At 64.6% G+C, this 55001-nt stretch carries 58 protein-coding genes (1 of these 58 running past the window's edge); 22 read left to right on the top strand and 36 right to left on the bottom strand.

Annotated features, from left to right (window positions below; translation table 11 throughout):
* Positions 1-1184, bottom strand: the 5' portion of a protein-coding gene (locus tag ACK4TE_RS08480) for a cryptochrome/photolyase family protein (RefSeq protein WP_409911064.1). Its footprint begins 391 nt before the window's first position; only the first 1184 of its 1575 coding nucleotides appear in the window; its start codon is at positions 1182-1184; its stop codon lies beyond the left edge, outside the window.
* On the bottom strand, positions 1184-1858 hold the full coding sequence (locus ACK4TE_RS08475; RefSeq protein WP_409911063.1) for a DUF6134 family protein: 675 nt from the start codon (positions 1856-1858) through the stop codon (positions 1184-1186). The genes ACK4TE_RS08480 and ACK4TE_RS08475 overlap by 1 nt, the downstream gene beginning before the upstream one ends.
* A gap of 148 nt (positions 1859-2006) precedes the next feature.
* Here ACK4TE_RS08475 and ACK4TE_RS08470 point away from each other — a divergent pair, with 148 nt between their 5' ends.
* The 3 genes from ACK4TE_RS08470 to metC are packed head-to-tail and all read left to right on the top strand — an operon-like array spanning position 2007 to position 5018.
* Positions 2007-3011: a cysteine synthase A gene (locus tag ACK4TE_RS08470; RefSeq protein ID WP_409911062.1), complete on the top strand. Its 1005-nt coding sequence runs from the start codon at positions 2007-2009 to the stop codon at positions 3009-3011.
* Between the two features lie 4 nt (positions 3012-3015).
* Positions 3016-3855: a sulfurtransferase gene (locus ACK4TE_RS08465; RefSeq protein WP_409911061.1), complete on the top strand. Its 840-nt coding sequence runs from the start codon at positions 3016-3018 to the stop codon at positions 3853-3855.
* Positions 3852-5018: a cystathionine beta-lyase gene (metC, locus tag ACK4TE_RS08460; RefSeq protein WP_409911060.1), complete on the top strand. Its 1167-nt coding sequence runs from the start codon at positions 3852-3854 to the stop codon at positions 5016-5018. Before ACK4TE_RS08465 ends, metC begins: the two co-directional genes overlap by 4 nt.
* A gap of 11 nt (positions 5019-5029) precedes the next feature.
* On the opposite strand, the gene ACK4TE_RS08455 is transcribed toward metC, so the two are convergent.
* The 4 genes from ACK4TE_RS08455 to ACK4TE_RS08440 form a co-directional block, all read right to left on the bottom strand.
* Positions 5030-5773 carry a C13 family peptidase gene (locus ACK4TE_RS08455; RefSeq protein ID WP_409911059.1) on the bottom strand — a complete coding sequence of 248 codons (744 nt, stop codon included), beginning with the start codon at positions 5771-5773 and terminating at the stop codon, positions 5030-5032.
* 119 nt (positions 5774-5892) lie between these two features.
* Complete coding sequence (locus tag ACK4TE_RS08450) at positions 5893-6264, bottom strand: hypothetical protein (RefSeq protein ID WP_409911058.1); 372 nt, start codon at positions 6262-6264, stop codon at positions 5893-5895.
* 79 nt (positions 6265-6343) lie between these two features.
* On the bottom strand, positions 6344-7369 hold the full coding sequence (locus ACK4TE_RS08445; RefSeq protein WP_409911057.1) for an NADP-dependent oxidoreductase: 1026 nt from the start codon (positions 7367-7369) through the stop codon (positions 6344-6346).
* Positions 7370-7412: 43 nt separating this feature from the next.
* On the bottom strand, positions 7413-7883 hold the full coding sequence (locus ACK4TE_RS08440; RefSeq protein WP_409911056.1) for a hypothetical protein: 471 nt from the start codon (positions 7881-7883) through the stop codon (positions 7413-7415).
* A gap of 137 nt (positions 7884-8020) precedes the next feature.
* Between ACK4TE_RS08440 and polA the strand changes: the two genes are divergently transcribed.
* The 3 genes from polA to ACK4TE_RS08425 all read left to right on the top strand — a co-directional run bounded on the left by polA (position 8021) and on the right by ACK4TE_RS08425 (position 12926).
* Positions 8021-10813, top strand: coding sequence for a DNA polymerase I (gene polA / locus ACK4TE_RS08435; RefSeq protein WP_409911055.1), 2793 nt, complete (start codon positions 8021-8023; stop codon positions 10811-10813).
* 849 nt (positions 10814-11662) lie between these two features.
* On the top strand, positions 11663-12355 hold the full coding sequence (locus ACK4TE_RS08430) for a response regulator transcription factor (RefSeq protein WP_409911054.1): 693 nt from the start codon (positions 11663-11665) through the stop codon (positions 12353-12355).
* Positions 12327-12926 (top strand): hypothetical protein, encoded by a 600-nt coding sequence (locus ACK4TE_RS08425; RefSeq protein WP_409911053.1) that lies wholly within the window; start codon positions 12327-12329, stop codon positions 12924-12926. Before ACK4TE_RS08430 ends, ACK4TE_RS08425 begins: the two co-directional genes overlap by 29 nt.
* Here the strand turns inward: ACK4TE_RS08425 and ACK4TE_RS08420 are convergent.
* A complete protein-coding gene (locus tag ACK4TE_RS08420; RefSeq protein WP_409911052.1) occupies positions 12904-13380 on the bottom strand; it encodes a DUF3995 domain-containing protein in 477 nt (158 codons plus the stop codon). The two genes, ACK4TE_RS08425 and ACK4TE_RS08420, sit on opposite strands and share 23 nt — an antisense overlap.
* A gap of 124 nt (positions 13381-13504) precedes the next feature.
* Between ACK4TE_RS08420 and ACK4TE_RS08415 the strand changes: the two genes are divergently transcribed.
* Both ACK4TE_RS08415 and ACK4TE_RS08410 read left to right on the top strand, forming a co-directional pair.
* A complete protein-coding gene (locus ACK4TE_RS08415) occupies positions 13505-13969 on the top strand; it encodes a peptidylprolyl isomerase (RefSeq protein WP_409911051.1) in 465 nt (154 codons plus the stop codon).
* 24 nt (positions 13970-13993) lie between these two features.
* Positions 13994-15595, top strand: coding sequence for a stimulus-sensing domain-containing protein (locus ACK4TE_RS08410; protein WP_409911050.1), 1602 nt, complete (start codon positions 13994-13996; stop codon positions 15593-15595).
* Between the two features lie 9 nt (positions 15596-15604).
* Here ACK4TE_RS08410 and ACK4TE_RS08405 read toward each other — a convergent pair whose 3' ends face one another.
* The 4 genes from ACK4TE_RS08405 to ACK4TE_RS08390 are packed head-to-tail and all read right to left on the bottom strand — an operon-like array spanning position 15605 to position 20226.
* Positions 15605-16177: a YdeI/OmpD-associated family protein gene (locus ACK4TE_RS08405; RefSeq protein ID WP_409911049.1), complete on the bottom strand. Its 573-nt coding sequence runs from the start codon at positions 16175-16177 to the stop codon at positions 15605-15607.
* 4 nt (positions 16178-16181) lie between these two features.
* Positions 16182-18131: an acetate--CoA ligase gene (gene acs / locus ACK4TE_RS08400; protein ID WP_409911048.1), complete on the bottom strand. Its 1950-nt coding sequence runs from the start codon at positions 18129-18131 to the stop codon at positions 16182-16184.
* 46 nt (positions 18132-18177) lie between these two features.
* Positions 18178-19956, bottom strand: a complete 1779-nt coding sequence (locus tag ACK4TE_RS08395) for a sodium:solute symporter family protein (RefSeq protein ID WP_409911047.1) — start codon at positions 19954-19956, stop codon at positions 18178-18180.
* Between the two features lie 3 nt (positions 19957-19959).
* Positions 19960-20226: a DUF4212 domain-containing protein gene (locus ACK4TE_RS08390; protein ID WP_409911046.1), complete on the bottom strand. Its 267-nt coding sequence runs from the start codon at positions 20224-20226 to the stop codon at positions 19960-19962.
* Between the two features lie 142 nt (positions 20227-20368).
* Here ACK4TE_RS08390 and ACK4TE_RS08385 point away from each other — a divergent pair, with 142 nt between their 5' ends.
* Positions 20369-21361, top strand: a complete 993-nt coding sequence (locus ACK4TE_RS08385) for an amidohydrolase family protein (RefSeq protein ID WP_409911045.1) — start codon at positions 20369-20371, stop codon at positions 21359-21361.
* An 8-nt stretch (positions 21362-21369) separates the two neighbouring features.
* A complete protein-coding gene (locus ACK4TE_RS08380; RefSeq protein WP_409911044.1) occupies positions 21370-22407 on the top strand; it encodes a serine hydrolase domain-containing protein in 1038 nt (345 codons plus the stop codon).
* On the opposite strand, the gene ACK4TE_RS08375 is transcribed toward ACK4TE_RS08380, so the two are convergent.
* Positions 22397-23206, bottom strand: a complete 810-nt coding sequence (locus ACK4TE_RS08375; RefSeq protein WP_409911043.1) for a hypothetical protein — start codon at positions 23204-23206, stop codon at positions 22397-22399. The two genes, ACK4TE_RS08380 and ACK4TE_RS08375, sit on opposite strands and share 11 nt — an antisense overlap.
* A 236-nt stretch (positions 23207-23442) precedes the next feature.
* Between ACK4TE_RS08375 and ACK4TE_RS08370 the strand changes: the two genes are divergently transcribed.
* Positions 23443-24132, top strand: a complete 690-nt coding sequence (locus tag ACK4TE_RS08370) for a 50S ribosomal protein L25/general stress protein Ctc (protein WP_409911042.1) — start codon at positions 23443-23445, stop codon at positions 24130-24132.
* Between the two features lie 85 nt (positions 24133-24217).
* Positions 24218-24841, top strand: a complete 624-nt coding sequence (gene pth / locus ACK4TE_RS08365) for an aminoacyl-tRNA hydrolase (RefSeq protein WP_409911041.1) — start codon at positions 24218-24220, stop codon at positions 24839-24841.
* Positions 24842-24847: 6 nt separating this feature from the next.
* Here pth and ACK4TE_RS08360 read toward each other — a convergent pair whose 3' ends face one another.
* From ACK4TE_RS08360 to ACK4TE_RS08350, 3 genes are all read right to left on the bottom strand, one after another.
* Entirely contained in the window at positions 24848-25306 is a 459-nt protein-coding gene (locus tag ACK4TE_RS08360; protein ID WP_409911040.1) for an NfeD family protein, read from the bottom strand.
* 32 nt (positions 25307-25338) lie between these two features.
* Positions 25339-26298, bottom strand: a complete 960-nt coding sequence (locus ACK4TE_RS08355) for an SPFH domain-containing protein (protein WP_409911039.1) — start codon at positions 26296-26298, stop codon at positions 25339-25341.
* Positions 26299-26443: 145 nt separating this feature from the next.
* Positions 26444-26926: a peroxiredoxin gene (locus ACK4TE_RS08350; protein ID WP_409911038.1), complete on the bottom strand. Its 483-nt coding sequence runs from the start codon at positions 26924-26926 to the stop codon at positions 26444-26446.
* A gap of 141 nt (positions 26927-27067) precedes the next feature.
* Here ACK4TE_RS08350 and ACK4TE_RS08345 point away from each other — a divergent pair, with 141 nt between their 5' ends.
* Positions 27068-27634 carry a YqgE/AlgH family protein gene (locus ACK4TE_RS08345; RefSeq protein WP_409911037.1) on the top strand — a complete coding sequence of 189 codons (567 nt, stop codon included), beginning with the start codon at positions 27068-27070 and terminating at the stop codon, positions 27632-27634.
* Entirely contained in the window at positions 27634-28152 is a 519-nt protein-coding gene (locus ACK4TE_RS08340) for a GNAT family N-acetyltransferase (protein ID WP_409911036.1), read from the top strand. The genes ACK4TE_RS08345 and ACK4TE_RS08340 overlap by 1 nt, the downstream gene beginning before the upstream one ends.
* Here the strand turns inward: ACK4TE_RS08340 and ACK4TE_RS08335 are convergent.
* The 10 genes from ACK4TE_RS08335 to coxB form a co-directional block, all read right to left on the bottom strand.
* On the bottom strand, positions 28149-29177 hold the full coding sequence (locus tag ACK4TE_RS08335) for an EAL domain-containing protein (protein WP_409911035.1): 1029 nt from the start codon (positions 29175-29177) through the stop codon (positions 28149-28151). The two genes, ACK4TE_RS08340 and ACK4TE_RS08335, sit on opposite strands and share 4 nt — an antisense overlap.
* Positions 29178-29186: 9 nt before the next feature.
* Positions 29187-29756 (bottom strand): GNAT family N-acetyltransferase, encoded by a 570-nt coding sequence (locus ACK4TE_RS08330; protein ID WP_409911034.1) that lies wholly within the window; start codon positions 29754-29756, stop codon positions 29187-29189.
* Between the two features lie 6 nt (positions 29757-29762).
* Positions 29763-31142 carry a threonine synthase gene (gene thrC / locus ACK4TE_RS08325; RefSeq protein WP_409911033.1) on the bottom strand — a complete coding sequence of 460 codons (1380 nt, stop codon included), beginning with the start codon at positions 31140-31142 and terminating at the stop codon, positions 29763-29765.
* Positions 31139-31822, bottom strand: a complete 684-nt coding sequence (locus ACK4TE_RS08320; protein WP_409911032.1) for an SURF1 family cytochrome oxidase biogenesis protein — start codon at positions 31820-31822, stop codon at positions 31139-31141. Before ACK4TE_RS08320 ends, thrC begins: the two co-directional genes overlap by 4 nt.
* Positions 31823-31908: 86 nt before the next feature.
* A complete protein-coding gene (locus ACK4TE_RS08315; RefSeq protein ID WP_409911031.1) occupies positions 31909-32787 on the bottom strand; it encodes a cytochrome c oxidase subunit 3 in 879 nt (292 codons plus the stop codon).
* A 74-nt stretch (positions 32788-32861) separates the two neighbouring features.
* Positions 32862-33455: a cytochrome c oxidase assembly protein gene (locus ACK4TE_RS08310; protein WP_409911030.1), complete on the bottom strand. Its 594-nt coding sequence runs from the start codon at positions 33453-33455 to the stop codon at positions 32862-32864.
* Positions 33455-33631, bottom strand: coding sequence for a hypothetical protein (locus ACK4TE_RS08305; protein ID WP_409911029.1), 177 nt, complete (start codon positions 33629-33631; stop codon positions 33455-33457). Before ACK4TE_RS08305 ends, ACK4TE_RS08310 begins: the two co-directional genes overlap by 1 nt.
* A gap of 1 nt (position 33632) precedes the next feature.
* Positions 33633-34586, bottom strand: coding sequence for a heme o synthase (locus ACK4TE_RS08300; RefSeq protein WP_409911028.1), 954 nt, complete (start codon positions 34584-34586; stop codon positions 33633-33635).
* A 111-nt stretch (positions 34587-34697) separates the two neighbouring features.
* Positions 34698-36398 (bottom strand): cytochrome c oxidase subunit I, encoded by a 1701-nt coding sequence (gene ctaD, locus ACK4TE_RS08295; protein WP_409911027.1) that lies wholly within the window; start codon positions 36396-36398, stop codon positions 34698-34700.
* Positions 36399-36421: 23 nt separating this feature from the next.
* Complete coding sequence (gene coxB, locus ACK4TE_RS08290) at positions 36422-37420, bottom strand: cytochrome c oxidase subunit II (RefSeq protein WP_409911026.1); 999 nt, start codon at positions 37418-37420, stop codon at positions 36422-36424.
* A 152-nt stretch (positions 37421-37572) separates the two neighbouring features.
* On the opposite strand from coxB, the gene ACK4TE_RS08285 reads away from it, so the two are divergent.
* Both ACK4TE_RS08285 and tldD read left to right on the top strand, forming a co-directional pair.
* Positions 37573-38124 (top strand): tetratricopeptide repeat protein, encoded by a 552-nt coding sequence (locus ACK4TE_RS08285; RefSeq protein ID WP_409911025.1) that lies wholly within the window; start codon positions 37573-37575, stop codon positions 38122-38124.
* A gap of 46 nt (positions 38125-38170) precedes the next feature.
* A complete protein-coding gene (gene tldD, locus ACK4TE_RS08280; RefSeq protein ID WP_409911024.1) occupies positions 38171-39574 on the top strand; it encodes a metalloprotease TldD in 1404 nt (467 codons plus the stop codon).
* A gap of 3 nt (positions 39575-39577) precedes the next feature.
* Here the strand turns inward: tldD and ACK4TE_RS08275 are convergent, their stop codons facing one another.
* The 4 genes from ACK4TE_RS08275 to ACK4TE_RS08260 form a co-directional block, all read right to left on the bottom strand.
* Positions 39578-40045, bottom strand: coding sequence for a DUF4437 domain-containing protein (locus ACK4TE_RS08275; RefSeq protein WP_409911023.1), 468 nt, complete (start codon positions 40043-40045; stop codon positions 39578-39580).
* A gap of 5 nt (positions 40046-40050) precedes the next feature.
* On the bottom strand, positions 40051-41922 hold the full coding sequence (locus tag ACK4TE_RS08270; RefSeq protein ID WP_409911022.1) for a peptide MFS transporter: 1872 nt from the start codon (positions 41920-41922) through the stop codon (positions 40051-40053).
* Between the two features lie 118 nt (positions 41923-42040).
* Complete coding sequence (locus ACK4TE_RS08265; protein ID WP_409911021.1) at positions 42041-43420, bottom strand: glutamate--cysteine ligase; 1380 nt, start codon at positions 43418-43420, stop codon at positions 42041-42043.
* Between the two features lie 98 nt (positions 43421-43518).
* Positions 43519-44289, bottom strand: coding sequence for a 16S rRNA (uracil(1498)-N(3))-methyltransferase (locus ACK4TE_RS08260; protein WP_409911020.1), 771 nt, complete (start codon positions 44287-44289; stop codon positions 43519-43521).
* Between the two features lie 90 nt (positions 44290-44379).
* On the opposite strand from ACK4TE_RS08260, the gene ubiA reads away from it, so the two are divergent.
* From ubiA to ACK4TE_RS08245, 3 genes are read left to right on the top strand one after another with little or no spacing between them, the layout of a single operon-like run.
* Positions 44380-45552, top strand: a complete 1173-nt coding sequence (ubiA, locus tag ACK4TE_RS08255; protein ID WP_409911019.1) for a 4-hydroxybenzoate octaprenyltransferase — start codon at positions 44380-44382, stop codon at positions 45550-45552.
* Positions 45553-45583: 31 nt separating this feature from the next.
* Positions 45584-46258 (top strand): DsbA family protein, encoded by a 675-nt coding sequence (locus ACK4TE_RS08250; protein ID WP_409911018.1) that lies wholly within the window; start codon positions 45584-45586, stop codon positions 46256-46258.
* Positions 46259-46263: 5 nt separating this feature from the next.
* Positions 46264-47052: an enoyl-CoA hydratase/isomerase family protein gene (locus ACK4TE_RS08245; RefSeq protein WP_409911017.1), complete on the top strand. Its 789-nt coding sequence runs from the start codon at positions 46264-46266 to the stop codon at positions 47050-47052.
* Positions 47053-47057: 5 nt separating this feature from the next.
* On the opposite strand, the gene ACK4TE_RS08240 is transcribed toward ACK4TE_RS08245, so the two are convergent.
* From ACK4TE_RS08240 to ACK4TE_RS08210, 7 genes are all read right to left on the bottom strand, one after another.
* Positions 47058-48812 carry an ABC transporter ATP-binding protein gene (locus ACK4TE_RS08240; RefSeq protein WP_409911016.1) on the bottom strand — a complete coding sequence of 585 codons (1755 nt, stop codon included), beginning with the start codon at positions 48810-48812 and terminating at the stop codon, positions 47058-47060.
* A gap of 19 nt (positions 48813-48831) precedes the next feature.
* Positions 48832-49950: an inositol monophosphatase family protein gene (locus ACK4TE_RS08235; protein WP_409911015.1), complete on the bottom strand. Its 1119-nt coding sequence runs from the start codon at positions 49948-49950 to the stop codon at positions 48832-48834.
* On the bottom strand, positions 49937-51283 hold the full coding sequence (locus tag ACK4TE_RS08230) for a TldD/PmbA family protein (protein ID WP_409911014.1): 1347 nt from the start codon (positions 51281-51283) through the stop codon (positions 49937-49939). The genes ACK4TE_RS08235 and ACK4TE_RS08230 overlap by 14 nt, the downstream gene beginning before the upstream one ends.
* A gap of 44 nt (positions 51284-51327) precedes the next feature.
* Entirely contained in the window at positions 51328-51714 is a 387-nt protein-coding gene (locus ACK4TE_RS08225; protein ID WP_409911013.1) for an MAPEG family protein, read from the bottom strand.
* A gap of 90 nt (positions 51715-51804) precedes the next feature.
* Positions 51805-52080 carry a hypothetical protein gene (locus ACK4TE_RS08220; protein ID WP_409911012.1) on the bottom strand — a complete coding sequence of 92 codons (276 nt, stop codon included), beginning with the start codon at positions 52078-52080 and terminating at the stop codon, positions 51805-51807.
* 105 nt (positions 52081-52185) lie between these two features.
* On the bottom strand, positions 52186-52503 hold the full coding sequence (locus ACK4TE_RS08215; RefSeq protein ID WP_409911011.1) for a hypothetical protein: 318 nt from the start codon (positions 52501-52503) through the stop codon (positions 52186-52188).
* Positions 52504-52569: 66 nt separating this feature from the next.
* Positions 52570-53289: a fused DSP-PTPase phosphatase/NAD kinase-like protein gene (locus ACK4TE_RS08210; protein WP_409911010.1), complete on the bottom strand. Its 720-nt coding sequence runs from the start codon at positions 53287-53289 to the stop codon at positions 52570-52572.
* A 172-nt stretch (positions 53290-53461) separates the two neighbouring features.
* On the opposite strand from ACK4TE_RS08210, the gene ACK4TE_RS08205 reads away from it, so the two are divergent.
* The 3 genes from ACK4TE_RS08205 to ACK4TE_RS08195 are packed head-to-tail and all read left to right on the top strand — an operon-like array spanning position 53462 to position 54773.
* Entirely contained in the window at positions 53462-53833 is a 372-nt protein-coding gene (locus ACK4TE_RS08205) for a DUF6249 domain-containing protein (RefSeq protein WP_409911009.1), read from the top strand.
* 31 nt (positions 53834-53864) lie between these two features.
* On the top strand, positions 53865-54389 hold the full coding sequence (locus ACK4TE_RS08200) for an RNA polymerase sigma factor (RefSeq protein WP_409911008.1): 525 nt from the start codon (positions 53865-53867) through the stop codon (positions 54387-54389).
* Positions 54390-54401: 12 nt separating this feature from the next.
* Positions 54402-54773, top strand: a complete 372-nt coding sequence (locus tag ACK4TE_RS08195) for a hypothetical protein (protein ID WP_409911007.1) — start codon at positions 54402-54404, stop codon at positions 54771-54773.
* Positions 54774-55001: the final 228 nt, after the last annotated feature.

The raw sequence follows: 55001 nt of genomic DNA, 5'->3' as shown, positions 1-55001 counted from the left end.
CATTCATTTACCGCCCACGGATCAATTCCCGCAAGCAGCGCGAAATTGCCGGTCACCATCAGGCGCTGGATGTGGTGCGCATAGGCATGGCGCTTGGTCTGCCCGATGGCTTCGGCCATGCAGCGCATATCGGTTTCACCCGTCCAGTAGAACTCTGGCAACGCACGGTGTGCGCCCAGCGCATTCATCCCGGCATAGCCCGGCATCTGCATCCAGTAGATACCGCGCACATACTCCCGCCAGCCGATGATCTGCCGGATGAAACCTTCCGCCGCATTCAGCGGCGCGCGGCCCGCCCGCCATTCCGCCTCGGCCCGCCGGCACACATCCAGCGGGTCCAGCAGGCCGCAATTGAGATAGACGGACAGCAGCGAGTGCCACATCCAGGGCTCGCCCTTTGCCATCGCGTCCTGCCAGTCGCCGAAACCCGGCAGAATCTCCTGGATGAAATGATCCCGGGCCGCCTCGGCGCCTTCGCGCGTGGTGGCGAACACCCAGGGCTCAAGGTCGCCGAAATGATCCGGGAACCGGGTCTCGACCAGCTGTATCACGCCGCGCGTCACCTCGTCCGCAGGCGGAAGGTATCGCGGCGGCGGCACCAGCGATTTCGGCAGGCGCTTGCGGTTCTCCGCATCATAGTTCCACTGGCCACCCGCCGGCTGGTCTCCGTCCATCAGCAGGCCGGTCTGCCGGCGCACATCGCGATAGAAGTATTCCATGCGCAACTGCTTGCGCCCCTTCGCCCATTCAGCAAACGCCTTCAGCGGCACGATGAAGCGCGTATCGTCGCGCAGCTCCACCGGCACGGAGAACAGATCGCACCAGCGCTCCATATCCTGCAACAGGCGCCACTCGCCCGGCTTCGTCAGGATGAGGCGCGCGAGGCCCGGCTCCTCCTCCAGCGCCCGCGCAACTTCGCCGCGCAGCGAACCCGCATTCGCCGGATCATCCAGCTTCACATAGCGCACTCGGTGCCCCGCCTGGCGCAGCTCCTCCGCAAAATGGCGCATCGCGGCGAACAGGAAGGCGATCTTCTTCTTGTGATGGCGAACGTACGTCGCCTCCTCTATCACTTCCGCGATCAGGATCAGGTCGCCCGGCGCAGCACCTTCCAGCGACGAGAGCTGCGGCGACAGCTGGTCACCCAGGACAAGCCGCAGCGCGGCGCCGGAAGTTTTGTCCATCAGTAGAAGCGGTCGAGCACATACTCGATCTTCTGGCCGCGCGCTTCGAAAGCGAGCTTCACCCAACGCCCGTCATCATCATACCAGAGGTCCACATCAAGCGCGGAATCGAGCCGGTAACGGTTCGCCTCGATTGTCTTGCCGCCGGCCTCAATCGTCTCGCGGCCGATCCGGTCGACACGCACGTCGAGGATTTCACCATCCTCGGTCGAGAGCAGCTTGCGCGTCATCGTCTGCGCATAGTTCCAGTGGCTCGCCGGCACCACCTCCTTCGGCGCGGTGCCGGTGAAGTCGCTGCCCTTCACTTTCAGCGCAGCGCCCTCGCGCGCAGCCGTCACAGAGCGCCGCTTGCCATCATCGTTCACTTTGCCGGACACTTTCACAAGCTGGCCATTTGCCCAGGTCTCGGCCGCTTCCAGCTGGTAGCGGTAGAGCGTCACCGGCCCCAGCCCCGCCTTCAGCGAGACATCCGTGCGCGCAATCAGGCTGCCGTCCGCCCCTTCCTCGAAACGCACGGCATGGCTGCCGAAGGCCTGGCCCTGCCGCAGCACGTTGAAGCGGATTTCGTCGCCCGCGCTCGGCTGCCACTTGCCCGGCGTCACCGGCGTGTCCGCTTGGGCAGAGGTCGCAAATACCAGTGATATCAACAGGATCAGCAGGGATCTGACAGTCATGGCCGTCTCCTTCACGCCGCAAAACGGTTTGCAATTCCTTACGAACGGCGACCGGTAATGGATCAAATGAGATTTGGTCCGATTGCAGCTTGCGCCGCAGCCCCTTAAGTCTCGGTCCCATCCCCGTGGCCGAGAGGACAATCTGCCCATGACCATCCACCGATCGATCGTTGACCTGATCGGCAATACCCCGCTCCTGCGCCTCAACCGGGCCTCGGACGCGACGGGCTGTGAAATTCTCGGCAAGTGCGAATTCCTGAACCCCGGCCAGTCGGTGAAAGACCGCCCCGCCCTCGGCATCATCCGCGAGGCCGAAGCCTCCGGCGCGCTGAAGCCCGGCGGTACCATAGTCGAAGGCACCGCCGGCAATACCGGCATCGGCCTCGCCCTCGTCGGCAAGGCGCTGGGCTACCGCGTTGTCATCGTCATGCCGCGCACGCAGAGCCAGGAGAAGAAGGATGCCATCCGCCTGCTCGGCGCGGAGCTGATCGAAGTGGACGCGGTGCCCTATGCCAATCCCAACAACTATGTCCGCTTTTCCGGCCGCCTCGCCGAAGAACTCGCTGCGAGCGAGCCCAACGGCGCGATCTGGGCCAACCAGTTCGACAATCAGGCCAACCGCCGCGCGCACTACCAGACCACCGCCCCTGAAATCTGGGAACAGACGAAGGGCAAGATCGATGGCTTCATCTGCGCGGTCGGCTCCGGCGGTACGCTGGGCGGCGTTTCACTGGGCCTGAAGGAGAAGAACAAGAACATCACCATCGGCCTTGCCGATCCCGGCGGCGCGGCGCTCTATTCCTTCTACACCGAAGGCGAACTCAAATCCGAAGGCACATCGATCACCGAAGGCATCGGCCAAGGCCGTATCACGGCAAACCTCGAAGGCATCCAGGTCAATAAGGCCTACCGCATTCCGGACACCGAAGCCCTGAATGTGCTCTACGATCTCGTCGAGCATGAAGGCCTCTGCCTCGGTGGCTCATCCGGCATCAACATCGCCGGCGCCATACGCCTCGCGAAAGACCTTGGCCCCGGCAAGACCATCGTCACGATCCTCTGCGACTATGGCAACCGCTACCAGTCGAAACTCTACAATCCTGAATTTCTGCGCGGGAAGGGATTGCCCGTGCCGCCCTGGATGGAGAAATAGGCAAATGGAAAACGGTGACCCCCTCGTCAGTGCCGACTGGCTGCTCGCAAACATCAACGCCCCGGATGTGCGCATCGCGGACGCGACCTATTTCGCGCCCTTCACAAACCCGCCCGAGACGGGCCGTGAGGCCTGGGAACGCGGTCACATCCCGAAAGCGGTCTTCTTCGACATCGACGATATCGCCGACACCTCCACTCACCTGCCGCACATGCTGCCGGATGCGGTGAAATTCTCCTCGCGCGTCCGCAGGCTCGGCCTCGGCGATGGCAACCGCATCATCCTTTACGACCAGAACAATTTCTTCGCTGCGGCCCGGGCCTGGTGGATGTTCCGCGTCATGGGCCACAAGGATGTGCATGTGCTGGACGGCGGCCTCAGCGCCTGGGTCGAAGTGGGCGGCGAAATCGACGACATGCCGCCGATGACTGCCGAGCGCCACTTCACGCCGCGCGTGCGCACCGATCTCGTGATGGACGCCAAAGGCCTCGAAAACCTGATCGGCTCAGCCCGCACCACGATCATCGATGCGCGCCCCGATGGCCGCTTCTTCGGCCGCGTGCCGGAGCCGCGCGAAGGGCTGCGCTCCGGACACATCCCAGGCAGCATCAACCTGCCCGGCAGCCAGCTGATGGCCGCAGACGGCCGCATGAAATCCGTCGCCGAGCTTCGCAAGCTGTTCAGGGACCCGATGGCACCAACCGTCACCACCTGCGGCTCGGGCGTCACCGCCGCGATCACGGCGCTCGCCCTCGCCCGCCTCGGCAACTGGGATGTCGCAGTCTATGATGGTTCGTGGACGGAATGGGCCTCGGATCCCTCCCGCCCGGTCGCGACCGAATGAAGAAGGACGACGGCGCCCCCGAGACACGCCTCATCCACACCCGCAAGGCGCGACTGGACCGCGTCACGGTCAACCCGCCGGTCGAACGCGCCTCCACGGTTGTCTTCCGCGACGAGGCGAGCCTCTACGGCGCCAAGCCGACCTATGGCCGCATGGGCCTCACCGTGCACCGCGAACTCGAAGCAGCCATGGGCGAACTGGAAGGCGCCGCGCACACGCGCTTGGCCGCCAACGGCCTGCAGTCCTGCGCACTCGCCATCGCCACCTGCGTTGCCTCCGGCGACCATCTCCTGTTCACCGACGCCGCCTACGGCCCCACCGCGCGCTTCTGCGAGAAGCGTCTGAGGGCGATGGGTGTCACCGCCGAGCGCTTCGATCCGCGCAGCATGGCCGATCTTGAATCGCGCCTGCGCCCGGAAACAAAAGCCATCTTCCTTGAATCCCCCGGTTCCCTCACCTTCGAGATCGCGGACCTTCCCGCCATCGCTGCACTGGCAAAGCCACGCGGCATACGCGTCATCATGGACAACACCTGGGGCGCGGGCCTGCATCACCAGCCGCTTGCTCTGGGTGCGGACATTTCAGTCCAGGCGCTGACGAAATATGTCGTCGGCCATGCGGACGCCTTTGGCGGCGCAGTGGTGACAAACGACGGCGTCCTTTCTGCGAAGCTCGCCGCCTGTTCCGAGGATTGGGGCATCTCGCTCGCGCCGGATGATGCCTATCTCGCGCTTCGCGGCCTGCGCAGCCTGAAGACGCGCCTCAAGGCGCATGAAGCCGCCGGTCTCGAGATTGCGAACTGGCTCGCAGCGCGCCCGGAGGTGCAGAGCGTTCTGCACCCCGCGCTGCCGGCATGCGCCGATCACGCGTTGTGGAAGCGGGACTTCACTGGCTCCAACGGCCTCTTCAGCGTCATCCTGAAGCCCGTTCCGGATGGCGCGCTTGAGCGTTTCTTCGAAGCGCTCTCGCTGTTCGGCCTCGGTTTCTCCTGGGGCGGCTTTGAAAGCCTCGTTATCCCCTGCGACCAGCAGCTGACGCGTATGCCTGGTCACTGGACCGAGCAATCCCGCGGACCGCTCCTGCGTTTCCATATCGGCCTCGAAGCCGTCAGTGATCTGAAATCTGATCTTGAGGCAGGCTTCAGGGCATTGTCCGCCAGCTGACGAGGTTCGGCCTACTCCGCCATCGGCGGCCGGTCGAAATCCAGGAAGATGAACAGGTCCTCCACATCCTTGCCGACTTTCACCTGCGGCTCGGAAGGCGGCCAGAGGAACTCCGCCCGCTCGCGGCTCGCAACGCACTGGCGGGCGAGGCTGGCGAGGTGGACGAAATCGTCCGCATCCGGAAGGGATTCCAGGACGCAGCCGTCAAAATAGGGGTAGGTCGCGTCCGCGCTGCAGCCGAAGGACGAACGATCCGGCCGCGCCGCCGAAATCACCATGCGGTTCGGCGCCGCCACCGCCGGCACGAACACGCCGGAGAAACAGGCCGAGATCACCACCACTGTGGGGCGCTCCCCGCACCATTGGCCGACCAGCGTGTTCATCTGGTCCGGGCTCAGCAGGCCCTCCTGCCCGATGGTCATGCCCTCCGGAATGCCGTGCGAGGTGAAATACAGAAGGCAGCCTGCCGTCGCCGCCTTGGTCTGCTTCTCGAAGGCCGCGAAGGCTTCCCGCGAGGTCAGCGAAAATCCGCCGAACTGTTTCGGGCGCAGCGACAGGCTCGTGATATTCTCGGCACTGAAGCCGGCGGTGACAAAGCTCTTGGCCAGTGCGCGCCGGGCATTCTCGAACGCCTCGATCGGCTTGCCTTCGCTGTCGCGCCAGTCCGCCGCGAGAATGCCCACGGCCCAGTCCTTCAGCGGCGCATCCTCAACCTTGTATTGCGGCTCTGCCCGAGCGCCGCCGAAAGCGGACATCCACACAGCCAGTGCCAGCAAACACAGAACTCGCAAGGCGGGCCTCCCGGGGTCTCGGATACGCGTATTTGATCAGGGCCCGGCCTGAGGCGCAAGATGCGCGCGCACACGCCGGCGGCCTACTTCGGATAGGTGTCCAGAGACCGCTCACGCCGCCAGCAGTCGCAGCCCGTATCGTACTGGAACGCCTCGCCGTAATCGTTGATGCGGGTCGGAATGCCGTAATTCCAGCCGTGGACGAATTCATAGTTCGGGTCGCCGTAGCGGTCCGCAAATCCGTCTCCCGTGTCGTCACAAACCGGGTGGCGCTGGGCATTCAGGCCGCATTGATAGGGCGGCACCTGCGTCAGGGTCACCGCCGTTTCGGCGGCAACCATGTTCAGCCCCATGGCGATGCCTTCCCAGTCTGAGTGCGAACAGCCTGAGAGCGCTACGGCGCTCGCCCCTGCCAGCCAGATGCGCCCGCGCGCGATGAATCCCGTTTTTTCCATTTGCCCCATTGCCCCATGCTCCAGATTCCCTTGAAGTATTTTGCGTCTGGAGAAGCTGAACGCAAGCTGAACCTGGCCCTCAGGAGGGCTCGTCACTGACCTTCACAACCAGTTTTCCGAGATTCTTGCCTTCGAACAGGCGCGACAGGCTGGAGGGCGCCTTCTCGAAGCCATCGACTATGTCGGTTTCGAATTTTAGCTTCCCTTCCATCAGCCACATCGCCATCTGCTGGATGCCCTCAGGGAAGCGGGGGAAATAGTCGATCACGATGAAGCCCTTCACCAGTGTGCGGCGCATCAGGAGGTTCGAGAAATTGTACGGCCCCGGCACCGGCGTCGTGGCGTTATAGGTGGAGATCAGCCCGCACAGCGGCATGCGCGAAAAATCGTTCAGCCGTCCGATCACCTCGTCCATGATCCGTCCACCGACATTTTCGAAGTTGATGTCGATACCGTTCGGGCAATGCCTGTCGAGCGCGGCGCCGACATCTTCGGACTTGTAGTCGATGGCCGCGTCGAAGCCTGCCACCTCCGTCAGCCAGCGGCACTTCTCTTTCCCGCCCGCAATACCAACAACACGGCAGCCCTGGATCTTGCCGATCTGCCCGACCATCGAGCCGACGGCGCCTGCGGCCGCAGAGACCACCAATGTCTCACCCGCTTTCGGCTTGGCAATATCCATCAGCCCGAAATAGGCCGTCATGCCCGTCGCGCCGAGCGGGCCCATATAGGCCGTCAGCGGCACGCCCGGCAGCTTCGGCAGCTTTGCCAGCGAAGCGCCCGGCAACGTGTTGTAGACCGCCCATCCCGCAAGGCCCGTGTTGACGATGTCGCCCGGCACGAGGCCGTCAAACCGGCTCTCCGTCACGACACTCAGCCCGCCGCCGCGCATCGCATCGCCGATCTGCACCGGCGGCAGGTAGGCATCGATATCGCTCATCCAGATGCGGTTCGTCGGATCGAGCGAGAGATAGATCGTCTTGGCGCGCACCTCGCCTTCGGCCAGCGGGGCCAGCGGGCTCTCGACCAGTTCGAGATCGCCCTCTTTCACTTCCCCCACCGGCCGCTTGCGCAGCACCCAGGTCAGGTTCTTTTCGTTGATCATTTTGTCCTCCCGTTCCGGGATAGGACGCTAGTCCGAATCCGCCTCAGCGCAAGACGCCGCGCTTGGACATGTGGAAGGCATAGTTCAGGAGGAGCAGCGCAACCACGATGACGAACACGGCGATGGCGCGGTTCTGGTCGGCCTGCGCGTCGGGCTGGGAATAGGTTGCCGTCATCGAGAAGATGGTCGCAGTTGCCGAAAGCGCCAGCATACGCACCGCGTGCACCTGCCGCCGAAGGAGAAGCATGGAGCCGACCAGCGCCGAGAGCACCGCCACGCCCCAGATCGCGAAGGTCCACATCGGCACGTTCGCCCAGTAGATGCGCGACTCCTCCGGGAACTGCGCCATGTAGGGCGGGAACTGGGTCAGGGTCGCAAGGAATCCGAACAGGCCAAGCGCATTCCACAGCACGGCGGCGCTGCCGATCAGGAAAAGATGCCAAGGCGCCTTCAGCGCTGGCTTCGGCGGCGCATCGAGGGCCGCGGCTTGGGAAAAGTCGAGGTCACGCTCCATGCCACATTTTACCACACTTTCTCTCGCAACGGAAAGCGGATTCGACTCGCCTTAAGGCAGTTTAACTTGCCGCCCCCGGCAAGGGTGACGGGCCCGCCCGCAGCGGCTAAACCCTCCTCAGCAAAGAGGATTCCCGCATGGCCACGGCCCCCGTCACCCAGGACAGCCATCTCTATCTCATCGATGCGAGCGCCTACATTTTCCGCGCCTTCCACGCCCTGCCCCCGCTGACACGCCAGTCGGACGGCCTGCCGGTCGGCGCCGTGGCCGGCTTCTGCAACATGCTGTTCAAGCTGCTGGAGGACCTGAAAGGCAAGGAACGCCCCACGCATTTCGCCTGCGTGTTCGATGCCTCGGAAGAGACATTCCGCAACAAGATTTTCCCCGAGTATAAAGCCAACCGTTCCGAGACGCCGGAAGAACTGGTGCCGCAATTCCCGCTCGTGCGCCGCGCCGCCATCGCCTTCGCCGCCCATGCCATCGAGATGAACGGCTTCGAGGCCGACGACCTGATGGCCACCTATGCGCGCCTCGCCGAAGCCAAGGGCGCGCGCGTCACCATCGTCTCGTCCGACAAGGACCTGATGCAGCTTGTCTCCGACAAGGTGCTGATGCTCGACCCGATGAAGAACAAGCTGCTCGGGCGCGAGGACGTGATCGAGAAATTCGGCGTCGGGCCGGAAGGCGTGATCGACGTGCAGTCCCTCGCCGGCGACAGCGTGGACAACGTGCCCGGCGCGCCTGGCATCGGTGTGAAGACCGCGGCGCAGCTGATCACCGAATATGGCAGCCTCGAAGAACTGCTCGCCCGCGCCGGCGAAATCAAACAGCCGAAGCGGCGCGAAACGCTGCTCGGCTTTGCAGATCAGATCCGCCTGTCGAAGCAACTGGTGACGCTGAAGGTGGACGTGCCGGTGGAAGTGCCGCTGGAAGACCTGGCGGTGCAGGACCCCGAGCCAAATCAGCTCATCGCCTTCCTGGAGGAGATGGAGTTCCGTACCATCACCCGCCGCGTGCGCGAGCAGATGGAGAAGGAAGGCGCGATTGCCCCCGTCCGCTCGACCGATGCCGCGCCCATCGACCGCAGCGCCTATGCCTGCATCCGCGACCTGAAGACTCTGGAAGACTGGGTCGCGCGTGCGACGGCGCAAGGCTGGGTCGCCGTTGATACCGAAACCGACGCGCTGAACTCCGTGAGCGGAGGATTGGTCGGTGTCTCGCTGGCGCTTGCGCCGGGCGAAGCCTGCTACATTCCGCTCGGCCATGTCGATCCGGACGCGAAAGGCGACGGCGACATGTTTGGCGCTGACCCGCCGCGCCAGGTGAAAATGAAAGAGGCGCTGAAGCTGCTGAAACCGATGCTGGAAGACGCCGCCGTCCTGAAGATCGGCCAGAACATCAAGTACGATCTCTCCGTCTTCGCCCAGCACGGCATCCGCGTGGCGCCCATCGACGACACGATGCTGCTCTCCTTCGTGCTCAATGCCGGCATCCACGGGCATGGCATGGACGAGCTGTCGGAGCGCTATCTCGGCCATGTGCCGATCAGCTTCAAGGACGTGGCCGGCACCGGCAAGAACCAGAAAACCTTCGCCCAGGTCGCGCTCGACAAGGCGACGGAATACGCCGCCGAAGATGCCGACGTGACACTGCGCCTCTGGCAGCACCTGAAGCCAAAGCTGCGCACAGAGGAAGTCACAACCGTTTACGAAACGCTGGAGCGCCCGCTGGTGCCGGTGCTGGCTGCAATGGAACAGGAAGGCATCAAGGTCGACCGCCAGATGCTCTCCCGCCTCTCCGCCGACTTCGCCCAGCGCATGGCGGGCCTCGAGGCGCAGGCGCATGAGGAGGCCGGGCAGGATTTCAATATCGGCTCGCCCAAACAGCTCGGCGAAATCCTGTTCGACAAGATGCAGCTGGAAGGCGGCAAGCGCACCAAGACCGGCGCCTGGGTCACCGATTCCGATATTCTCGAGGAACTGGCAGACAAGGGTAATGCCCTGCCCCGCACCATTCTTGACTGGCGGATGCTGCAGAAACTGCGCTCGACCTATACCGAAGCGCTGCAGGCCGCCATCGATCCGAAAACCGGCCGCGTGCACACGAGCTACATGATGGCGGGTGCGCAGACCGGGCGGCTTGCCTCAACCGATCCCAATCTCCAGAACATCCCTGTACGAACGGAAGAGGGCCGCAAGATCCGCGAGGCGTTCATCCCGGAAGACGGCAACGTGCTCGTCTCGGCGGACTATTCGCAGATCGAGCTGCGCATCCTCGCGCACATGGCGGATATTCCGGCGCTGAAGAAAGCCTTCATGGACGGGCTCGACATTCACGCCATGACGGCCAGCGAGATGTTCGGCGTGCCGGTGGAAGGCATGGACCCGATGGTGCGCCGGCAGGCGAAGGCGATCAATTTCGGCATCATCTACGGCATCTCCGGCTTCGGCCTCGCCCGCCAGCTCGGCATCCCGCAGGCGGAGGCGGCCGCCTATATCAAGGAATACCTGAAACGCTTCCCCGGCATCCGCCAGTTCATGGACGAGACGAAGGATTATGCCCGCGAAACCGGCTTCGTGCGCACCGCCTATGGCCGCAAGATCCACCTGCCGGACATGAAAGCCAAGGGCCCGTCCCGCGCCTTCGCAGAGCGTCAGGCGATCAACGCCCCGCTGCAGGGCACCGCCGCCGACATCATCAAGCGCGCCATGATCCGCATGCCGGACGCCATCGCAAAGGCAGGCCTCAAGGCGAAGATGCTGCTGCAGGTGCACGACGAACTCGTCTTCGAATGCCCGGAGAAGGAAGCGTCGAAGCTGATCGAGGTGGCGCAGGAAACGATGAGCGGGGCGGACGGGCCGTCGCTGAAGCTGTCGGTGCCGCTGGTGGTGGAGGCGAAGGCGGCGAAGACCTGGGCGGCGGCGCATTGACGTTTCAGGGGTTGCAGACCCTCACCTCGGAAACCTGTTGTAGTCAAAGACCTGAGCGCAACACGTCCACCCCATTCCCGCCCCCGCCCCCTGTCATCCCGGCGAAAGCCGGGACCCGGAAAGCTCTACAAAACAACGCTCAAGCGGGCTCCCGGCCCTCACCCGAATGACTAACCAAAGAATTCCACAGCTTCCCAATCCGGTAGGGTCACCACCTGGCATAAGATGCTCCCGTCTCCCTGAAGGGACCGGAACCGGTACCGTTCGGTTTTCAGCGAGGCGTCCCCGGAAGCGGGGAGGGTGCGGGGGTTACGGCCCGCCTCCTCTCTAGGGACGTTGATCCAGGCGAGCCGGTGAAAAGCCGGTAGAGAATCCCGACTGGCCCGCCATGCTCTCAGGGGCATGGCCTCGTCTACGAGGTAAGGAGCCAAGGCCTGGCAGCGCCGAAGTCATCCCGAGAACTGCCCGAAACTCCGGGGGCAGGTGCGGCGGACGAGTGGCGTCCACCCCGCAACCAACACTTTCCTTCCCGGACGCCCCGCGGCGTCCGCCGCACCCGGTCCCGTTCTCGAGGGCCGCCACATGATCCGATACCGGACGGCGAAGGCCGGGCCGGGTAAAGGCGCACCGGCAAATCCCTCTCTCGCGCCCATCTTCACAATTACGGCACCCTTCGCCGCAATGAATCGCGAGTGCGCCGCAATCCGCGCAAATGCCCGCCGCACTCCGTTGATTTTGTTGAAGCTCCACATCTGGAGGGCTTTCACCATGAACCGAGCTGTGATTGAACCTGTTGGCAAGCGGACCGAAGCACCATCTGGCTTCCGTCTGGCGGAAAAGGACAAGGCAATGACGACACTCGCCCTCGTGGATGACGATGAAAACATCGTGGCTTCGCTGAAACTCTTCTTCGAGGCCGAGGGCTACCAGGTGCGCACCTATCATGATGGCGAAGCTGCCCTGCCCGCACTCACCGAGAGCCCGCCGGACATTGCCATCCTCGACGTGAAGATGCCGAAGATGGACGGGATGGAATTGCTGCGCCGCCTGCGCCAGACCTCCGAGCTGCCGGTGATCTTCCTGACCTCGAAGGATGAAGAGATCGACGAAGTGATCGGCTTCAATATCGGCGCCGACGATTTCGTGCGCAAACCCTGCTCCAACCGCCTGCTGGCCGAGCGCGTGAAGGCGGTGCTGCGGCGCGCCCGCGGAGGTGTTGCCGGCCCGGAGGAAGGCGATTCCAAACCGATCGTGCGCGGCAAGCTGGTGCTCGACCCCAACCGCCATGCCTGCACCTGGGATGGCAAGCAGGTGCGCCTGACAGTGACCGAGTTCCTGATCCTGCAGGCCCTGGCCTCGCGCCCGGGATATGTGAAGAGCCGCGACCAGCTGATGGACGCCGCCTATGACGACCAGATCTATGTCGACGACCGGACCATCGACAGCCACATCAAGCGGCTGCGCAAGAAGTTCCGCGAAGTGACCGATGAGTTTGACGCGATCGAAACGCTGTATGGTGTCGGCTATCGCTACACGGAATAGACACCCGGCAGAGATTTTCATCGGCGGGGCGGGAGACGAACACTCCCGCCTCGTTCTGTCTTTTGCCGAAGCGCGCCGCGCGCGCCTTCGCGCCGAACGCCAGGTGCACTACCTGCCCCACTGGAAACTGATGGCGGTCGCGCGGCTGGCGGAGGACCTGGCGCGAGACGGGCACGAGGTTGCCGTGATCGGTCACAGCTGGGGCGCGGACACGGCGGTGCAGGCGGTGCGGCGGCTGGCCGGTGCCGGCGTGTTCCTGATCGGCGCGGACCCGGTGGCAAAACCGCTGACCCGGATCACCGCCGGCGATGCCCGCCCCCGCGCCGCGCAATTCGTCGTGCATATCGATGCCGCGCCGTCTGCGTATGACCGCTCCGACATCGTGAAGGCCGCAGGCTTCCTCACCGGCGGCGGCGTACCGCGAATATTCAGCGCGGCGGACACGCGCATCGCCACGCGTCTCAATCACTGGAACTTCTCAGGCATGATGAAAGCGCCCGGCGAGGATGGCCGCACGGCAGAAGACTGGTTGCAGGACTTCCCCGCCCTTATCCGCCAGACAGCTGGCTGAGCCGCCAGCTCCAGTTCGGCAAGGCGAGCGTGAGGAAAAGGAAGCCGATGCCGGCAAGGCCGCAGAGCGGTGAATAGATGCGCCGGTTGAGCGAGAGGTAGGGCTGCTCCGGCGCTGCTCGTTCGAAGGCCGGGAGGATGCCGGCAATGCCGCGGCCGATGAACGTTGCGGCGAGCAGCAGGCCGACCGGCGCGAGGAAAGGTTTGGCCTGCGGCACCTGCTCGCTGAATCCGCCCATCATGAAAGCGGCCACGGCAGCCGCCAGCAGCAGGCCGCCAAGGTAGAGGAAGGTTGCCCGGGACGGGACGCGCGTAATGCCCCGGCGGCCGATCATGGAGCGCGCGAGGGCCTGTTCGTTCGCAAACGGAAAGTTCACGCCCGCCGCCCAGAGGAGGTAAAGCACGCCAGCCGAAGCCAGCGAGACAGCCAGTAGAGTTGCGACCAGCTGGGCCAAATCTGCCAGATCCTCCGTTCAGACCGGCCAAGAATACATGCAGGCCCGGCTTGCCGCCAGTGCCGCGATTGAATAGCCAGAGGCCAGACCCTTACATAGATGACAGGCCAAAGGAGCCCCGACGATGTCAGACCTTGAAAATACGCTGCTTCTCGAAACCTCGAAGGGCAATGTCACCATCCGCCTGCGCCCCGATCTCGCCCCCGGGCATGTGGCGCGCATCAAAGAACTCGCGCGTGAGGGGTTTTATGACGGCATCGTCTTCCACCGCGTGATCGCCGGCTTCATGGCGCAAACGGGTTGCCCGAAAGGCACCGGCATGGGCGGATCGAAAAAGCCGGACCTGAAAGCGGAGTTCAACGCCGAGCCGCATGTGCGCGGCACCTGCTCGATGGCCCGCACCTCGGCGCCGCATTCGGCCAACAGCCAGTTCTTCATCTGCTTCGACGACGCGCGCTTCCTGGACAAGCAGTACACCGTCTGGGGCCAGGTGACCGAAGGCATGGACGCAATTGACGCCCTCGCCAAGGGCGAGCCGCCGAGATCACCCGACCGCATCGTCTCGATGCGCGTTGCGGCCGACGCATAGGGAGACCACAGCCGGCAGGCGCCCATGTCCGAGACCCGCGCCCCCAGACGCAGCGCTCCGCGGCGCGGCAACTCGATCCTCGGGTCCCGGATCGCCCGGCTGATCTTTGCGTCAAACCTTGCCGGGCTCGCGATCCTGATCATTGGCGCGATGTTCCTGAACGAGATGCGCGCCGGCTTCGTCGCTTCAAAGAAGCAGGACCTGGAAGCGCAGGCGCAGATTTTCTCGAGCCTCCTGTCGGACGATGCGACCACGCCCGAGCCGGGCCTCAATGCCGAGGCAGCGCGCCAGACGCTGCGCCGGCTGAACCTGCCGGACAGGGTGCGCGCCCGCATCTTCACGCCGAAAGGCGAACTGATCGGCGACAGCTATTACCTGTCCGAACGCGTCGATGTGAGCGTCCTTCCGCCCTTGCGCGACCCGAGCTGGCTGACGCGCACGGGGCGTGACCTTTCGGAATGGACCGGCGAATTCTTCGCCTTCTTCTCCCCGCGCCGGACTTCTGAATCCCTCCGCACACAGAGCTTCGAGGATGAATTCAAGGTCGCCGCCGAAGGCGGACAGGCGGCCAGCCAGCGCTTCTCCGACCGGGGGCAGCGGGTGATTTCCGTGTCCATGCCAGTCCAGCGGGTCTCTGCAGTGGTCGGCGTCCTGGTGCTTGAAGCCAGCGATATCGACGAGATTATCCGTGCAGAGCGGGTGGCGCTGGTGCCCTTCATCGGCGTGGCTGTGCTGATGGCGTTCATCACCTCGCTGATGCTGACTGTGGGCATCGCGCGGCCTCTGCGCCGGCTTGCGCTGGCGGCCGACCGTATCCGCGCCGGGGCGTCCGACCGGATCGATGTGCCGCTGCTGACGCAGCGCTCGGACGAGATCGGCGACCTCGCCTCCTCGATGCAGGGCATGACCGAGGCGCTGCTGGAGCGGATCGAGGCGAACGAACAGTTTGCCGCCGATGTTGCGCATGAGCTGAAAAACCCGCTGACCTCCATCCGCTCGGCGGTCGAGACGCTGGAGCGGGTGAAGGACCCGGAGGCTGCGGCCCGGCTGCGGCAGGTGATCGCCTCGGATGTAAAACGCCTCGACCGTCTGATCACGGATATTTCGAACGCTTCACGCCTGGAAGCCGAGATGACACGCCTGCCGAGTGAGCAGATCGATATCGCGCGCTTTGTGCGGGACATCGTACGCACCTATGAAGGCATCGGCGGCGAGACCCACCCCGTGCATGTGGCGTTCACGGACGCAACCATGGGCGCGCGCCTGATCGTGCGCGGGCGCGAGGGGCCGCTCGGCCAGGTGCTGCGTAACCTGATCGACAATGCGCGCTCCTTCTCGCCAACAGGCGGCACTGTTGAGGTGCGTCTCGACCAGACGAATGAAGGCCCGCGCACGATTGCGCGCCTCACCGTGGAAGATTCCGGTCCTGGCATTCCGCCCGACAAGCTGGAGACGATCTTCAATCGTTTCTACACAGACAGACCCAAGGGCACGGCCTTCGGCAACAATTCGGGCCTCGGCCTCTCAATCGTGAAACAGATCATCGCGACGCATCGCGGCAAGGTCTGGGCGGAGAACAAGACCGAAGGCGGCGCGCGCTTCACGGTCGATCTGCCGGCAATCTAGCTCGCTCGCCTACTTCTTCATATACTTCCAGTTCCGCGGCTTGCCTTCGCTGAGCCATTCGATGGACTGCGCGATCCGCCGGGCGCGGGTTTCGACCTGCTTGGCCTCGGTGATCCAGTTGACATAATCGCGCTGGTTGGTGGCAGAGAGAGCCTTGAAGGTGGTCGCCGCCGGCTTTGACGCCTTCAGCGCCTTGGCGAGATCAGGCGGCACTTCCGGCGGCGGCTTTAGCACTCTCCGTGTAGGGCCGGCTTCGATGGCCTTCATCCGCTCCCTGAGCACTTTCGTGAGCGCAGCTTTCGTCGGCAGGTCAGCGACGCTGCGCATCTTGCCGAACTCGCCCATGCCTTCGGCGCCATCCTCTTTGCGCTCACCCTCGACGAACAGACCGACATGCGCCTTGAAGGCCGCAAGGCCGCAGAGGTTCTTGCCGCGATAGACGATGGCCGGCATGCCCCATTTGATCGCTTCCTCCGCCTCCGGACAGATGGCGTGAGCCTGTTCCCGCAGTTTCCGGAGCATGGGCTGCGCAAATTCAGCCGACTTTTCGATATAGGCATCGACGCGCGGATCAGACGTCATCGTCCTAGCCCTTGTTCTGGCGGTTCTCGATCAGGTCGGTGACCACTTCAGGATCAGCCAGCGTGGACGTATCGCCGAGGCTGCCGAACTCGTTCTCCGCAATCTTGCGCAGGATACGGCGCATGATCTTGCCGGAGCGGGTTTTCGGCAGGCCGGGAGCGAACTGGATCAGGTCCGGCGAGGCGATGGGGCCGATTTCACTGCGCACATGCTGGACAAGATTCTTGCGCAGCGCATCATCTGCTTCGACACCGGCGCGCAGCGTGACATAGGCATAGATGCCCTGCCCCTTGATGTCGTGCGGATAGCCGACCACGGCGGCCTCGGCGACCGCGTCATGCGAGACGAGCGCGCTCTCGACTTCTGCCGTGCCCATGCGGTGGCCGGAGACATTGATGACGTCATCCACGCGGCCTGTGATCCAATAAAAGCCATCCGCATCCCGGCGGCAGCCATCGCCGGTGAAGTATTTGCCGGGATAGGCGGTGAAATAGGTATCAATGAAGCGCTGGTGATCTCCGTACACGGTGCGCATCTGGCCGGGCCAGCTGTCGGTGATCAGGAGGTTGCCATCGGCGGCGCCCTGCAGCTCATTGCCTTCGGCATCGACGAGAATCGGCTGAACGCCGAAGAAGGGATGCGAACCCGCGCCGGGCTTCATACCTGTCGTGTTCGGCAGTGGCACGATCAGTGTGCCGCCGGTCTCGGTCTGCCACCATGTGTCAACGATCGGGCAACGCCCCTCGCCGACGACATGGAAATACCATTCCCAGGCTTCGGGATTGATCGGCTCGCCCACTGTGCCGAGCAGACGCAGCGTCTTGCGATGCGCCTTCTTCACCGGGCCCTCGCCTTCGCGCATCAGGGCGCGGATGGCGGTGGGGGCGGTGTAGAAGATGGTCACCTTGTGATGGTCGCACACTTTCCAGAAGCGGCTGGCATCGGGATAAGTCGGCACGCCTTCGAACATCAGGCTGGTCGCCCCGTTCGCCAATGGTCCGTACACGATATATGTGTGGCCGGTGACCCAGCCGACATCTGCCGAACACCAGAAGATATCGTTTTCCTTCAGGTCGAAGACGTATTCATGCGTCATCGAGGCCCAGACGAGATAGCCACCAGTAGTGTGCAGCACGCCCTTCGGCTTTCCCGTGGAACCGGAGGTGTAGAGTATGAACAGCGGATCTTCGGCACTCATCGGTTCGGGCGGGCAATCAGCGGAAACGTCTGCGCCGATCTCGTGCAGCCAGTGGTCGCGCCCTTCGGTCATCGTCACGTCGCCGCCGGTGCGCTGGACGACGAGCATCTTCTTCACAATGCCGCCGGCAATCTCTGCAGCCCTGTCGGCGTTCGTCTTCAGCGGAACCTTCTTGCCGCCGCGGATGCCTTCATCGGCAGTAATGATCACTTCGGAGCGGCAATCGACGATGCGGCCCGCGAGCGCGTCCGGCGAAAATCCTCCGAACACGACCGAATGGATTGCCCCGATGCGCGCACAGGCCAGCATCGCGTAGGCGGCCTCGAGGATCATCGGCATGTAGATCGTGACGCGGTCGCCTTTCTTCACACCGAGCTGCTTCAGCACATTGGCAAACTTGCACACGGCCGTGTGCGCCTGGCGATAGGTGACGGTGTAGGTCTCGCCGGGCTCGTCGCCTTCCCAGATGAAGGCGGGCTTGTTGCCGCGCTTTTCGAGGTGGCGGTCGAGGCAGTTGGCGGAAACGTTTAGCACGCCGTCATGATACCAGCGCACATGCAGGTCGCCGGTTTCCCAGGAGACATCCTTCACCTGCGTGTACGGCGTGATCCAGTCCAGCCGCTTGCCCTGTTCGCCCCAGAAGGCGACTGGGTCCGCGATTGAGGCGGCATACATCTCGCGGTATTTTTCCGGCGTGAGATTGGCCTGCTTCGCGAAGGTTTCGGGAACAGGATAGGTTTTCGACGTGTCGGTCATGGGATCGCTTCGGGTTTCCGCCGGGGCAGGTTTTGTGGCTCTCGCTCTAGTCTACCGGCGCCATGCCTGCATCCGCAATACCGTGCGGCGTGCGCGTGCCCGGAATGCGGATGTCCTCGACGAGATCCTGAATGTCCTGCGGCGGCGGCCGGGTGACCAGCGAGACCGCGACCCCCACCACCAGAGCCACAACCATGAACACAAAGCCGATGCCTTCGGGCGACACGCCGAGGAACCATTGCTCCGCCGTCGCGGCCTTTCCGGCGCCAAGCTTGAAGTGCCAGATATAGGCAAAAGTGGGGATGAGGCCGGTGAGCATCGAGGCGATGGCGCCTTCGCGTGTCATCCGTTTCCAGAAGATGCCGAGCAGGATGACCGGGAAGAGCGAGGCCGCTGCAAGCCCGAAGGCAAAGGCGACCACCTGCGCGACGAAGGCGAGCTGCGCCGAATAGATGCCCATGAACCCTGCCGCGATGACAGCCGCCGCCGCCGCGCCACGCGCAACACGCAGTTCGGCCTTGTCACTCATGCCCTTGAAGAAGGTGCGCCGGCAGAGATCGTGACTGATCGCGGAAGAGATGACCATGAGGAGGCCCGCCGCGGTCGAGAGCGCTGCAGCGAGGCCGCCCGCAACGACGAGGCCGATCACCCATTCGGGCAGCTGAGCGATTTCCGGATTGGCGAGGACGTAGATGTCATTGTTGATCGTCACTTCGTTCTCAAGCCCGTCCGGCGCGGCGGAGCCACGGATTTGCATACGGCCATCGCCGTTCTTGTCGTCGAAGGTGACAAGGCCGGTCTTCTCCCAGTTGGCAAACCAGGCGGGGCTCGGCTGGTCGCCGCTCGCCAGCACAGCCGCGCTCTGTTCTTCATACGCGTCCGGCGCAACATAGGCCGTCTCGTTGACGGACCCGATAATGTTGACGCGCGCGAAGGCGCCGACGGCGGGCGCGACGGTATAGAGCAGCGCAATGAAGACCAGCGCCCAGCCCGCCGAGAGGCGCGCATCCGACGCGCGCGGCACCGTGAAGAAGCGGATGATGACGTGCGGCAGGCCGGCCGTGCCGAACATCAGCGCGGCGGTAATGCAGAAAATGTCGAAGTTCGACTTGGTGGAGGAGAGATATCCCGTAAAACCAAGATCGCGCACGGTCTGGTCGAGCTTCTGCAGCATCGAGATGTCTTCGCCCTTGATGTTCGAGAGGAAGCCGACCTGCGGCACCGGATTACCAGTCAGCATAAGCGAGATGAAAATGGCGGGCACGGTGTAGGCGAAGATCAGCACGACATACTGCGCGACCTGCGTGTAGGTGACGCCCTTCATGCCGCCGAGCACCGCATAGACGAAGACGATGGCCATGCCGGCAAAGATGCCGGTGTTGAAATCCACGCCGAGGAAGCGCGAAAACGCAATGCCGACGCCGGACATCTGGCCAGCGATATAGGTGAACGACACGAACAGCGCGCAGACAACCGCCACGAGGCGCGCGGTGTCGCTGTAATACCGGTCGCCGACAAAGTCCGGCACGGTGAACTTGCCGAACTCGCGCAGGAACGGGGCGAGCAGCAGCGCCAGCAGAACATAGCCGCCGGTCCAGCCCATCAGGTAGACCGAGCCGCCATAACCCATGCCGGCGATCAGGCCCGCCATCGAGAGGAAGGAGGCGGCGCTCATCCAGTCGGCGGCGGTGGCCATGCCGTTGACGACCGGGTGGACGCCGTGCCCGGCGACATAGAAATCATTGGTGGAGCCGGCGCGCGCCCAGATGGCAATGCCGATATAGGTCGCAAAGGTGCCGATGACCCAGAAGAGTGTCCAGTCCATGTCTCAGCCCTCGATCCGGTATTTCTTCTCGAGGCGGTTCATCGCGGCGCAGTAGTAGAAGATCAGGACGACGAAGACATAGATCGATCCGTTCTGCGCAAACCAGAAACCGAGCGGCGCGCCGCCGAGGCTGAACTGGTCGAGGAACTCGCGGAACAGGATGCCGGCGCCGAACGAGACCAGGAACCAGATCACGAGCAGCGTCAGCGTCAGCCGGAGTACTTCCGGCCAGTAGCCCTTCCGGTCCGGCGTCTCGGTCTTTTCGGTCATCTGGCGCTCCCTGCCCTCTGTTATGGCGCGCACCTTACCGGCTTCGCGGGCGAAGGAAAGCGGCGAATGACAACCTTGCCATTCTTGCGCAAACGCCCGGCGCCCTGTCACAGTGCGCGCAAAACGCAGCGAGGAGGAAGCGGTGTTCAATAACAATGAGTGGCTGAGCCAGCACCGCGAAGACGTGATCGATCCCTCGCGCGAGATTGTCGACCCGCACCACCACCTATGGCCGAAGCCGCATCTATCTTACGACCTTGAAGAGCTGCACGCCGATACAGGCGACGGGCACAATGTGGTGCAGACGGTGTTCCTTGAATGCGGCGCGTCTTACCGCGCGGATGGGCCGGAGCATCTGAAACCTGTCGGCGAGACGGAGTTCGTGGCCGCCGCGGCGGAGCGCGCCGCGAAGATGCCGGGCAAAGCGCAGATCGCGGGGATCGTGGCGCATGCGGACTTGCGGCTGTCGGAGCTGGACGCCGTGCTGGACGCCCACGCGGCCGCCGCGAAAGGGCGGTTCCGGGGCATACGCCATTCGGGGTCGCGCGATGAGAGCGGCGCACCGCTGAGTATTCCGGGCCGCGCACCCGCAGGCCTGTTCGAAGACGCCGCCTTCCGGCGCGGCGTTGCCCGCCTTGGCGAGCGCGGGCTGACCTATGACACATGGATCTATCACCACCAGCTGAAGGACTATGCGGCGCTCGCCCGCGCGGTGCCAGGCACTGTGATGATCCTCGACCATTTCGGCACGCCGCTGGGCGTCGGCCCGTATGCAGGCAAGCGGGACGAGATTTTCGCGAAGTGGAAGGATGACATTGCGGAAGTCGCCGCCTGCCCGAATGTGCACGCGAAGCTTGGCGGCATGGCGATGCCGGATAATGGCTATGGCTGGAACACGCGCGCAACCCCTCCGTCATCGGATGAATTCGTGGAGGCGCAGGCGAAGTGGTATCACCACACTATCAAGGTGTTCGGCCCGGAACGCTGCATGTTCGAAAGCAACTTCCCGGTCGACCGCCTGTCGATCAGCTATCGCACGCTGTGGAACGGCCTGAAGAAAATCGCGCAGGACTATCCGGAAGCCGCGAAAGCGGCGATGTTCAGCGGAACGGCGAGGAAGGTGTACAAGTTGTGAGCGATACGATGACGAAACTCCCACCCCTTCCCGAGCAGCCAGCCGGTGTGCCTTGGCCGACCTTGGAATGGCCGGAAGGCGAGATGCCCGCGCGCGTGGCAGTGAAGCTGAACCCGATGCTGGACTTTGCCTTCAGCGAGCCCGCGCCGGACGTGATGGGCGAGACGCATGCCTTCCTCGCCGTGCAGGGCGGGCGGATTGTGGCGGAGCGCTACTGGAAGGGTTTCGACAAGGCGAGCACGCATCATTCCTGGTCGCAGGCCAAGAGCATGACGCAGGCGCTGATCGGCATCCTCGTGCGTGAAGGAAAGATCGATATCCACGCCCCCGCCGATGTGCCGGAATGGCAGGGTACGGACGATCCTCGCCGGGCCATCACGCTGGACCAGCTGCTGCGCATGTCGAGCGGGCTGAAATTCGCGGAGGATTATGTCGATGCCGGCGTCTCCGATGTGATCGAGATGCTGTTCGGCTCCGGCAAGGAAGATGTCGCAGGCTTCGCCGCAAACTTCCCGCTGATCCACACGCCGGACACGTTCTGGAGCTATGCCAGCGGCACCACCAACATTATTGCCCGCTGCGCCGCCCGCGCGCTCGGCGCCAGCGGCGAGGCGTTCCGCGAGTTCATGTTCCGCGAACTCTTCGGCCCCATCGGCATGGCTTCCGCGGCGCCGAAGTTCGACAAGGCGGGCACGTTCATCGGCTCGTCCTTCTGCTTCTGCACGGAGCGCGACTTCGCGCGCTTCGGCCTGCTCTACCTGCGGGATGGCGTTTGGGATGGGCGGCGTATCCTGCCGGAAGGCTGGGTGGACTATGCCCGCACGCAGACGAAAACCCCGCCAACCGAGACGCAGGGCTACGGCGCGCACTGGTGGCTCGGCATGGCCGGGCCGGGGAGCTTCTCGGCCAATGGCTATGAGGGGCAATACACCGTGCTGGTGCCGGACCTCGACCTCATCCTCGTACGCAACGGCAAGTCGCCGCTGGAACAGAAGGATGAAGTGATGCGCTGGATGGGCCAGGCTGCGGACTGTTTCAGACCGTAGCGGCAAAAGGCACGCGGCGTCTCTTCGGCATGCGGACGATTACCAGCCACACGACCATCGCCAACAGCGGTGCAAAGCCTAGCCAGATGGGCAAGGTCGTATCGTGGAACCATTGCGGGAAGACTTGTGGCTGGCCGAAGAAGAGTGAGCCCGACGCAATGAACATCGAGAAGCACATGCGCCAGAGATGCCGCGCCGTGCGGGCAACGCCGCGGATCGCGCCTCGCAGGATGACGTGAAGCTCACCAGCGGCGGCAAAGCTACCCGCAACCATGAACAGAATGAAGGCCTGTGGCGGCGAGCCATCGACTGTGCCCGTCTCGTTCTGCGATCCCATCCAGGCGAAGGTGGCGCCCATCGCAACAAGGCCCAGCGCAAAAGCGAGGCCGGCATACTGCGCGAGGCCTGCCCGCACTTCGACGCGCTCCTTCGCGGCGAGCCAGCCTGTGACCAGGAGGTAAAGCGCCATGACACCCGCCACGAAGTTCGGCCTCTGGCCGGTCTCGAGGAAAGGCGCGACGCCCGCGCCGATGAGATAGGTAACGAACATCGAGAACAGAAACACTGCGCCTGCCGTGCGGTGCACCCGCCTGCCCTTCGGCGCCGCGATGGCTACCACACCCGAGATGAGGCCCACCGCGCCGCCACCAATATGGGCATAGAGCAAGGCATCGGCCGCAATATGCATCCACAACGGGTCGCCCGGCCGGGCCTGCAGGTTGTCCGCATGGGCAAGACCAGCCAGCAGCGGCAGGGCAAGAAGCGCGGCGACCGGCAAACGGGAGATCAGTTTCAGCATAGGCTTGGTCCCCCGGTGGCGATCACCAAGTTTTATTGTTATACGATATGAATTCATATCGCAATACAATAAATCCCAGTCCGCATTCCCGGTCTGCCAAACGCCCTGTCCGCCCGTCTTGCCAGAGCTGCGCCCTTCGCCTATACGCGCGCCTTCAAAGGACGGCGCCAGGCCGTGCCTGTCAGGCTCCGACCTTCCCCGAGCGGAAGATACGGTTCAGGGCGAAAGGAAAAGACATGTCCAAGCAAAAAATCACATTCAACGTCGATGTGCGTCCGCGCGTCGGCACCGGCGGCGCCCGTGAGGCTCGCCGTCAGGGCTTCGTTCCGGGCGTTCTCTATGGCGGCGACCTCGCCCCCGTTGCGATCAACCTGAAGAAAGCCGAAGTCATCAAGGCCATCGAAACCGGCCAATTCCTGAACACGACCGCCACGCTGGTCCACAAGGGCGAGAAGCAGCTGGTGATCCCGCAGGGCATCCAGATGCACCCGGTCTCCGACCAGCCCTGGCACGTTGACCTGCGCCGCGTCGAGCCGGACCAGATCATCAAGGTCGAGGTTCCGGTTCACTTCAAGGGCGTGGACGTTTCGCCGGGCCTGAAGAAGGGCGGCACGCTGAATGTCGTTCGCCACTCGGTCGAACTGAACGTTCCGGCTGGCAACATCCCGGAAAACATCGAAGCCGACGTGTCGGCGCTCGAAGTCGGCGACAACGTCAAGATTTCGGACATCAAGCTGCCGAAGGACGCCTCGCCCTCGATCACCGACCGTGACTTCACGATCGCCACGATCGCTGGCCGCGGCGGCAAGGCCGATGAAGAGCCTGCAGCGGCCCCGACGGCTGACGCTGTTCCGGCTGCCAAGGCGAAGGCGCCTGCAGCAGGTGCGGCCGCCGCCGCCCCGGCAAAGGCCCCTGCCAAGAAGTAATCCGTTCTGGACAATCGGGAGGCCGCCAGTCACAAGCTGGCGGCCTCTTTGATTCCGGGGCAGGCTTGCGAAGGACGGAGCGGACATGCTGATCCTTGTGGGACAAGGTAATCCGGGTACGAAGTATGCGAAGAACCGGCACAATGCCGGCTTCCTGCTGCTGGACCGTATTCACGCCGCCTACGGGTTCGGGCCGTGGAAGGCGAAGTTCGATTCAGAAGCAGCCGAAGGCGCTGTCGAGACGGCGACCGGGCGGCAGAAAGTCCTGCTGCTGAAACCGCAGACCTATTACAATGAAACCGGCCTTGCGATGTCGAAGGCGTGCGCCTTCTACAAGGTGGGCGCAGAAGCGGTCACTGTGTTGCATGATGAAATCGACCTAGCGCCGGGCCGTGTGCGCGTGAAGCGCGGCGGCGGGCATTCCGGCAATAACGGCATCCGCTCGGCGATGGCGCACCTCGGACCGGACATCCGGCGCGTGCGCATCGGCATCGGCCATCCGGGCGACAAGGCGATGGTGATGCCCTATGTGCTGTCGGATTTTTCGAAGGCGGATTTGGAATGGTTCACGCCGCTCAGCGACGCAATCTGCAAGGCCCTGCCCTTCCTGATCGGCAGTGATGACGAGCGCTTCCAGACCGAAGTGATGCGCCTTGCGCCTGCCCCGAAACACGATCCGAAGCAGGCAGGCCGTCCGGGTACGGAGTAGGCGCGATCAGGCCTTGCGCACCACCGCCGTGTTGGCGTTTGTCGCCGCGACCACGATCGATGTGCCCACCGCGAGCGGGCCTTCGCCTTCTGCGGCTTCTGCGCCCCATACCGTGTCACCGATGCGCACCTGGCCGTGACCGCCGGAGATTTCGCGGGTGACTTCGCCGCGCTGGCCGATGAGGCCAGCCATGCGCTTGTTCAGCGTCGGATGCTCCGGCGCCGCCTTGCGCAGGCCGGGGAATACATAGCGGCTGCCAACGATCAGCACGATCGACATGGCCGCGAAGACCACGAACTGCATCTGCCAGCCGCCCGGCACAATGGCTGAGAAAATCGCTGTCAGCACCGCCGCAATCGACACCATCAGCAGATCGAACGTGCCGGTCATCATTTCGACGCCGAAGGCGACGAGTGCAACCACGAGCCAGTGCCACCAAGTCATCTGGGAAAGCAGGTCTGCCATCTGTAGTCCTCCTTCTGTGGACGGATGAATGATCAGCCGCCGGGCCGGGTCGGCGGGACGGCGCCGCCCGGACGCGGCGCTGCGGATTTCGCGGCCTCGGACAGGCTCTTGATGCCTTCGATCGTGCCGAGAATCGACGAGAACTCGGCAGGGATGATGACTGTGCGCTGCTGCGGTGAGCTGGCGAGCTTCTCGAACGCCGCGACATAGGCCTGGCCCAGGAAGTAGTTGATCGCGTTGACATCGCCGCGCGCAATCGCCTCGGAAACCATCGCGGTCGCCTTTGCTTCGGCTTCCGCTTCGCGCTCGCGCGCTTCAGCATCGCGGAACGCGGCTTCGCGGCGGCCTTCGGCTTCCAGGATCTGCGCCTGCTTCTGGCCTTCCGCCTTGAGAATGGCGGACTGTTTCTCGCCCTCGGCGGTGAGAATTTCGGCACGCTTCAGGCGCTCCGCCTTCATCTGCCTGGCCATCGCCTCGGTGATGTCTGCCGGCGGCGTCAGGTCCTTGATCTCGATCCGCGTGACCTTCACGCCCCATGGATGGGTCGCGGCATCAATCGTACCGAGCAGGCGGGCGTTGATCTCGTCGCGGTTCGACAGCACCTCGTCGAGGTCCATCGAGCCGACCACGGTCCGGATATTGGTCATCGAGAGGTTGGTGATCGCGTGCGTGAGATTGTTCACCTCATAGGCCGCCTGCACTGCATCGATCACCTGGATGAAGACGATGGCGTCGCAGGACACCATCGCGTTGTCCTTGGTGATCACTTCCTGCTGCGGCACGTCCAGCACCGTCTCCATCATGTTCATCCGGCGGCCGATCCGGTCGATGAAGGGCGTGATGACGTGCGGGCCCGGGCCCAGCGTGCGCGTGTAGCGGCCGAAGCGCTCGACGGTCCAGTTGTAGCCCTGCGGCACGAACTTCAGCGACGAGAAAATAAGGATCAGGCCGACCGCAAGGATCAGCACAAAGGTGGAGGCAACAATATCCATAGGTCCCTCTCCATGAAGGCTGCAAGAAACAGGTGGGGAAGGATTTGCCGTTTTTCAATAAATCCGGAATGAAAATCGGCCTGCCCATACCCCGAGCAGGCCGATCATCATGGTATTCGGTTAAGATCCGTTAACGCGCGGCGCGTCAGATCTGGCCGAGCAGGTAGTCCGCGCTCGAAACCTTGAACTCGCCGCCAGCCTCGACGTTCAGCTCCGCGACCGTGCCGTCCTTCACCAGCATGGAATAGCGCTGCGAGCGCTTGCCCATGCCGAATCCGGACGCATCGAGCTCAAGGCCGATAGCCTGTGCGAAGGCGCCGTTGCCGTCTGCCAGCATGCGCACGGTGCCTTCGGCGTTTGAGGACTTGCCCCAGGCGCCCATGACAAAAACGTCATTCACCGAGGTGCAGACGATCTCGTCCACGCCCTTGCCTTTGAACTCGCCGGCCTTGTCGACGAAGCCCGGCAGGTGGCGGGCGGAACAGGTGGGCGTGTAGGCGCCAGGAACGGCGAACAGCGCGACCGTCTTGCCGCCGAAAACCTGCGCGGTGGTGACGGGTTTCGGGCCATCGGCCGTCATTTCCATGAAGGTGGCTTCGGGCAGCTTGTCGCCGACTTTGATGGGCATGGGAGGTCTCCTTGATGACCCGGAGGAAATAGGCCGATGAGCGCCCCGCCGCAAGCGTGCCGTCGGGACCACGGGCGCCGGGCGGGTTTTTACTTGCAATCGACGCCCGGCTGGCCCAGCTTCCCGCGCGGAGGCCCGCCCATGCAGTTCGACACCGACCTGACCGGCAAGCTGCTGATCGCCCTGCCCGGCATCGGCGACGACCGGTTTAAACGCTCGGTGATCCTCCTGTGCGCCCACACGCCGGAATTCGCGATGGGCATCGTGCTGAACAAGCCGATGGAAGGCGTGGACCTTCAGGACCTGATGGAACAGATGGGCATACGGATGGAAATCTCGCTGCGCGGCGTGCGGGTTCTAGAAGGCGGCCCGGTCGCACAGGAGCGCGGATTTGTTCTGCATACGGATGATGTCATCTGCGACGGCGCCACCATCGAGGTGGACGGCGACATCTGCATGACCGCCACCAAGGATATCCTGTCGATGATCGGCTCGATCGCGCCGCCGCGCCAGTCCGTGTTCGCGCTCGGCTATGCCGGCTGGGGCGCCGGGCAGCTGGAGGCAGAGCTTGCCGACAATGCCTGGATCGTGTGCGAGCCGGATACGGATCTTATTTTCGGCGGCGCCTACGAAAACAAATGGCGCCACGCCATGACGCGTATGGGCATCGACCCGTCGCGCTTCCAGTCCGGCGCAGGGAACGCATGATGACGGAAACGATTGCCATCCACGAAGCCAAGGGGCCGCTGGAGATCGCCGCGTTCGGCGGCCTGATCTCGGAATACACCGCCTGGTGCCGTGAGCGGTACAAGGATGATCCCTGGCTGGTGGACATGGCGTTCAGCCATCAGGGGCTCGATGCCGAACTCCTGAATCTCGAAGGCCGCTATGGCCCGCCGAATGGCCGTATGCTGATTGCCGAGGACAGCCGCGACATCCTCGGCGGCGTTGCCTACAAGCGCATCGATGCCGATACCTGCGAGATGAAGCGGATGTTCGTGCGCACCATCGCCAGCGGGCGCGGGCTCGGCCGGCGGCTATGTCAGGCGCTGCTCGAAACCGCCGCGCGCGACGGCTACAAGACGATGCGCCTCGACACCACGCGCGACATGGTCGAAGCCATCGGCCTCTACCGCTCTTTCGGGTTCGAGGATTGCCCGCCCTTCGTGGACTATCCGGAGCGCATGCGTCCGATGATTCTGTTCATGCAGCGGCCCGTGGCCTAGCCCCGCAGGAACTTCACCGCGCTTTCCGCATCCATCGGCCGCGCGAAGGCAAAGCCCTGCGCATAGTCGAAGCCGAGCGCGCGCAGGCGGCCGCTGTCTTCGCGCTTCTCAACGCCCTCTGCCGTGGTCGACATGTTGAGGCGCTGCGCCAGCAGCGTGATCGTGGCGAGCACGGTGTCGGTGCGCGCTTCGCCGAGGCGCGCGGTCAGGCCGTGATCAATCTTCAGGCTGTCGAAGGGCAGGTCTGCCAACCAGGCGAACGAAGAATGCCCCGTGCCGAAATCGTCGAGCACGAGCCCCGCACCCACCGCCTTCAGCGCCATCGCCGCGGCCACCGTCTTCGGCCCGTCGCGCAGAGCGGCCTGCTCGGTCAGCTCTATGCGGATCGTGCGGTCGGGCAGGTTGTGGCTGCTCATCAACGCATCGATCAGCGCCGGCATGTTACTGCGGATGATATCGCGCGCGGTGAGGTTCACATGCACGAACAGGTCGTCGCGCCTTGTCTCGCGGCGCATCTCCGCGACTGTTTCGGCGGCGCGGATCAGCATGTTGGTTGCCAGCGCATGGTCTTCCCAGCGGCTGGGCGGGGCCATCGGCTCGGCACCGTTCCAGCGCGCCAGCGCTTCGAACCCGACCACCCGGCCATCGCGCAGCGAGATGATCGGCTGGTAGACCGGCACGAGGTCCGGCCCCGGGCGCAGGTCAGCCTGGTCGAGTTCCGGGAAGGACTCTCCGGTCAGCAGCATACCGCTGGCTTCGGTCTCGCTGACGAACATGCCGACAAGGTGGATGTCCTGCCCGCTGGAGAGGCGCAAGGGGCAGCGCACCGGCCCCTCGCCCGGTTCGAACACGCGGCGCAAGCGGCCGCGGCTGAGGCCTTCCAGCATCTTCTCCAGCGCGTCCAGCGACCAGCTGCCACCAAGGTCCGACAGCGGCGTACCCGCCGGCGCGTCGATCTCGAGGCGGCCAGTCAGCGGCTTCCACTTCCAGCTGCCTTGAGCCTGCACGGGTTTCATCAGGGGCATTCGCGAATCCTAGCGATCAGACTCCGGCCTGACGAGACCGAAAAGAACATGGTCGCGCCGCGTCCCGTTGATCTCGAGATACGAGGCGGCACGGCCTTCTTCAGCAAATCCGGCGCCCTCAAGCACCCGGCGGGACCGGGCATTCTCAGGCACGATGCCGGCTTCGATACGCTTCAGGCCGAGTTCCGCAAAGGCCCAGTTGCAGACAGCCCCCACCGCTTCGCGCATATAGCCCTGCCCCTCGAAACCAGCGCCCTGCCAGTAGCCAAGACTGGCGCTCTCGGCCGGCCAGGGCCGCACCTGCGTAAGAGACAGGCCGCCGATCAGGGCATGGTCCGCCTGCCGGCGCGTGAAGAACACGAACGCCGTGCCCGCCTTCCAGGCAGCGGTCCAGGCAGAAATCCGCCGGTTCCAGTCCTTGCGGCTGAGGGCGTCGATGGGCCAGCTCGGCTCCCACGGTTCGAGATAGGGGCGGCTTTCCCGGCGCAGCTTCGCCCAGTCGTGAAAGTCGGCGCGCCGAGCCGGGGCGATAACGAGCCGCCCGGTGGTGATCAGGGTGTCCAGCGGAACGCCCTGCATCGCACATCAGCCTGCGAAGCTGAGGATGCGGCCGCGCACAGCGGCGAGATCCGCAGGAAGCCGCTCGAACACTTCGCCACGCTTCAGGAGTTCCGCCGAGCGCACCGGCAGCGGCGCATCATGGCCAGTCGCCTCCTGCACCGTCTCCGGAAACTTCGCCGCCGCCGCCGTGGCGAGCACAACGGTCGCAACGTCCTTCTTCTTCAGCCGACGCGCGAGCGCCGTGCCCACTGCCGTATGCGGACAGATCAGCCAACCGGTCTCTGTGCGGAAACGTTCCATCTCACCCAGCGTGTCGGCATTGTTCACAGACGCCGCCGACAGTCCCGAACAGGACAGGCGCGAAGCTGCACCGTCCGGCAGCGCCGTATCGCCCGATTGTGCGTAGGCGGAATATGTCGCGCGGATCGCCGCCGCGTCCCGCCCCGTCATTTCGAACAGGAAGCGTTCAAAGTTCGACGGCACGGAGATATCCATCGCCGGGCTTGGCGTGGCCACTGCCGCGGTGCGCGTCATGCGGCCCGTGCTGAACAGGCGCGCGAGGGCGTCATTCTCGTTCACGGCGCAGACCGCCTCGAAACCGCCCGTCAGCAGGCCGCAGCGTGCCGCAACATAGCCCGCCAGCGCATCGCCCATATTGCCGCTCGGCACGACATACCGGATCGGCGCGCCGCGCAGCTGGGCCTGGCTCGTCGCGTAATAAACGCACTGCGCCGCCACGCGCGCCCAGTTGATGGAGTTTACACCCGACAGCGACACATCCGCCGCAAAGCCCTTGTCCGCGAACAGCTGCTTCACGATCGCCTGCGCTGCGTCAAAGTCGCCATCGAGTGCGAGGTTCCGGACATTGCCCTGCCCGGTCGTCGTCATGAACAGGCGCTGCACGGGCGAAACCCGGCCAAACGGATGCAGGATCACCAGCTTCGCGCGCTTCGCCCCGGCAAACGCCGCCGCCGCCGCACCGCCCGTGTCTCCGGAGGTGGCGCATACAACCGTCAGTGTACGGCCGGTCTTCTCCAGCAGGTAGTCATACAGCTTGCCGATCAGCTGCATCGCCACATCCTTGAACGCCAGCGTCGGACCGTGGTGCAGCTCCATCAACCAGCTGTCCGGGCCCCACTGCGTCAGCGGCGCAACGGAATGGTGCGAGAAACTGGCATAGGCCTCGGCGCAGATCGTCTTCAGGTCGGCGGCGGGAATAGAGTCTCCCGCGAAAGCAGACAGGATACGCGCCGCGACTTCGGCATAGGGCTCGCCCGGCTTTGCCGGCGCAATCTGCGGCCAGGTTTCCGGCACATAGAGGCCGCCATCGGGCGCGAGGCCGACGAGGCAGGCCTCCGCAAATCCGGTCGCCGGAGCTTCGCCGCGTGTGGATATATACTTCACTGGTCGCCTGTCTTGCTGAAGCGGAGCCGTCCGCGCTGATGATGCAGGGCCAGATACACACCGATGAGCGCTATGGCGAGGCCCCACCAGGTGATCGCGTAGCCGAAATGCCGCTCCGGCGTCAGCCGGGCGTCGAGTTCGGGGCGCAGGAAGGGATTGTCGACGGGCACGGCCATCGCCCCGTCCGTCCGCAGCAGCATCTCCGGCTCGAACACGCGCGCCTCGATCCGCCCGGCAATATCCTCCGGCAATCCTGCGGCCAGCACGCCGGGGTCGAGCGCGTAGAACTGCCCCGCCTCCGGATTGTCGGCGGACGAGAAGGCATTGCGCCCTTTCACCTCATGCCAGAGCCCGCGCGAGGCGTAGAATTGCGGCGCCTCCAGCACGAATGCAGCGGGCGGGTCCATGCCGTAATGGATCGTCTGCGGCACGAACACGGCGCCGTCCGCCGTCTCCACCAGCGCCACATCGCGCCACGCCGCCCTGCCATCCGTCAGCGCATAGACCTGCCGCACCGTGCCGGGCAGCAGCGTGCCCTCCAGCGTCACCAACTCCGGCGGCGCCTCAAGGCCCGCGCGCCTGGCGTCATACTTGCCCCATTGCCAGTTGCCGAACATCACGAGGATGACAACCGAGACGGTCGTCAGCAGGCTGAGCAGCGGATAGGGCCGGAACGTCATCGCATCACTCCCTCGCACCAAGAAAAAGCCCGCCGGAGCCTTGTTGCACCGGCGGGCCCTGTTTCAAAGCGCAGACCTTTGCCGCGTTACTTGCCAGCCTCGAAGGCGAGGTAAGGCGTGACGTAGACGAAGGCGAACAGGAACAGCCACACCACGTCGACGAAGTGCCAGTACCAGGCCGCGAATTCGAAGCCGAGATGCTTCTTGGGCGTCAGGTTGCCGGCATACATACGGATCAGGCAGACGATCAGGAAGATGGTGCCGATCACGACGTGCGCGCCGTGGAAGCCGGTCGCCATGAAGAAGGCGGAGCCATACAGCGTGCCGTCATAGGTGAAGCCGGCATGGCTGTACTCGAGCACCTGAAGCGCCGTGAAGCCGAGGCCGAGAATGATCGTGAGCCACAGGCCGAGCTTGGCACTCTTCATGTTGCCGTGGGCCAGCGCATGGTGCGCCCAGGTCACCGTTGTACCCGACAGCAGCAGGACCAGCGTGTTCATCAGCGGCAGGTGGAAGGGGTCAAACGTGGTGACATCCGCCGGTGGGAACTGCTTGAAGCGCTCGAGGCTCTCCTGGAACAGCGGGTTGGCCGCATCCCAAGTGTGGCCGACGCGGGCGTCCCAGAAGATCGCGAATTCGAAGAAGCCCCAGAACCAGGCCACGAAGAACATCACCTCGGAGGCGATGAAAAGCAGCATGCCATAGCGCAGGCCGATCTCGACGACCGGGGTATGGTCTCCCGTACGGCCCTCTTTCACGACCTGGGCCCACCAGCCGAACATCACCCAGAAGATCATCGCGAATCCGATGGCCATCAGCCACCAGCTGCCTTCAGGGATGCCGAACAGGCCTTTCATGTAGGTCACGGCGCCGAGCGCCAGCACCAGTACCGCAGCCGAACCGATCAGGGGCCAGGGCGAGGGGTTTACGAGGTGGTAGTCGTGTTTGACGTCGCCGCCGGCCATGAGTCTCAAATCCTCTATGGAATCCCATAACTTTGGGGCTGTTTAGCGTGCGCCCCGCCCACGTTGCAACCGGGTCAGCCGGGTGAGGCCGAATTCGCCGCACCCTCTTCCGCCTTGCGGGCCACAGGCTGGTCGCGAGGCCCTGAATAGGCCGAACTGTCAAAGAAAGTGTAGCTGAGCGTGATGGTTTCGAGCTTTCCCGCCACCCGGTCGGTCACGAGTTCCGGCGCCACGAAGTAGACAACCGGCAGTTTCCGCGTCTCGCCGGGCGCAATCACGCGCTCCGAAAAGCAGAAACACTCGAGCTTGTTGAAGTACGGCCCCGCATAATGGGGGGTCACGTTGTAGGCGGCGATCACCCGTACTTCCTGATTCGTTGGGTTCGAAACCTCGTAGAAGGCGAGCCCGTGCTGGCCGAGCTGCACCGTCTGACGGGTCTGCAGCGCACGGAACTGCAGCGGCGCATCCGCTACGTTCGCGTCAAAGCGAACCTCTACCGTCTGGTCGAGAATCTGCGACGGCCCCTGCGTCGCTACCCGCGTCGTCCCGCCGAAACCGGTCACCGAGCAGAACAGGTCGTAAAGCGGCACGGCCGCATAGGCGAGGCCAACCATGCCGGCGACCCCGGCAGACGCGATCATCGCGATGGTACGGTTCGACAGGGCCATCACATCCGCTCCGATATGCCAGTGCCGGTATGCAGGCGCACGACCGTGATCAGCATCACCAGCACAACGAACCCGGCGAGCGCGAGACCAAGCCAGAGATTGCGCCGCTTGCGCGCCTTCAGCGCGTCCGCGTCAAGCTGCGGGATCTGCGGCGGGGGCTTGGGAGCATCCGTCATGTCACACCGCCACCAGCGGGAACCAGAGGCCCGCGCCATGCTCCACCAGCACCGCCCCGAACAGCGCAAACAGGTAGAGGATCGAGAACACGAAGGTCGCCTTGGCGAGTTTCATGTCAGCGCCCGCCGCATCAGCGTCGCCTGCCTTCGAGCGCGTCAGGCGCACCGCATAGGCCAGGAACACAGCGCCGAGCGCAGCGGCAACCGCGCCATAGATCCAGCCGCCCAGCCCCGTCGCCAGCGGCGCCAGCGAAACCGGGATCAGCACCAGCGTGTAGAGCAGGATCTGCGTGCGCGTCGCCTTCGCACCGTGCGTCACCGGCAGCATCGGCACCGACACCTTGGCGTATTCCTTGTGCGCCAGCAGCGACAGCGCCCAGAAGTGCGGCGGCGTCCAGAAGAAGATGATGGCGAACAGGATCCACGCATCCAGCGGCATGTTGCCCGTCACCGCCGCCCAGCCGATCACGGGCGGGAAAGCGCCTGCCCCGCCGCCAATGACGATATTCTGCGGCGTCGCCCGCTTAAGCCACATCGTGTAGATGACGCCGTAATAGAAGATCGAGAAGGCGAGCAGGCCGGCGGCAAGCCAGTTCGAGGCGAGCCACATCAGCAGCACCGACACGCCCGACATGATCAGGCCCATCGCGAGGGCTTCCTCGCGCGGCACAGCGCCAGACGGGATCGGCCGTGTGGCCGTGCGTGCCATCACGGCGTCGATATCGGAATCGTACCACATGTTGATCGCGCCCGCTGCGCCCGAGCCGAGCGCCACCGCAAGCGTGGCAATCGCCGCCATCAGCGGATGCATGGACACGCCCGTGATGCCGCTCGCCGCCACAAGCCCCGCAAAGCCGGTGAACACCACCAGCATCATGATGCGGGGCTTCATCAGGTTCACATAGTCCGACGCCGTTGCGTGCCGAATTTGAGGGGTGGCGGGGAGATCGGTCATTGCAGTTTCCGGTTACGGGTCATCTTAGCCGAAACGGCCCACACGCCAGTTGCGTGAGGGCCGCCCCGTGGTTTCAGGTCTGGTCCGGCCCGGAGCGGCGGGCCGGGGAAATCAGTGACCGCCCTTCGTGTCGACCACCGGCAGTTCGTTATACTGGTGGAACGGCGGCGGGGACGGCAGGGTCCATTCCAGCGTCGTGGCGCCTTCGCCCCACGGGTTGCCGTTGCCGTGCGCATCCACGGTCGCCTTGCGGCGCTGGATGAAGGCCACCAGCAGCGAGAAGAAGAAGATCAGCGTCGCCACCAGCGTGATCGCGTAGCCGATCGACGAGACATAGTGCCAGAGCGCGAAGCCTTCGTTGTAGTCGATATAGCGGCGCGGCATGCCCTGCAGGCCAAGGAAGTGCTGCGGGAAGAACAGGACGTTCGAGCCGATGAACATCAGCCAGAAGTGCAGTCCGCCGAGGAAGCTGTTATACTTTACGCCGAACATCTTCTCGAACCAGTAGTACCAGCCCGCGAACAGGCCGAACACCGCGCCGAGCGACAGCACATAGTGGAAGTGCGCGACGACATAGTAGGTGTCGTGCAGGGCATGGTCGACGCCGGCATTCGCCAGCACCACGCCGGTCACGCCGCCCACGGTGAACAGGAAGATGAAGCCGATCGCCCAGAGCATCGGCAGTTTGAAGTCGATGGAGCCGCCCCACATGGTGGCGATCCACGAGAAGATCTTGATGCCGGTCGGCACCGCGATCACCATCGTCGCCGCCACGAAGTAAGCCTTCAGATCGACGTTCATGCCGACCGTGTACATGTGGTGGGCCCACACGACGAAGCCGATCACGCCGATGGAGACCATCGCATAGGCCATGCCGAGATAGCCGAAGATCGGCTTCTTCGAGAAGGTCGAGACGATGTGGCTGATGATGCCGAAGGCCGGCAGGATCATGATGTACACTTCGGGGTGGCCGAAGAACCAGAACAGGTGCTGGAACATCACGGGGTCGCCGCCGCCGCCGGGGATGAAGAATTGCGAGCCGAAGTTACGGTCGGTCAGCAGCATGGTCAGCGCGCCGGCGAGCACCGGCAGGGCGAGCAGCAGCAGCACGGCCGTCACCAGCATTGACCAGGCAAACAGCGGCATCTTATGCAGCGTCATACCCGGGGCGCGCATGTTCAGGATGGTCACGATGAAGTTGATGGCGCCGAGGATCGACGCAATACCGGCTGCGTGCAGCGACAGGATCAGCAGGTCCATCGACGGGCCGGGATGGCCGACAGCCGACGACAGCGGGGGATAGATCGTCCAGCCGCCACCAAAGCCATTGCCGCCCGGGCCGCCCGGAACGGTCATCGAGATACAGGCCAGGATGAAGGCCACGACCGTCAGCCAGAACGAGATGTTGTTCATCCGCGGGAAGGCCATGTCCGGCGCGCCGATCATCAGCGGCACGAACCAGTTGCCGAAGCCGCCGATCAGCGCGGGCATCACCATGAAGAAGATCATGACGAGGCCGTGATACGAGATCACGACGTTGTAGAAGTGCTTTGCCGCGGTAATCGCCGCGTCGCCTTCAAGGCCGAAGAAGTTGGTCTGGATCCAGAGCAGCGGGCCAAGGCCCGGCTCAGCCAGTTCCCAGCGGATCAGGCCCGACAGCGAATAGCCGACAATGCCCGCGATGAGCGCGAAAACGAGGTAGAGCGTCCCGATATCCTTGTGGTTCGTGGAGAAGAACCAGCGCGTGAAGAATCCGGGCTTGTGATCGTGAGCGTCGTGGCCGTGATCGAGGGCGACTTGATCCATGGGCATGAGGAATACTCTTCTTCGGGAAATCAGTTGTTGGACGCGTATTTGGTTTCAGGCTCGACCGCCGCCGTCATCACGGTGGCAGCCAGCGCGGCTTCGTAGTCGCCGGCTTTCATCAGCTCGGCCCAGCGGTCGAACTGCGCCTGCGTCACGACGCGGACCTCGATCGGCATGTAGGCATGGTCGATGCCGCAGAGCTCCGAACACTGGCCGTAATAGATACCCGGCTCCTCGACGAGGAACCAGCCTTCGTTGAGGCGACCTGGCACGGCATCGGTCTTCACGGCGAAGGCCGGAACGGTCCAGGAGTGGATCACGTCCGCTGCGGCAACGTAGTAACGGATATAACGGCCCGCCGGCACGACCATCGGATAGTCGGTGGCATAGTTCACCGGCAGCGAATCGAAGTCGCGGCGGCCTGTGGCCTTCTCGTAGTTTTCCTTGTCGCTCGGGCGGCCCTTGTGGACACCGTTCGACACGAACTCGACCGGAATGTCGCTCTCGTCGACAAGGTCAGGATAGGTATAGGTCCAGTTCCACTGGTTGCCCTGGATCTTGACGTTGACGAAGCCCTTCTCCGCAGCGTCCGGGAAATGGTTCTTCGTGTAGGCGAGGTGCTGCGCCGTCCGGCCTTCTGCCAGCAGCTGCTTCGAGGTCGCTGCGATCTCGCCGAGGTTCGGCGTGACGTTCTGGTAGTAGAGGTTGGGAAAGGACAGGCTGGCAATGCCGACCAGGATCAGCGCCGGCACAACCGTCCAGATCACTTCCACCGTGGTGTTGTGGCTGAACTTGCGGGGCGTCTTGTTGGCGCGCTGGCTATAGCGGACCATGACCCAGAGCAGCAGCACCATCACCAGGATGGTGATCGCGGTGATGATCCAGAGCAGGACGTTGTGGAATTCATGCACGCGCTCTGCGATTCGCGTAGCAGCAGGCTGGAAATTGAGCCCGCCATCCTCAGGGAGCGCCGCAAAAGCTGGGGCGGCAACAAGGCTGGCGAAGAGGGCGGCAATCAGGTGACGCACGATAAAACACCTCAGTTCGGAACGGATTCGGGCATTACCTATACCAGCCGCCGGTTTTACCCCAGTCTTTTCCGCGCTCAAAATTGTCGCAGCGCATCGCCGCACAGGCCGATCCGTGCTAGATTTGCGGCAAGGTTTAAAGGGAGTTACCCATGATCCGCACCCTCCTCCTCGCTGCCGCTGCGGCAACACTCGCCCCGCTGGCCACAGCCCAGGTCACCGTCATCGGCGGCGGCCTGGCCCGGGACTGCTACGAAGCCGTCAAGTTCAACCTCGGAAAAACCTCGGAAGCCGAGGCCATCTGCACCCGCGCGCTCGAACATGAGGCGCTGAACCTGTCCAACAAGGCCGCCACCTACACCAATCGCGGCGTGCTGCGCATGCGTCAGGCCAATTATGACGGGGCACTCGCCGACTATGCGCTGGCCAAGCGCCTGCGCCCCGAAACCGGCGCCACCTGGCTGAACGAGGGCGCCGCCTACATCTTCAAGAAAGACTACAACTCGGCGCTCGCCTCGCTGGAAAAGGCCATCGAGCTCGACTCGCAGGACCTCTATGCCGCCTATTACAACCGTGCGATCGCCCGCGAGCAATCCGGGGATGTTGAGGGCGCATACTATGATTTCCTGAAGGCAAAGGAACTGAACCCCGACTACGCTGCCACCGACCGCCAGCTCTCCCGCTTCCAGGTGACGACGAATTGACATCCGGGCGCTTGCCCCGGCGGGGCGCGCACAGCATGTTGGGGAGATGACCGACACACCCCTCCCCTTCAATGTGACTGATGCCCTGCCCCTGCTGGCAGACGCTGCCAAAGGCGCTGATGACGGCGACCTCTATATCGAGCGCTCCCGCTCCGAGAGCTTTGTCTTCGATGACGGCCGGCTGAAATCTGCTGCCTATGACACCGACCAGGGCTTCGGCCTTCGGGTCGTCGCTGGCGAGGCGCAAGGCTCCGGCTATGCCTCGCAGCTGACCCTGGACGCCATTCGCCGCGCCGCTGAAACCGCTTCGCAGGCGAAGCGCGGCTATTCCGGCAAGCTCGCCGCCGGGCCCCAGCCGACAAACCGCCGCCTCTACCCGCCCATTGACCCGACCCTCGCCCCGGCCTTCACCGACAAGACCAACCTGCTCGCCGAGATCGACGCCTTCGCCCGCGCCGCCGACCCGCGCGTCGTGCAGGTCTCGGTCTCCCTCTCCGGCAGCCATAGCGAGATCGACATCCTGCGCCCCGACGGCGCCCACTTCCACGACATCCGCCCCCTCGTGCGCCTCAACGTCTCCGTGACGCTGGAGGAAAACGGCCGCCGCGAATCCGCCGGCACCGGCGCCGGCGGGCGGGCCGCCTATGACGAGTGGATCCAGCCGGACCGCTGGAAAGCGATGGTGCACCGCGCGATCCGGAAGGCTTCCGTAAACCTGCAATCCATCCCCGCCCCCGCCGGCGAGATGGAAGTTGTGCTCGGCCCCGGCTGGCCCGCCGTGCTGCTGCATGAAGCGGTCGGCCACGGCCTTGAAGGCGACTTTAACCGCAAGGGCACGTCCGTCTATGCCGGCCAGATCGGCCAGCAGGTCGCCGCACGCGGCGTCACCGTCATCGATGACGGCTCCATCGACGCGCGCCGCGGCTCGCTCTCCTTCGACGATGAGGGCACCCCGACCCAGCGCACGGTCCTCATCGAAGACGGCATCCTGAAAGGCTACATGCAGGACCGCATGAACGCCCGTCTTATGGGCATGGCGCCCACCGGCAATGGCCGCCGCGAAAGCTACGAATCCCCCACAATGCCTCGCATGACCAACACCGTGATGCTCGGCGGTGACCGCGACCCGGAAGAGATCGTCGCCTCGATCAAGCGCGGCCTCTGGGCCGTCGATTTCGGCGGCGGACAAGTCGATATCACCAGCGGCAATTTCGTCTTTCAGTGTACGGAGGCTTACCTCGTCGAGAACGGCAAGATCGTCGCCCCGGTGAAGAACGCCACCCTCATCGGCCACGGCCCCACCGTGCTGCGCGACGTGACGATGATCGGCAACGACTTCGCCATGGACGACGGCGTCGGCGTCTGCGGCAAGGCCGGCCAGTCGGTCCCCGTCGGCGTTGGCCAGCCCACACTGAAAGTTGGCGCCCTCACAGTCGGCGGCGCAGGCTGAGGATCAGCCCTCAGCTTCCGGCACGTCCACGATCCACACATCCTGCGGCCCGGACCAGTGGACGGATACAAGGCAGAACTCGCTGACACAGTTGTGTGCATGCGCCACGCCGCCGGGCTGGAACCAATAACTTCCGGGGCCGAGCAATTCAGCGCCGGCCTGTGACCCCTCAAGGCTCCAATGCTGGATCTGGCCTTCAATGACCATCAACGCATAGTCATGCGTGTGGGCATGCATGGGAATCGGCCCTTTCGGAAGACGCATCAGCATGTCGGACGCGCCGGTCTGCGGATCACCCCGCAACACGCCAATTGCAGGCCCCGCCGGATTTGCCGGATTGACGGGCACAACCATCTCTTCAGCAAACGGAACAATCAGGATTGATCCGGGCACATCCGGCGCAAGTTCGGGATGCACAGCGGACTGGCACGCCGCGCCAAGCAGCGAAGCAGCCAGAGCCATACCCCGCATGTTCGCTACTCCGCCACGCCGCGCGCAGCTTCCGCTTCCAGCGCCGCCTTGCTCGCAAGCCGCCCGGCTTTCCCGTGGCCGAGATATTTCAGCAGGAAGCTCATCAGGCCCAGCAGCACGCCGAGAAGGATTGCCACCACACCAAGGCTCCAGAAAACGTCCTTGTACGTCATAAGCGCCTTGCCGGGATCGAGCACCTGCCCGGCGACCGTATCGCTCGCCGTGAACTGCGCGATCACGCCCGCCACATATTGCGCGAAGGCAGATGACAGGAACCAGCCCGCCATCATGAAGCTGACGACAGCAGCCGGCGACAGCTTGGTGATCATCGACAGGCCCACCGGCGAGAGACACAACTCACCCGTCGTGTGCAGCAGGTAAGCGAGTACCAGGAAGATCAGCGGCACGCGGAAGCTATCATCCGCAAACTGGACACCCCAGACCAGAACCCAGAAACCAAGCCCGACCTGCACCAGCGCCAGCGCAAATTTCAGCGGCGTATTGGGATCGAGCTTGCGCGCGCCAAGCCATGCCCAAAGCGCCGCAAAGATCGGTGCGAACAGCAGGATGAAGCCCGAGTTGAAACTCTGCGTCTGCGCCGCCGTCACGGTCATGAAGCCATCATTCGGAAGCTGCGTATTGCGCTCTGCAAACTGGTTCAGCGACGAACCGCCCTGCTCGAACAGCGACCAGAAAACAACTGACATGAAGATCAGGAACAGCGCCAGGATCAGTTCCTGGATTTCTCGCAGGTTACACTTGGTGACCATGTAGTAGATCAGGTAACCACCGAACAGCACGAGGCCGCTCATCAGCGTGGCGAATGTGTATTGCGGCGTCTGAAGCAGGAACCAGACAGCGGCCACACCCGGAATGGCGAGCAGGTAGAGCCACCATTCGACCGATACCGGGCCGACCTTTTTCGCCAGCAGTTCCGGGTTCGGCGGTGCGCCGACATGCTCCGGCAGCTGACGTTCGCCCGGCATCCAGAACACGAGCCGCTGCTGCGTGAACACCAGCCAGCCCACCGCCATGCCGACCGCCGCAAGCCCGAAGCCCGCCCACCAGCCGACCGTCTGCCCAAGGTAGCCGCACAGGATCGCCGCCCAGAAGGCACCAAGGTTGATGCCGTAATAATAGAGTGTGAAACCGGCATCCCGGCGCGGATCGTTGTCCTCGTAAAGCTGGCCAACGATCGAGGAAATGTTGGCTTTCAGATAGCCGACCCCCATCACGATCAGCGCGAGGGCAAGGAACAGGATGTTCGTGTACAGAGGATCGCGGACCGGCTCCGAAAGTGTTTCCATCACGTTCGGAATGACCGTCGGCATTGGGCTGTCGGCATCAAGGCCGGTAAACGTGATGCTGCCGCCTTCGCTGACATTGGCGCGGCAACCCTCATGGCTGGCGTCGCCGCCGAACAGGCAGCGCTGCGTGCCAGTCTCGATGAATACCTGGCGCGACCCGCCGCGGCCTTCGACTGCGAGATTATACTCCGCGCCGGCAACGACCATTTTCTGCGTCGCCTGCGGCCCGTGCAGGCCCATCGTCAAATGCCCTGCCACCAGCAGCAATGCGCCAAACGCGATGGCCTTGCGGTTGCCGAGATACTTGTCCGCGAGGAATCCGCCGAGCAGCGGCAGCAGGTAAACGAGTGCGGTATAGGATCCGTACTGGCCCTGCGCCGTGCGGTCGTCGAACAGGAAATGCTGGGTCAGGTAGAAGATCAGCAGCGCGCGCATGCCATAGAAGGAAAAGCGTTCCCACATCTCGGCGAAGAACAGGATGTGCAGGCCCTTCGGGTGTTGCCGCATCTGGTTGAACACCGGAATGCAGGTCACCAGCGTAATGACGATGCCCAGGACGATAATCAGCATGAACGGCTCCCCAGCGCGCTATCTCGTGACGGCGCCGGCCTCTGCCACGCCCATTGTGACAGAGGTTTGACCACGCCCCGCCGGGGCGCTCAAGGCAGTTTCTGCCGTTAGGGGAAGGCTAGTACGCCTCTTCCGCGAACACCTTGCGCACGTCGCGGCCCCAGGGCCCGTGATAGCGGGCCAGCAGCCGCTCGGCCGGCGTGATTCCCGACGCAGCAATCTCGTCGAGCCCCGACAGGAAGCCCGACTCGTCCTCGCCCGAGGCCGACAGCCTTCCGCGCTCGCGCAGGCCCGCCCGCGAAATCGCCAGGACATCCTTCGCGAGGTCCTGCATCGAGCGCCCGCCCTGAATGGGCGTGCGCAGGCCCAGCGTGCGCACGCTCTGGCGCATCGCCTCCCGCTCCGGCGCGGTCCAATGCTTCACCAGGTCCCACGCCGCATCCAGCGCCGGCTGCGAATAGAGGATGCCCGTCCAGAATGCCGAGAACGCACACAGCCGGTCCCAAGGGCCGGCATCCGATCCGCGCATCTCGAGGAAACGTTTCAGGCGCACTTCCGGGAAGATCGTCGACAGGTGATCGGCAAAATCGTCCATCGCCGGGCGCTCACCCGGCAGGATCGGCAGCTTGCCGTCCATGAAATCGCGGAAGCTCAGCCCCGACGCATCGAGATACTGCCCGCCCCGGCGCACGAAATACATCGGCACATCGAGGGCATAGTCGACATATTGCTCGAACCCGAACCCGTCCTCGAACGCAAATGGCAACATGCCCGAGCGATCGGGGTCCGTATCCGTCCAGATATGCGAGCGATACGAGAGGAAGCCATTCGGCCGGCCTTCCATGAACGGCGAGTTCGCAAACAGCGCCGTGCCCAGCGGCTGCAGCGCCAGCGACACGCGCAGCTTCTGCACCATGTCCGCTTCCGATCCGAAATCGAGGTTCGCCTGCACCGTGCAGGTGCGGAACATCATCTGCCGCCCGAGCCGCCCCACCTTGTCCATGTACGCGGTCATGATCTTGTAGCGGCCCTTCGGCATCACCGGCGTCTCCGCCATCGACCAGAGCGGGCTCGCGCCGAGGCCGACAAACCCGATCCCCAGCGGCTCCGCAATCTCGCGCACCTCGGCCAGATGGCGGCCCACTTCCGTACAGGTGTCATGGATCGATTCCAGCGGCGCGCCCGAAAGCTCGAACTGCCCGCCCGGCTCCAGGCTCACACTCGCCCCGTCGCGCTTCAGCCCGATCAGGTGCCCGCCCTCGACAATCGGGTCCCAGCCAAACCGGTCCCGCAGGCCTTCCAGCATCGTGAGGATCGAGGCCTTGCCGTCATACGGCAGTGGCTTCAGCCCGTCCCAGGTGAAGCCGAATTTCTCGTGCTCTGTGCCAATGCGCCAGTCGGTCTTCGGCTTCGATCCGGCTTCAAGGTATTCAACCAGTTCGGTCTTGCCGCCAATGCGCGGCGAGGCCTCGTCGATATCGGTGGTGGGCGTGGTCACCGTCGGGCCTCCCGGCTCATGTTCTATCCGCTGCGGAGATAAGGCCGAAATGTGGCAACGCCAACCGGGGACCTCAAAATGTTACACAGGGCGTGTCATCAGCCCCAATCCCCGCTCACCGCCTGCCACAGCGTCATCGCCGCCACGGCTGCCGTTTCCGCCCGCAGAATGCGTGGGCCGAGGCTCACCGCAAACGTATCTGCCCGCCCGCGCAGGAATGCCCGCTCCTCGGGCGTGAACCCGCCCTCCGGCCCGGTCAGGATCGCCGCATCCCGGTCCTTCAGACCTTCAAGCACCGCAAGCATCGGCCCCGCCCGGCCCGCCGCGCCGCCCCAAGGCGCACCGTCCTCGTCGCCCGCCTCATCGCAGAAGATCACCGCCGTGCCTGCCGGCAATGCCGCCAGCGCCGCGTCCAGCGTCGCCGCCTCTACCACCTCCGGCAGGTCCAGCCGCTCGGTCTGCTCCGCCGCCTCCAGCACGATCTTCCGCAGCCGGTCGGTCCGCACAGTCCGCGTCTGCGTCCGCTGCGTCAGCACCGGGCACACCCGCGCCGCGCCGAGCTCCGCCGCCTTCTCCGCGATCAGGTCCGTCTGGTCCTTCTTCACCGGGGCGAACAGCAGCGTCATCGCAGGCGCGGCCGGCGCCGGTTGCACCCGGCTCTGGCGCACGGCCTCCAGTCTCGCCCGCTTGCCCGACGATTCGGTCACCTCCGCGGCCCATTCCCCGTCCCGCCCGTTGAACACCCGCACCTCATCCTCTGCCCCAAGACGGAGCACGCGCAGCAGGTAGTTCGACTGCTCCTCGTCCAGCGCGACCACCGCCCCAGCAGAAAGATCAGCAGAAACAAAGAGTCGCGGCGAAGTCGGCATCGGCGCGGTATAGCCTCCTCGAAGCGCCCCTGTCAGGTGTGGTTTTTGCATCACGCTTTGTGGTTTTGAGACCACAACGGGTGCGGGCGCATGGCAAATCAACTATACCCGTTAGCGATGAGTTTCACGCAGCGCCATGACGACACGGAACCTTTCGATGTTCCGGCAGACTCGGCCTTGCCGGGCTGGCTGTCCAGCCTGCCGCGGGCCTGGCGCCCCTATGCCATGCTCGCGCGGCTCGACCGGCCCGTCGGCATCTGGCTGCTCTTCCTGCCTTGCCTCATCGGCCTCGCCTTCCAGCGCCTGTCCAGCGGCCTGTTCCTGATCGACCTCGGCTGGGTCTTCCTCTTCTTCGTCGGCGCGGTCGTCATGCGCGGCGCCGGCTGCACCTGGAATGACATCACCGACCGCGACTTCGACGCGAAGGTCGCCCGCACCGCGGCCCGCCCCATCCCCTCCGGCGCGGTCACGTTGCAGCAGGCCTACATCTTCCTCGCCGCCCAGCTCGCCACCGGCTTCCTCGTCTGGCTGCTCCTCCCGTGGGACGCGAAGATCACCGCCCTGCTCGCCCTGCCGCTGGTCGCCGTCTATCCGTTTGCCAAGCGCGTCACCTGGTGGCCGCAGGCCTGGCTCGGCCTCACCTTCAACTGGGGCGTCCTCGTCGGTGCCGCCACCGCCAGCCTGATCACCGGCCCGGTCTACCTCCTCTATTTCGGCCTCGCCCTGTGGACCGTCGCCTATGACACGATCTACGCCCTGCAGGACCGGGAAGACGACGCCCTGATCGGCGTGCGCTCCACCGCGCGCCTCTTCGGCAAGCGCGCCGCGTTGATTTCCTTCTGCTTCCATATGGGCGCCGCCGCCCTGATCGCGCTTGCAGGCTATCTCAACGATGCCGGCCGCATCGGCGCGCTCACCGCGCTCGCCTTCCTCGGCCACGGCGCCTGGCAGGCGACCGTGCTCAAGGCGACCAACGAGCGCGCCGCCCTCGCCATCTTCAAGTCCAATGTCTGGGCGGGCGCCCTCATCGCCAGCGGCTTCCTGCTCTCGGCCCTGGTGCCGGAACGCGCGCCGAAATCCATCTTCGCCGATCACGAAACCCTGCCACCGGCGCGCGCCGAAGCCGTCACCCTACCCTTCGGCATGGAACTGCGCCGCAAGCCGGAACCCCGCAAGGATGTCTGGCTGATGCGCGACATCCGCGCCGTGCTCGAACTCAATGGCATCGATCCGGACGCTGCGGAAACGCGCGCCGAACAGTGACGCGCGCGCCGGGCGGGTCTATAGTCCGCCCATGACCGTTGTCATCGAAATGGTATCCGATCTCGTCTGCCCGTGGTGCTGGCTTGGCCTGCGCCGGATCGAGGCGGCGATTGCCGAAGCGCCTGAAGTGGACGTCCAGCTCCTCTTCCGCCCCTACGAGCTCGACCCCACCATCCCCGCCAGCGGCGTCGACTACAAGGCTTACATGTCCGAGCGCGTTTCCTCGCCCGAAGGCAAGGAGCGCATGGCGATGATGCGTCAGGCCCTCGTGGATTACGGCAACGCCGAAAACATCCCCTACCGTTTCGACGCCATCACCCACCGCCCGAACAGCTTCAACGCCCACCGTCTCGTGCGCTGGGCGCAGGGCCAGGGCAAGGGCGCCGCTGCCAAGGAAGCGCTCTTCCGCGCATACTTCAACGAAACGCGCGATATCGGCGCACACGACGTTCTGATCGATGTCGCCCGCCAGATCGACCTCGACCCCGGCATCGTCGCAGACCTCCTGAAAACCGACGCCGACATCGAAGCCGTTCGTCAGGAGGCGGAGGTTTTCCGCCAGATGGGCATTTCCGGCGTGCCGACCTATATCGCCAACCGCCGCGTCGCCGTGCAGGGCGCCGAAAGCTCGGAAAAGCTCGCCCGCTTCATCCGCCACGCCGCCACCCTGCTGCCGCAGGAACGTCCTTCCGGCGCGCCGAACTGAGCCACATGGATCACGTCCGCATCGAAACCGAAGGCCGCGTCGCCACCGTGTCTTTCGACACCGGCGCCAAGGCCAATGCCCTTAGCCAGCAAGTGATGCGTGAACTGACGGATGCCGCCCGCCGCTTCGCCGGCGACCCCGCCATCTCCGCCGTCATCCTCACCGGTCGCAAGGACAATTTCACCCTCGGCGCCGACCTGCGCGATCCCGAAGGCGTCGATGTCCGCCGCCTCGGCCTTGCCGAACGCCGCGTGCGCCTGCGCGCCGGCCCTGCCATGTGCGATGCCTGGGAAAAGGTCGACGCGCTGACGATCTGCGCCATCGAAGGCTGGTGCGTCGGCGGCGGCGCAGCCCTCGCCACCTCCTGCGACCTGCGCGTCGGCTCGGAGACCTCCACCTTCTATGTGCCGGAAGTCGAGCGCGGCATGAACATGAGCTGGGGCTCCATCCCCCGCTTCACGGCCCTCGTCGGCCCCGCCCGCACCAAGCGCATCGCCGGCCTTTGCGAAAAGATCAGTGCACAGACAGCTCTGGACTGGGGCCTCTACGACCACCTTGCCCCGCCCGGCAGCGCCCTCACCAAGGCAACGGAGATCGCCGCCGCCGCCGCCAAACTCCCGCCCACCGCACTGAAAATGGTGAAGCAGGACACCAACATCGCCGCTCTCGCCCTCGCGCGGGCCACCGCCCACCGCGACCTCGAAGCCTTCGCCCTGATGCAACAGACCGAAGACTTCAAGGAAGGCGTGAAGGCCTTCTTCGAGAAGCGCGACCCTGATTTCACGGGGGATTGAGCAACTCAGCTCAGCTGCAACTCCACCAGCCGCTTGTACGCCCCGCCCTGTGCCATCAGGATCTCGTGCGTGCCTTCTTCCACCGCGCGGCCGTTCTCCATCACGATGATGCGGTCTGCCGCGCGCACGGTCGAGAGCCTGTGCGCGATGATCAACACCGTCCGTCCACGGCCGAATTCCGCCAGCGCGGCCTGCACCTTGGCCTCGCTCTCCGCATCCAGCGCCGAGGTCGCCTCGTCCAGCAACAGCACCGGCGCCGCCCGCAGGATCGCCCGCGCCAGCGCCACACGCTGCCTCTGCCCGCCGGAAAGGTTGCGCCCCATCTCGCCCACCGGCGCGTCATAGCCGCCCGGCAGCGCCTCGATGAACTCATGCGCATGCGCCGCCCGCGCCGCGCGCTCGATCGCCGCCGGCTTCGCCTCCAGCTTGCCGAGGCGGATATTGGCGGCCACCGTATCGTCAAACAGCGCCGCATCCTGCGCCACCAGCGCCATCTGCCCGCGCAGGCTCGCACCCGTCAGTGTACGGATATCCAGCCCGTCAATCCGCACCGCCCCGCCATTCGCCTCATAGAGGCGCAGCAAGAGGTTGAACACGGTCGACTTGCCCGCCCCCGACGCGCCGACAAACGCCACCGTTTCGCCCGGCCGCGCCGTGAAGCTCAGCCCCTTCAGCGCCTCCGTCCCGTCCGGATAGGCAAAGCGCACATCGTCGAACACGATCTCGCCCTTCGCCCCGGTCAGCACCATTGCTCCCGGCGCATCGGCCACTTTCGGCGCCGCATCGACAATCTCGTAAACCCGGTCGGCCGCCGCCGCGCCCTCCTGCGCCACTGCACTGATCGAGCCGAGCGCGCGCACTTCCGGTGCCGCCACTGCCACCGCGCCGATCACGCCGAGCAGGTCGCCCAGCGTGTTCTCGCCCTGCGAAATCCGCCAGGTCACGAAGCCGAGCAGCGCCGCCAGCGCCAGCCCGCCAAACACTTCCAGCACAGGGTCCACGCCCGCCCGCTTCGACAGCACTTTCAGGAAAAGCCGCGAGCGCTCCGCAAAGCCCTTGCCCGCGCGCACCTTCTGCCAGTCTTCGAGACCATACGCCTTCACGATCCGCGCCGACTGGAAGCCTTCCGAGAGCAGCGACGTCACCTCGCCCGTCTGCTCCGCCGCCTTCTTCGCCCGTTTGCGTACGGAGTTTCCGAGCGACACGACCGGCCCCAGCGCCAGCGGGTAAACCACCGCAATGATCAGCGCCAGCTGCCAGTCCTTCCAGAACAACCAGACCAGCACACCGATCACGGTCGCGAGGCTCTTGGTGAAATTGTTGGCAAAGCGCAGCGCCGCCTCGCGGATGGAAATCACGTCGCTGATGAAGCGCGAGACGAAGCTGCCCGAGGCCGCTCCCGACACGCGCGCGAAATCCCCGTCCACCAGCGCGTCATACTGAACCGTCTGCACACTGACGAGCCCGCGCTGCACGCCGGTATTGTTCAGGAGCGTCATGCCATACATCGACAGCGACCGGCCTGCCGTCAGCACGATGATCGCGATGATCCCCGTCCAGATCCAGCCCGGTCCCGCCGCGCCGCCCGCGCCGGTAATCTGTTGCTGCAGCGAATTGCCGACGAAATCCAGCACCACGACATAGCCAATGCCCCACAGCGCCGTCAGCAGCGCCAGCAGCGTGCCGCCGATGAACCACGCCTTGTGCGGCCAGAAATGCGCCCTGAACAGCCGCCAGAGCGAGCGCTGCGGCCCAGCCATTTTTGGCGCCGGGGCGAGCTCAGACGTGATGGGTGTCTCCCGTCGCGGGGTCCAGCAGGCGGTGCGCATGCAGGATGAAATACCGCGTCTCGGCATGGTCCACGGTGCGCTGCGCTGCGGCCCGCCAGGCGTCATAGGCTTCCTGATAGTTCGGGAAGGCGCCGACGAAATCGATCTTCGAGAGATCCTCGAACTCAACGCTGGTCACATCTTTCAGCTCGCCGCCGAACACGATGTGGAGAAGTTGCTTGCCGGGTTTGTCTGGCATTTTCCTGCGGGGCTCCGTTGTCTCCCGGGCGGGCGGGCTCGCGGCACGCGCCTGCGGATCGGGAATGCTCACATATCCTGTGCGGCGCACTAACAAAGGATGAAGCGCGTTTCCAGAGGCGACCACACTCCTCTGCGCCGGAACCGGCCGGTTGAACACCAGCGGCTCACCCGCATGCGTCGTCACCGTGCCGCCTGCCTCGGTGATGAGCACAGCGCTGGCGGCCAAGTCCCAATCCGCCTTTTCGCCCAGCACCAGCGCGGCGTCCCAGTCGCCCGCCGCGACGAAGGCAAGCCGCAGCAGGGTTGCATTCGGCTTCGGCCGGGCAAGGTGCACCTCAGGCCAAGGCTCGCGCCAGCCGGAATGCGTCACCACGCCCTCATTCGCGATCAGGCGCAGCCCGGTCTCCTCGGCCTGCCGTGACACGCGGATCGCCTCGCCATTGCGCCGTGCGCCCGCGCCCTTGCGCGCGTCGAAAAACTGGCCTAGCGCCGGCGCATAGATCACGCCCGCCACCGCTTCGCCCTCTTCCACCACAGCAAGGCCCACACACCAGTCCGGCGTGCCATCCATATAGGCCCGCGTCCCGTCGATCGGGTCCACCACCCAAACGCGCGATTTCTGCCGCGCCGCCGGATCGTCTTTCGTCTCTTCCGACAGCCAGCCATATTCCGGCCGCGCACCCATCAATTCCTTCGCACACAGACGATTGACCGCGAGGTCGGCTTCCGTCACCGGCCCGCCGGTCGTCTTATTCCAGGCCTCGGCACCGCCCTTGTGGATGTAGGCCATCGCGAGGTCGCCCGCTTCCTGCGCGATCCGGCGCAGCAGGGTGAGGTCTTCCTCCAGTGTGCGTTCAGCTGCCCGCAAGGTTCATGTCCTCGATGAGGATCGATGGCGCATCTCGTGTCGAGCGCAGTTCAAGATCGCTCGCCGGTATCAGCCGCGCAAACATCGCCGGCAGGTCGCTCGCCACTGTCACTTCCGAAACCGGATAGGCAATCTCCCCGTTCTCGAACCAGAAGCCTGATACGCCCACGGAGTAATCGCCCGTGTTCGGATTGATCGACGGGCCGAACATGTCGGTCACCAGCAATCCCTTCCCCGCCTGTTTCGCCAGGTCGCCCGGCGTCGCCGTTCCGGGGCGGAGGTACACGTTGGAGGTCGAAACCCCCGGCGGGTCACCAAAACCCATGCCCGCAAAGCCATTTGGCTGAAGGCCCAGCTGGCGCGCAGATGATGTGTTGAGCAGCCACCGCGTCAGCCGCCCGTCCTCGATCAGGTGCGCCTCGCCCACCGGCAATCCCTCGCCGTCATGGCTGCGGCTGCCCATGCCCATCCGGCGCAGCGGATCGTCGGTGATGTAGATGCCCCTGGCGAACACCTGCTCGCCCATCCGGTCCTTCAGGAAGCTCACGCCGCGCGCAATCGACGGCCCGGAAATAGCCCCCAGCAGCGCGCCCAGCAGGCTGTCCGAAACACGCCGGTCAAAAATCACCGCCGCCTTCTGCGTCTCCACCTTGCGCGCGCCAAGCCGCGCAATCGTGCGCTCGCCTGCGGTTTTGCCAATCTCCTCCGCAGACGGACGATCCTTGGTGAAGCGCACGGACCAGCTGTCATAGTCGCGCTCCATCTGCCCGTCCTTCTCGGCCACCGCCGCAAGGCCAAGCCCGGTCGAGGTGCCCGTCTTCCAGGAGCGGAACCCGTTCGTCGCCGCCACCCAGCGCTCCGACCGGTTCCAGGACGCGCCGCACCCCGCCACCGTCTTCACGCCCGGCACGGCCAGCGCCGCCGCCTCCGCCGCCAGCGCCTCGCGCTCCAGGAAATCCGCGGAAAGCTCCGGCTCCCCGGTCAGGTCCATGTCCAGCCCCTCCGTCGCCAGCAGCGCCGCGTCGGGAAGGCCGCAGAACTTGTCCTCCGGCACCGCCTTCGCCATCGCCACGCAGCGCTCGCCCAGCGCCTTCAGGCCCTCAGGCGAAAGGTCCGCACCGGAAACATGCGCCTGCCGCTGGCCGAAGAAACAGCGCAGCGCCACGCTGGCGCTTTCCTCGCGCTCGATGCTCTCCATCTTGCCGTCGCGCACAGACACGCTCACGCCGTCGGCCACGCCGATGCGCGCGTCCGCCGCGCTCGCGCCCGCCTTGAGGCAATCGTCCAGAAGTCCGGCAAGCAACTCCGCCGGAGGGGTCGTAAATCTCGTCATCGGCGCTAGATGGACCGCGCCGCCTGCCTGCGCAACTGCCCGCCTCAGGTATGCGTGACGTACAGCAATCCTGCCGCCGCCCCAAGCATCCCCGTCCAGGTCAGCACCATACCCACCAGCCGCGCCGGCATGATCGTCGCCGACAGGCCGATTGCATGAAGGACACGGCCCAGCGTGAACACCCCGCCCACCGCATTCACCATCCACATCGGCGCGCCCAGCGAAGCCAGAACATACAGCCCCAGCATGGTAATCGGGATATACTCGGCGGCATTGCCGTGCGCCCGCGTGCGGATCTCAAGTTCGGAATCGCCCCCGGTGCCAAGAGATACCTGAGCGGCGCGCCGCCGTCCGATCACCCGGAACGACAGGAACCACAGAAGCAGGATATTCACGGCGATATAGATCGCGCTGGCAGCAACAGGTGTCATGGCTTCTTTCCTCCCAATGAAAAGCCGCCAGGCAGCCCACCCGGCGGCTCTGGTCTTATCTCTGTCCGGCCTGGCTCAAGGCCGCCAGCCTTACATGTCCCGGCGCGCGTCCGGCAGGCGGTCGTTGATGTCGTCGCGGATATCCATCAGCGTGACGATCAGGCCGCAGATGATGCTGGCCGCAACCCATCCGCCAAAGGCGAACACGGCGAAATCCGCCACCTGTGCCAGCGGGCCCGTCAGGCCGATCAGCTCACCGGTAAAGGCACCTTTCTGGTAGATGCCCAGCGCAATGCCGCCAACGATGATCGCGATATAGGCGACATACACCATGATGCGGAAGCTGTTGATGATGATGAACTTCATGAGGATTCCCTTCCTGGTTCCGTCCTGTTCTAGGACGTGCGCGGTAGAGCGTCACGTCACTCAATTATGACGCAGGCATCGGGCCACAGCCCCGCCTGCGCCAGTTCATTCTCCTGTGGCGATATTTTCGCCGCAGGCAGCCATGTCATTGGTTGCGGCCGAAAGCGCCATGATGTCCTTGCCTTCCATCGACATGGACAATTCGATCAGGTCCTTACCTTCTTCGCCCAGCCCCTTGGCGACTTTCGCGAACAGTTCCGGCGACAGGTTCTTCTCCAGCGCATCGGCGACACACTTGCAGGTTGTCTCGGCCTCGCCCTGCTCAATGCAGGTTGAAACCATCTTCTGCTTGTCCGAAGGCCCCAGCGCGCCGCAGCCGGCCAGCGCCAGCAGGGACAGCCCCGAAATCATTGCCAGCCGCATCGCAGCGCCCTTTCTCCGATCTCCCGAAGCCAGTGCTGACACGATTTCCGGTGCCTGAAAAGCCCGCTATTCCCGCCGCAGGAGCACGTCCAGCTGCAGCCCCTTGCCCAGCTTGCGGGCAAAATCGGCCTTCACCGCGGCCCGGTCATAGTCCTCGGCCACCCAGTCCAGGAAGGGCTTCCACGCCTCCGGCGCCCGCCCGGCATTGTAGGCCTCATAAGCGTCCAGGAAGGCGTCCAGCACCCCCGTCTTGCCATGCTTTATGTGCAGGTACTTGCCCGAAAGCTGTTCACGCGCCTCGGCAAACGGCGCCCGCTCGCGTAGCAGCTTGTACAGCACCGCCATCATCCCCGCCCGGTCCGCGCCGGATTTGCAGTGCATCAGCGCCGGATACTCGATCCGCTCGAACAGGTCGCGCGCCGCAAACACCGCCTCCCGAGTCGGCGGATCGCGCGAAAACACCTGGAAATCCACGAGATCGATCCCCGCCGCCGCACAGGCTTCCTTCTCCAGCAGGTAATAGCCCTGCGTCGTCGGCCCCCGCAGGTTCAGGATCGTCTTGATGCCCCGCGCCCGCGCATGATCCGCAATATGCCGGGGCGAAGGCTGGTTCGACCGCCACATTTCCGGGGAAATCCGGTGCAAGTTGCGAAACCGCGCCCTGAGGAAGCCGTGATCGCCCCAGATCAGCTCGCGCCGCGCCCGTGCCCGGCCCGCCGGTGTCGACAGGTCCGCCGGCACATGCACCCGGCGTTTACGCTTGTGTTTCGGCGTCAGTTTCACCATTGCCCCGCACCTAAGCGCCCCCGTCCGCTGGGGCAAGCGCCTGTCTGCACGGCAGATTCCGCCCCGCCGAAAAAATCTTCCGCCCCTTTGCATCCATTCTGGCCCCTGCCCGCATCTTAGGGGCATGAACACCGGCAATTGTGCCGCAACAACCTCAACCGGAGCCCCTCCAATGGAAGACGTTATTGTCCCCGTGGTCCTTTTCCTTACGCCTGTCGTGATCGTGCTGATCGTCAGCTACTTCAACAGCCGCAAGCGCACCACCATCCACGAAACCCTGCGCCACGCCATCGACAAGGGCCAGACCCTGTCGCCGGAGCTGTTGCAGAACATGTCGCTGGTGACCGACCCCGTCCGCGCCGACCTGCGCCGCGGTGTCCTCTTCCTGGCCTTCGGTGCCGCCTTCGCGGTCCTGGCCGCCATCATCGGCATGGAAGAATCCGAAGCCCTGACCCCGATGCTCGGTGTTGCCACCTTCCCGATCTTCCTCGGCATCGCCTACATTGGACTTTGGGCCTTCGGCCGTGGCAAGTCTGAGGCCTGAGCTCCGGCTGGTCGTCTCGGAGGGACGGGACATGCGCAGCGATCCTGATCTGGCCCATGCGGCCGCACGAGGAAACGAGGCAGCTTTTGCCGAACTCGTGCGCCGCCATCAGGGCAAGGTCCGCGGCATGGCCCGCCGGCTCGCCGGCTCCGAGGCCACCGGCGACGACATCGCCCAGGTCACCTTCCTCACGGCATGGCAGAAAATCGGAACCTATGCCGGAGGAACGTTCAGCGCCTGGATCTGCACCATCTGCTTCCGCGAATTCCTGCAATGGCGCCGCAAGCAGAAGATGGAAATCGAGTTCGACGAAACGGCCGAAGTCATCCCCTTCGACCGGTCGGCGGACCAGACCGAGCAGCGGATGGACCTCACCCGCGCGCTCGAAAGCCTCAGCGAAGCCCAGCGCGTCTGCGTCGTGCTGTGTGTCGCCACCGGACTGTCCCATACCGAAGCCGCCGAAGTCACCGGCTGGCCGCTCGGCACGGTAAAGTCCCATGTCCAGCGCGGAGTCGCCCTTCTGAGGGCCCGCCTTGAAAACGCCAACGTGGCGTGATGGAGTATGAGAATGCGTGATCAGGATGCCTACAAGGATCTCTCTGACCTCTTCCGGGTCGAGGACAACGCTTTGCCCGCAGAGCCCTTTACCCGCCAGGTCATGGGCCGCGTGAAGCGCCAGAAGCGGATGCGCCACCTCGTGATCGGCAGCCTCGGCGCCGCCGGCGCCGCCATCGCCGCGATGCAGCTGCCCCAGCTCTTCGCCGAATGGACCGGGGTCGACAAGACCGTCACCGAAGTGCTGACCACTGCCCCGACCCAGGTCAGCTCCGCTGCCGTCAGCGAACTCACCACCCTGGCCAGCGCCAACCCCATGTGGCTCGCCATCGCCGCCGGCGCCGCCCTCTGCATCTTCGCCGTCTCCGCCTTCGAACGCGCCTGACAGCCCCCCCCCTAAAAGCCCCCTCTCCCTTGGAAGAGGGGGTTGGGGGTGAGGGGGCGCAACATCTCCCTAAGGGGCGCCCTCCGCCGGCACCCACTCCTCCGCCCACGGAATACTTACGCAACACTTCCCGTAAAAATTCCCCCGTAAAATCAATCCCCTGAAAAATAATCACCCGAACTTGCGCCACCCCTCCCAAACCATGCCTATACTCCCGCCATGGTCCAG

This window comes from Hyphomonas sp. (genome assembly GCF_046313975.1).
Taxonomy (GTDB): domain Bacteria; phylum Pseudomonadota; class Alphaproteobacteria; order Caulobacterales; family Hyphomonadaceae; genus Hyphomonas.
The sequence above is the reverse complement of the archived record's forward strand: the minus strand, read 5'-3'. Positions and strand labels throughout refer to the sequence as shown.

Excerpts from the sequence above, each read along its gene's own strand:
- ACK4TE_RS08475 (WP_409911063.1), bottom strand. The coding sequence starts at position 1,858 with ATGACTGTCAGATCCCTGCTGATCCTGTTGATATCACTGGTATTTGCG.
- ACK4TE_RS08470 (WP_409911062.1), top strand. The coding sequence starts at position 2,007 with ATGACCATCCACCGATCGATCGTTGACCTGATCGGCAATACCCCGCTC.
- ACK4TE_RS08465 (WP_409911061.1), top strand. The coding sequence starts at position 3,016 with ATGGAAAACGGTGACCCCCTCGTCAGTGCCGACTGGCTGCTCGCAAAC.
- metC (WP_409911060.1), top strand. The coding sequence starts at position 3,852 with ATGAAGAAGGACGACGGCGCCCCCGAGACACGCCTCATCCACACCCGC.
- ACK4TE_RS08455 (WP_409911059.1), bottom strand. The coding sequence starts at position 5,773 with ATGTCCGCTTTCGGCGGCGCTCGGGCAGAGCCGCAATACAAGGTTGAG.
- ACK4TE_RS08450 (WP_409911058.1), bottom strand. The coding sequence starts at position 6,264 with ATGGAAAAAACGGGATTCATCGCGCGCGGGCGCATCTGGCTGGCAGGG.
- ACK4TE_RS08445 (WP_409911057.1), bottom strand. The coding sequence starts at position 7,369 with ATGATCAACGAAAAGAACCTGACCTGGGTGCTGCGCAAGCGGCCGGTG.
- ACK4TE_RS08440 (WP_409911056.1), bottom strand. The coding sequence starts at position 7,883 with ATGGAGCGTGACCTCGACTTTTCCCAAGCCGCGGCCCTCGATGCGCCG.
- polA (WP_409911055.1), top strand. The coding sequence starts at position 8,021 with ATGGCCACGGCCCCCGTCACCCAGGACAGCCATCTCTATCTCATCGAT.
- ACK4TE_RS08430 (WP_409911054.1), top strand. The coding sequence starts at position 11,663 with ATGACGACACTCGCCCTCGTGGATGACGATGAAAACATCGTGGCTTCG.
- ACK4TE_RS08425 (WP_409911053.1), top strand. The coding sequence starts at position 12,327 with ATGGTGTCGGCTATCGCTACACGGAATAGACACCCGGCAGAGATTTTC.
- ACK4TE_RS08415 (WP_409911051.1), top strand. The coding sequence starts at position 13,505 with ATGTCAGACCTTGAAAATACGCTGCTTCTCGAAACCTCGAAGGGCAAT.
- ACK4TE_RS08410 (WP_409911050.1), top strand. The coding sequence starts at position 13,994 with ATGTCCGAGACCCGCGCCCCCAGACGCAGCGCTCCGCGGCGCGGCAAC.
- ACK4TE_RS08405 (WP_409911049.1), bottom strand. The coding sequence starts at position 16,177 with ATGACGTCTGATCCGCGCGTCGATGCCTATATCGAAAAGTCGGCTGAA.
- acs (WP_409911048.1), bottom strand. The coding sequence starts at position 18,131 with ATGACCGACACGTCGAAAACCTATCCTGTTCCCGAAACCTTCGCGAAG.
- ACK4TE_RS08395 (WP_409911047.1), bottom strand. The coding sequence starts at position 19,956 with ATGGACTGGACACTCTTCTGGGTCATCGGCACCTTTGCGACCTATATC.
- ACK4TE_RS08390 (WP_409911046.1), bottom strand. The coding sequence starts at position 20,226 with ATGACCGAAAAGACCGAGACGCCGGACCGGAAGGGCTACTGGCCGGAA.
- ACK4TE_RS08380 (WP_409911044.1), top strand. The coding sequence starts at position 21,370 with ATGACGAAACTCCCACCCCTTCCCGAGCAGCCAGCCGGTGTGCCTTGG.
- ACK4TE_RS08375 (WP_409911043.1), bottom strand. The coding sequence starts at position 23,206 with ATGCTGAAACTGATCTCCCGTTTGCCGGTCGCCGCGCTTCTTGCCCTG.
- ACK4TE_RS08370 (WP_409911042.1), top strand. The coding sequence starts at position 23,443 with ATGTCCAAGCAAAAAATCACATTCAACGTCGATGTGCGTCCGCGCGTC.
- pth (WP_409911041.1), top strand. The coding sequence starts at position 24,218 with ATGCTGATCCTTGTGGGACAAGGTAATCCGGGTACGAAGTATGCGAAG.
- ACK4TE_RS08360 (WP_409911040.1), bottom strand. The coding sequence starts at position 25,306 with ATGGCAGACCTGCTTTCCCAGATGACTTGGTGGCACTGGCTCGTGGTT.
- ACK4TE_RS08355 (WP_409911039.1), bottom strand. The coding sequence starts at position 26,298 with ATGGATATTGTTGCCTCCACCTTTGTGCTGATCCTTGCGGTCGGCCTG.
- ACK4TE_RS08350 (WP_409911038.1), bottom strand. The coding sequence starts at position 26,926 with ATGCCCATCAAAGTCGGCGACAAGCTGCCCGAAGCCACCTTCATGGAA.
- ACK4TE_RS08345 (WP_409911037.1), top strand. The coding sequence starts at position 27,068 with ATGCAGTTCGACACCGACCTGACCGGCAAGCTGCTGATCGCCCTGCCC.
- ACK4TE_RS08340 (WP_409911036.1), top strand. The coding sequence starts at position 27,634 with ATGACGGAAACGATTGCCATCCACGAAGCCAAGGGGCCGCTGGAGATC.
- ACK4TE_RS08335 (WP_409911035.1), bottom strand. The coding sequence starts at position 29,177 with ATGCCCCTGATGAAACCCGTGCAGGCTCAAGGCAGCTGGAAGTGGAAG.
- ACK4TE_RS08330 (WP_409911034.1), bottom strand. The coding sequence starts at position 29,756 with ATGCAGGGCGTTCCGCTGGACACCCTGATCACCACCGGGCGGCTCGTT.
- ACK4TE_RS08320 (WP_409911032.1), bottom strand. The coding sequence starts at position 31,822 with ATGACGTTCCGGCCCTATCCGCTGCTCAGCCTGCTGACGACCGTCTCG.
- ACK4TE_RS08315 (WP_409911031.1), bottom strand. The coding sequence starts at position 32,787 with ATGGCCGGCGGCGACGTCAAACACGACTACCACCTCGTAAACCCCTCG.
- ACK4TE_RS08310 (WP_409911030.1), bottom strand. The coding sequence starts at position 33,455 with ATGGCCCTGTCGAACCGTACCATCGCGATGATCGCGTCTGCCGGGGTC.
- ACK4TE_RS08305 (WP_409911029.1), bottom strand. The coding sequence starts at position 33,631 with ATGACGGATGCTCCCAAGCCCCCGCCGCAGATCCCGCAGCTTGACGCG.
- ACK4TE_RS08300 (WP_409911028.1), bottom strand. The coding sequence starts at position 34,586 with ATGACCGATCTCCCCGCCACCCCTCAAATTCGGCACGCAACGGCGTCG.
- ctaD (WP_409911027.1), bottom strand. The coding sequence starts at position 36,398 with ATGCCCATGGATCAAGTCGCCCTCGATCACGGCCACGACGCTCACGAT.
- ACK4TE_RS08285 (WP_409911025.1), top strand. The coding sequence starts at position 37,573 with ATGATCCGCACCCTCCTCCTCGCTGCCGCTGCGGCAACACTCGCCCCG.
- tldD (WP_409911024.1), top strand. The coding sequence starts at position 38,171 with ATGACCGACACACCCCTCCCCTTCAATGTGACTGATGCCCTGCCCCTG.
- ACK4TE_RS08275 (WP_409911023.1), bottom strand. The coding sequence starts at position 40,045 with ATGCGGGGTATGGCTCTGGCTGCTTCGCTGCTTGGCGCGGCGTGCCAG.
- ACK4TE_RS08270 (WP_409911022.1), bottom strand. The coding sequence starts at position 41,922 with ATGCTGATTATCGTCCTGGGCATCGTCATTACGCTGGTGACCTGCATT.
- ACK4TE_RS08260 (WP_409911020.1), bottom strand. The coding sequence starts at position 44,289 with ATGCCGACTTCGCCGCGACTCTTTGTTTCTGCTGATCTTTCTGCTGGG.
- ubiA (WP_409911019.1), top strand. The coding sequence starts at position 44,380 with ATGGCAAATCAACTATACCCGTTAGCGATGAGTTTCACGCAGCGCCAT.
- ACK4TE_RS08250 (WP_409911018.1), top strand. The coding sequence starts at position 45,584 with ATGACCGTTGTCATCGAAATGGTATCCGATCTCGTCTGCCCGTGGTGC.
- ACK4TE_RS08245 (WP_409911017.1), top strand. The coding sequence starts at position 46,264 with ATGGATCACGTCCGCATCGAAACCGAAGGCCGCGTCGCCACCGTGTCT.
- ACK4TE_RS08240 (WP_409911016.1), bottom strand. The coding sequence starts at position 48,812 with ATGGCTGGGCCGCAGCGCTCGCTCTGGCGGCTGTTCAGGGCGCATTTC.
- ACK4TE_RS08230 (WP_409911014.1), bottom strand. The coding sequence starts at position 51,283 with ATGACGAGATTTACGACCCCTCCGGCGGAGTTGCTTGCCGGACTTCTG.
- ACK4TE_RS08225 (WP_409911013.1), bottom strand. The coding sequence starts at position 51,714 with ATGACACCTGTTGCTGCCAGCGCGATCTATATCGCCGTGAATATCCTG.
- ACK4TE_RS08220 (WP_409911012.1), bottom strand. The coding sequence starts at position 52,080 with ATGAAGTTCATCATCATCAACAGCTTCCGCATCATGGTGTATGTCGCC.
- ACK4TE_RS08215 (WP_409911011.1), bottom strand. The coding sequence starts at position 52,503 with ATGCGGCTGGCAATGATTTCGGGGCTGTCCCTGCTGGCGCTGGCCGGC.
- ACK4TE_RS08210 (WP_409911010.1), bottom strand. The coding sequence starts at position 53,289 with ATGGTGAAACTGACGCCGAAACACAAGCGTAAACGCCGGGTGCATGTG.
- ACK4TE_RS08205 (WP_409911009.1), top strand. The coding sequence starts at position 53,462 with ATGGAAGACGTTATTGTCCCCGTGGTCCTTTTCCTTACGCCTGTCGTG.
- ACK4TE_RS08200 (WP_409911008.1), top strand. The coding sequence starts at position 53,865 with ATGCGCAGCGATCCTGATCTGGCCCATGCGGCCGCACGAGGAAACGAG.
- ACK4TE_RS08195 (WP_409911007.1), top strand. The coding sequence starts at position 54,402 with ATGCGTGATCAGGATGCCTACAAGGATCTCTCTGACCTCTTCCGGGTC.